Here is a 51,490-nt window from a genome sequence, read left to right as displayed (position 1 = left end):
AGCGTTAGGGAAACGCCCGGTTACATTCCGAACCCGGAAGCTAAGCCTTTCAGCGCCGATGGTACTGCAGGGGGGACCCTGTGGGAGAGTAGGACACCGCCGAACAATTCTTCTGGGAAAGCCCCGGACCGACACGGTCCGGGGCTTTTTCGCGTTCCCCCGTTCCATGCGCGTGGTCCCGGTTTCCTAGGCTGTCGGGCATGCGCTATGACCTCGTGATCTTCGACAACGACGGTGTTCTCGTGGACAGCGAACCCCTGTCGAACACGATCCTCGCCGCCTACCTCACGGAGTTGGGACACACCACCTCCTACGCGGAATCAGTTCGCGACTACATGGGTGCCGCGGTGCACCGGGTACATGACCTCGTCCTGCAGCGGACCGGGCAGCGGCTTCCCGAGGACTTCGACGAGACGCTGCACGCCCGCGTGTTCGCCGCTTTCGAGCGAGAGTTGACACCCGTCGCAGGGGCTGCCGACGTACTGGGCAAGCTCTCGGCCGACGGAGTGCCGTACTGCGTCGCGTCCTCCGGGAGCCATGAGCGCATCCGGGTCGGGCACCGCAGGACCGGCCTGGACAGCTGGTTCCGTGCGGGGAACGTCTTCAGTGCCGAGGACGTGGGCCGCGGAAAGCCGGCCCCGGATCTGTTCCTCCATGCCGCCGAGCGGATGGGCGTCGCGCCCGCACGCTGCGTCGTGGTCGAGGACAGCCCCCTCGGTGTCACCGCGGCCGTGACGGCGGGGATGGACGTGTACGGCTTCACCGCGATGACGCCGGCGGCGAAGCTCGCAGGGGCGAATGGATTCTTCGCCGACATGACGGAGCTCCACGCATTGCTCGCCTGATCCGTCTACCCATGGGTAGTTGAGCGCCCTACGCTGTGCGGCCATGACGGACGCGCGGTTGCGGCACGGTCGGGCCTCGTTGGCGCTGAGCTTCTTCGTCCAGGGCGTGGCCTTCGCCCTCCTGGTGACGCGGATTCCCGCCATCCAGGACCGCTACGGCATATCCGACGGACTGCTGCCGGCTTTCCTGGCAGCCGTGCCGATCCTCGCCGGGGTCGGCAGCGTGGCGACCGAGAAGATCGTCGCACGCCGTCCGCCGGGAGCGGTACTGCGGTGGTCGCAGCCGATCGTGCTGCTCTCCCTGCTGGCTGTGGGCGCCGGCAGCAGCGTGTGGCAGGTTGCCGTGGCGCTGGGGGTGTTCGGGCTCGCCGTCGGCGCACTGGACGCCTCGATGAACATGCTCGGCGTCAGCCTGCAGCATGCGTACGGCCGCAGCATCATGCTCGGCTTCCACGCCACATACAGCTTCGGGGGGATTCTCGGTGCCTCCCTCGCCTGGGCGGGTGCCCACTGGGACCTGCCGCTCGTGGTGTCGTACCTGCCGGTTGTCCTGGTGCTGCTGCCCGCGGCGCTGCTCGGGAGCCGGTGGTACGTGGACGCCGCCGGTCCGGCGTCCGGGAACGGCTCGGCGGACGTGGCGGGCGGTGGCGCCGCCTTGCCGTTCGGGCTGCTCCTGCCGCTGTGCATGGTGATGGCCTTCGCCTACATCGGGGACTCCACCGTGTCGAATTGGAGCGCGAAGTACCTCCAGGACGTGCTGGGGAGTTCGGAGGAGCTGGCTACGGTCCCGTACAACGCCTACATGGTGACCACGTTGCTCGGGCGGACCGTGGGAGATCACGGGGTCCGGCGGTTCGGGGCGGCGGCGGTCGTGCGGTGCGGGACGGTCCTGGCGGCGGGCGGTTTCGCCGTGGTGGCGATGGCTCCCGGACCATGGGTGGGTCTCGCCGGATTCACGCTGCTCGGTCTGGGCCTGTGCGTGATCGTGCCGCAGACGTTCGCCGCGGCGGGGCGGCGCGCTGTCGCCCGCGGCGGCCCCGGGGCGAGCAACGCGGCTGTCGCACGGCTCAACGTCTTCAACTACGTGGGGTTCCTGATCGGGGCGCCGTTGGTCGGAGGACTGGGGGACGCGTGGAGCTACCGGGGAGCGATGCTCGTCCCGATGGTGTTGGTGCTCGTGACGTTGCTGTACGCCAGGTCGTTCGGGCCGGAGCCCGACCGATACGGTGTCGACCATGAGCGGCCGCGCACTGTTGATGTGGGACGAGGCGGTAACGAAGTATGACTTCGGGGCCAGTCATCCGATGGATCCGGTACGGCTCACGCTGACCATGCAGTTGGTGCGGGCCTACGGGCTGGACCGCGAAGTGGACGTGGTGGCGGGCAAGCCCGCCGGCGACTCCACGCTTCGGCTCGTCCACCGCGAGGACTATGTCGCGGCCGTGCGGTCCGCGTCCGGCGATCCGCGTGCCGCCGACCGGTCGTACGGGCTCGGCACGGTGGACGACCCGGCCTTCGCGGGGATGCACGAGGTGTCCGCGACGATCGCGGGCCAGTCGGTGGGTGCGGCCGAGGCGGTGTGGCGCGGCGAGGCCCCGCACGCCGTGAACTTCGCCGGCGGGCTGCACCACGCCATGCCGGGGGCGGCCTCGGGCTTCTGCATCTACAACGACGCCTCGCTGGCTGTCGCGCGGCTGCTGGAACTGGGGGCCGAGCGGGTCGCCTACGTCGATGTCGACGTGCACCACGGCGACGGTGTGCAGGCGGCCTTCTGGGACGATCCGAGGGTGCTGACGATCTCCCTGCACGAGCATCCCGGGATGCTCTTCCCGGGCACGGGATGGCCGGAGGAGACGGGCGGGACGGGCGCGGCCGAGGGCTCCGCGGCGAACGTGGCGCTGCCCGCGGGGACCGGGGACGAGGGATGGCTGCGCGCGTTCCACGCCGTCGTACCCGAACTCCTGGCGGACTTCCGGCCGCAGGTCCTCGTGACGCAGCACGGGGCGGACACGCACTTCGAGGACCCGCTGGCGCATCTCGCGGTGTCACTGGACGCCCAGCGACTGGTCCAGGAGGCCTGTCATGCGCTCGCCCACGAGTACGTGGAGGACGGGCGCTGGGTGGCCCTCGGCGGAGGCGGCTACGCCGTCGTGGACGTCGTGCCGAGGTCCTGGACCCATCTCGTCGGGATCGCGGCCCATGCGCCCGTGGACCCGGAGTCGGTGATCCCGTCCTCGTGGCGTGACGAGGCGTACGCGCTGACACGGCAGTCGGGGCCCGGGCGGATGACGGACGGGCGCACTCCGACGTGGCGCTCCTGGGAGGACGGCTACGACCCGGCGGACCGGCTGGACCAGGCGGTGCTCGCGACCCGGAGGGCGGTCTTCCCGCTGCGGGGCCTGCTTGCTTGATGAAGGTTGCGCCGCCGCGGCGGGCGATCCGCGGCCGTTACCCCGACTGTGGGGATCTGACCGGTTTCCGGGGTGCGGTGCCGGGCGCTGAGGCACCATCGTCGCTGTGTTGAGCAGAGGGGCGCTGCGGGCGCATCTGTTGGCGGCGGGGCTCGCCGGCCCGGTGGCGACGTCCCGGGAGCGGAGCCTGCGGAGTTACCGGCTGTTCGCGGCGCGGGATCCGAGGGTCACCCTCGGGCTCGATCCCGAACGGGTCTGGAGCGAGCGGGATCTCATCATGTTGATGGCGGACAGGTGCGGGGTCTCCGGGGACCCGGCGCATGTTTCCGGTCAGGACGTCATCGACCCGGAGCGCACGTTGGCCGGGCTCGAAGCGTTCGCCGGGCGGTTGGCGGCGGTCGCGGAACGGCGCGGGAGCGTGCTGTTCGGGACCGGGCACCCGCACAGGCTGCTTGGGTTCTACGCCGCGCTGGCAGACGCCCTGTCGGCGGCGGGCTGTCTCGTTCTCACACCCGCGCAGGGGCGATGTGTCGACATAACGACCCGGTTCGGCGTACGCACGCACACCATCGACTACGTACGGGGAGTCGCGGTGGTGCGGGAACCCGGAGCGCGTGAGCCGGGGAGTGCGACCGGCGTGCACACCCACTCACCCCTGCCGGTACGGGCCGCGCTGGAGGGCGTCGCGGAGTCCGGGGACCCTCTGCCGGAGTTGGTCGTCGGCGACCACGGCTGGGTCTGCGGTGCAGGTCAGCTCGGTTTCGAGGCCATCGGCCTGGCGGACACGGACGACCCGGCGCTGTTCGTCGGCGAGGCCGAGGGGCGTGTCTCCGTCGCCGTGCCCCTCGATGACGCTGTGCGGTCCGATTACTACCAGCCGCTTACTCGCTATGTACTCAATCGAGCGTGTCTGTCACAGTAAACGGCCGATGGCTGCTCCTCTTCCCCACTCGCACCACCCGCCCCTACTCTGGGAGTGAGCGCACCGCGACGAAGAGTCACCGGAGGGGAAGCCGGTGGGCGTCGTGTGCGGAAGGTACAGGTGGGTCATGGCTGCTGGCGAAAGGCCTCTCAACGAGGTCAAGTTCCTGACCGTGGCGGAAGTCGCCTCGGTGATGCGAGTGTCGAAGATGACCGTGTACCGCTTGGTGCACAGCGGTCATCTGCCGGCGATCCGGGTGGGCAGGTCCTTCCGGGTCCCGGAGCAAGCGGTTCACGAGTACCTCCGGGAATCCTTTGTGGGGGTCGAATCGGCCTGAGGCACCCCTCGGATTACAGGCTCGGAGCTCGGGCCGGTAGGCTAGGCCGACGTAGGTCGTGTGGGCCCAGACGCCCCGCACCGAGTGAAGAGAAGTGAGCGAGGGTAGTCGTGGGCTCTGTTATCAAGAAGCGGCGCAAGCGGATGGCCAAGAAGAAGCACCGCAAGCTGCTCAAGCGCACGCGCGTTCAGCGTCGCAACAAGAAGTAAGCGGCAGCTGTCCGCATACGTCGTGGCCCCTTTCACCTGCGCGGTGGAGGGGCCACGGTGCTTTTCGGGCCGGTCGTGTCGTGCGTTGGGATCAAAGAGCCGGGAAGAAGGCCCTGCGGTCGTCACAGCGGAACGTCAACCCGCTACGGTGACGCATAGCCAGGACCGAACGGAAGGCGCTGATCTTGGGCAAGGTCGTGCTTGTCACCGGTGTGGCCCGGCAACTCGGGGGCCGCTTCGTACGCCGCATCCAGCGGGACCCCGAAGTGGCACGGGTGGTGGGCGTCGACGCGGTGACGCCCGAGCACCGGCTCGGCGGAGCCGATTTCGTACGGGCCGACATCCGGCAGCCCGCCATAGCGCGCGTCCTCGCCGAGCACGACGTGGACACCGTGGTCCATCTCGACGTCTCGGGCACACCGCTCGGGTCCGGAGGCCGCACGGCGGTCAAGGAGACCAACGTCATCGGCACCATGCAGCTGCTCGGTGCCTGCCAGAAGTCGCCGACCGTCCGGCGCCTGGTCGTCAAGTCCAGTACGAGCGTGTACGGCTCCGCCTCGCGCGACCCGGCCGTCTTCACCGAGACCACGCCCCCCAAGTCCCTGCCGAGCGGCGGCTTCGCCAAGGACGCGGTCGAGGTCGAGGGGTACGTACGCGGGTTCGCGCGCCGCAGGCCGGACGTGGCGGTGTGCGTGCTGCGCTTCGCCAACATCCTCGGACCGCGCGCCGACTCGCCGCTGGCGGACTACTTCTCGCTGCCCGTCATGCCGACCGTCCTGGGCTATGACCCCCGGCTGCAGTTCGTCCACGAGGACGACGTCGTCGATGTGCTGCGGATCGCCTCCCACGAGCCCCGCCGCGGCACGCTGAACAGCGGCACGTTCAATATCGCGGGCGACGGTGTGCTGCTGCTGTCGCAGTGCTCGCGGAGACTCGGCCGCCCCACGGTGCCGGTGCTGCTACCGGCCGTGACCTGGGTCGGTTCGGCGCTGCGGACGGTCGGTATCACCGACTTCTCGCCGGAACAGATCCGGCTCCTCACGCACGGCAGGGTGGTCAGCACCGTGCAGATGCGCGAGACACTGGGCTTCAACCCTGCCTACACGACCGCGGAGACGTTCGCGGACTTCGCGCGCAGCCATGGGCCGGGCCTGCTGCCGCCGGAGACCCTGGCAAGGGCGGTCGACAAGGTCGCCGCGCTCTCGCCGGCCGGTGGCGCCACCCCTCAGAGCGCCGGATAAGGAGCGCGAGCAACGATGGCGGACGCCAAGGTCATTCCGTTCGACGACGACCGGTCGCGCAACGGCTCACCGCAGCGGTCGGTGCGACGCCGCGCCGGATCGGGCCGACGGCAATCCGTGGCCGAGTCGGCGCGTGAGATCCCGGTCGGCTCCGTCCCCGGGCAACTGGGCGGGGAGCGGGCCGTGCCGAAGAACGCCTCGGCCGGAGGCGGCAAGGACGCCCACGGGTCGTCCGCGCGGGCGCCGCGCGGTTCCGGGGCTCCCGGTGCGGACACCGGCTGGGACCAGCGCATCGCGGGCGGACTGGCGTTTCTGCGCCGTCGGCTCACCGGTGACTACGAGGTCGACGAATTCGGCTACGACGAGGAACTCACCGACCAGGTGCTGATGTCGCTGCTGCGGCCGCTGTACGCGAAGTACTTCCGGGTCGAGGTCAAGGGCATCGAGAACATTCCGTCGGAGGGCGGCGCGCTGGTCGTGGCCAACCACTCGGGGACGCTGCCGCTGGACGGGCTGATGATGCAGGTCGCCGTCCACGACAACCACCCGGCCGGGCGGCACCTGCGGCTGCTCGCCGCGGACCTCGTCTTCGTGCTGCCGGTCATAAACGAACTGGCGCGCAAGGCCGGGCACACGCTGGCGTGCACGGAGGACGCGGAACGGCTGCTGCGGCGCGGCGAGGTCGTCGGGGTGATGCCGGAGGGCTTCAAGGGCATCGGCAAACCCTTCAGTGAGCGCTACAAGCTCCAGCGCTTCGGGCGGGGCGGTTTCGTCTCGACGGCGCTGAGGGCGGGTGTGCCGATCGTGCCCTGCTCGATCGTCGGGGCAGAGGAGATCTATCCGATGATCGGCAACGCGAAAACACTCGCGCGGCTGCTGGGGTTCCCCTACTTTCCGATCACTCCGACGTTCCCATGGCTCGGGCCGCTGGGTGCGATGCCGCTGCCGACGAAGTGGACGATTCAGTTCGGGGAACCGATTCCGACGGACGGCTATCCGCCGGAGGCGGCGGAGGACCCGATGCTGATGTTCAACCTCACCGACCAGGTGCGGGAGCAGATTCAGCACACGCTGTACAAACTGCTGGTTCAGCGGCGGTCCGTCTTCTTCTGATCGGGCTCCCACGCCCGGCCGCCGGTCGCCCCGCCGACCTCCGATGGAAGGGCGGGGGCGGGATACGCATGGAGCGTATCCCGCCCCCGCCCTTCGCCGTTCACCGGCCTCCGGGCCGACGGGCTACGGACTGTCCTCGCTGTCGAGGCCCAGGCCGGGCAGCAGCCCCGGCAGCAACGGCGGGATCGTCACGTCCGGCACGGGCGCAGCCGGGTCCGGGAGCCCACCGGACGGTGACGGGGAAGCGCTGTTCTGCGGGGGGTTGAGCAGCCCGCCCGTATTGCCCCCGATCAGCTGGTCGTCCTCCACGGCGCCCGTGCCGGACGGCTGGGGCAGGTGGTCCGCGGCCGAGCTGCCGACGGACGGCAAGGAGGGCGCCGACGGGTACGTCTCCGAGGAGTTCGAGGAGTCCTGCGGGGACGATCCGGGCCGGCTGGACCCTTGCCGCTCGCCCTCGGGAGCACGGGGCAGAAGCGACCGGAGCGGGCCGACCTCCTGGTCTATGGCGTCGAAGACCGAACTCACCTCGTCCCCGACGTCCGTGAGCTGGGCGGGCAGCCTGTCCCGCAGCCCGTTCCACACGTCGCGGTGGCTGGTCGCGAAGGAGGACAGGGTGGCGATGGGGCCCAGCGAGCCGTCCCGCTCGTACGCCTGGTGCAGCAGCCGGTGACCTTCGGAGACGTCGTGACGCATGCCGTTGAGGGTGCGCCTGACCTCGCTCATCGATTCCGTGTCCAGCTCGCCCGCCCGCCCGCGCTCCATGAGGCGGCGGGCCTCGTTCAGCCGGGTGGAGGCCTGGTCGAGGTAGAGCCCGCCGCGATCCGTGTCGTCGTCGGCCATACCGAGTTTCAGATCCTCCATGCCGCGCTTCAGCCCGTAGAGGGAGTCACCGGGGAGGGCGTCCGAGCTGGCGGCCGCCACACCTCCGAAGGCGCCGGCGGCCACCCCCACGGTCAGCCCGCCGGCCGCGAGGCCCTTGGACCACCGGGAGCGCGGACGGAGTTTCCGGAGCGGGGAGGCCCGATGGGCACCGCGGCGGGAGCTCCGCTGGTCCGGAACGGTAGGGCTCCTGGACGCGGAGCCCTCCGCGAACATGGCTTCCATGGCGGCCACGAGCTGGGCTCGCTGCACCACCTTGACTTCGGGATCCAACTCCGGCCTCGGCAGCTCGCCGAGGCCGTTCGCCAAGGCCAACAGCCGCCCCTGCTCGGCCCGATCGGCCGAACTCTCGGGCTGCTCGGCCGCCGTGCCCCGGAGCGTCTGGTTCTCCAGGTCCTGGGCGAAGGCGTTCGCCCGCCGGTGCGCCGAAACGTTAGCGATCACTGGCGGCACCTCCTCTCGTCATGACGGTCGACTCCCCGGGGGGTCCGGAAGGTTGCACGACTTGAGCACATCCACACGAAAGAGTGAGTGGTTGCACGCACGACGTGACCGCAGGGAGCCTGCATTGCGCACAACGAGCGGCTCGGCAGTTGGGTTACGCGCGGAGGATGATCGGACCAGTGCGTCATCGAGTGCTCACGGATGGTGAGTTGAGGGTGGACGGGCCGGGGACGGGCGCGTGGGGGAGAGGTGGTGCCGGTGGGGTGTGGGGGTGTGTGCGGACGGGCTCACCGCGCTTCGGGCGCGGCGTCAGCGGGCGTCGTCGGGCAGGAGCCGTGCCAGGGTGCGCACGGCCCGGTACTGAAGGGTCTTGATCGCGCCCTCGTTCTTGCCCATCACGCGGGCGGTCTCGGCGACGGAGAGGCCCTGGAGGAAGCGGAGGGTGACGCACTCCTGCTGCTGCGGATTGAGCTTGCGGACGGCTTCGAGCAGCGCGGCGTTGGACAGCGACTCCAGTACCGACTCCTCGGGGCTGCGCTCCACCTCGTTGGCGTCGAGCATCTCGCCGGTGGTCACTTCCAGTCGGAACCGGCTCGACTTGAAGTGGTCGGCGACCAGGTTGCGGGCGATCGTGACCAGCCAGGCGCCGAAGTCGCGACCCTGCCAGGTGAACGTGGAGATGCGGCGGAGGGCCCGAAGGAAGGTCTCACTGGTGAGGTCCTCGGCCGTCGCCTTGCCGCCCACCCGGTAGTAGATGTAGCGGTAGACGGTGTCGCTGTACTGGTCGTAGAGCCGGCCGAAGGCCTCGGCCTCGCCCGCCTGGGCGCGTTCGACCAGTTCCATCATCCGCGCGCTGTCGCTGTCGGCACTCGGCCGGCGGGCGGTGGTCGAGGTGGCGGCGTGCCGGCCGCCTCGTCTGCCGGCCTCGCGCTCGCCGGATCGCGCGTCGACCGCGCCGCTGCGGGCCGGCACCTTCTCGATGCGGTCGGCCAGGGCGTAGCAGGGACCGGCAGGGCCGAGGGCGGCAGCGCTCGCGGCGAAGGCGGGGACGGCGTACGCGGTGGGGACGAAGCCGCGCAGGTGGTCGAGGACCACCGCGCGGAGCGTAGCCAGGCCCGAGGCGTCAACCCCGACGTGTGGGTACACGGGACTCCCAGAGGCAGAGCTTCCATCACGTGCTGTGCGGGACCGTTCACCCGTCGTGGCGACGCGTGGGGGTCCATGTGCGTCTGAGGAGAATAACGCTTCGTACAGGCAGTGCTACACCCAGTTGCTCAAATCATCGAATCCGTCGCTTCTGTTACGGCAAAGCGGCATAACTGCTCGCAGATTGTGATCGCTTGCTGATCGGATTACTTCGCCTTCTGCAGTGAGGCGTGATGGGTTGTGTTCGTCCGGAGACATCGCGACTGGCGGGCGGCGTGGAGGGGTACGGCTCTCGGAATGCCGGGTACCGCCTGCTGCGCGTCCTCGCAGGACATACGGGTGCCGAGTGTTCCGGGGCGCCGCGGAGGGTCTGGACACGGGCGGTCGGATCCGTAACGCGGGCACTGATACGCAGAGTGGCGATGGGGGAGCCCGGACCTCCGCGCGCCCGGGTCAGCGCCGGCGGCGGTGCAGGGCCACGGCCGCGGCCGTACCGCCCGCGAGGGCACCGACGCCCGCGGCGGCCGGGATGCCGACCTTCGCCGCCTTGCGGCCCGTGCGGTAGTCGCGCAGCCGCCAGTCGCGCTCACGAGCGTACTTGCGCAGTTTGGTGTCCGGGTTGATGGCGTACGGGTGTCCCACGAGGGAGAGCATGGGGATGTCGTTGTGCGAGTCGCTGTAGGCCGCACAGCGGGCGAGGTCGAGGTTCTCGGCGCTCGCCAGGGCCCGAACCGCCTCGGCCTTGGCCGGGCCGTGCAGCGGCTCGCCGACGAGCTTGCCCGTGTAGACCCCGTCGACGGACTCGGCTACCGTGCCGAGCGCACCGGTCAGTCCCAGCCGGCGGGCGATGATCGTCGCGGTCTCCACCGGCGCGGCGGTGACCAGCCACACCTTCTGACCCGCGTCGAGGTGGGCCTGGGCGAGCGCGCGGGTGCCCGGCCAGATGCGGTCGGCCATGTACTCGTCGTAGATCTCCTCGCCGATCGACATCAGTTCGGAGACCCGGTGGCCCTTGACGATGGACAGCGCGGACTCACGCACGTCCTGCATGTGCTCGGGGTCCTCGACACCCGCGATCCGGAACCACGTCTGCTGCCAGGCGAACCTCGCCAGCTCCCGGCGCTGGAAGAACTTCCGCTTGTACAGCCCGCGGCCGAAGTGGAAGATCGCGGCGCCCTGCATGACGGTGTTGTCCAGGTCGAAGAACGCGGCGGCGCCGACGTCCCCGGCCACGGGGAAGTCGGGCTCGGACGGTGCGGTGTCCGCGTCGGTCCGGGCCCGGGCGTCCGCCTCGAACTGCTGTGAGGTCTTGCGTGCTGCCTCGGCAGCGGCCTCGCCGGCGAGAACGCTCCGGGCGGTCGAGGAGCGCCTGCGGGGGGTGAGCCATCCCAGTGCGGCCATGTCGTGAGCATAGCCAGTCCGTTCGGCAGTTCCCGACTCGCCGGGATGCCGCGGCGTGAACTCTCCGCGGCCGGATTGTTAAAGGGGCCGTCCGGGCGTGTCGCGCACGGGCGGAGAATGGGGGGCATGAGTCCTCTGGTGCGGCGCAGCAAGAAGAAGGCCGGTGACCGTGTGGTGACCCTGATCGGGAAGCCCGGGTGTCATCTCTGTGACGACGCGCGGTCGGTGATCCAGCAGGTGTGCGCCGAGACGGGTGCGTCCTGGGAGGAGAAGGACATCAGTCAGGACGAGGAGCTGCACCGTGCCTACTGGGAGCAGATCCCCGTGGTGCTCGTGGACGGTGAGCAGCACACGTTCTGGCGCGTGGACGCCGGCCGGCTCCGCCGCGAACTGGGGGCGTGACCGGAAAGGCGGCTACCATCGTGGGCGATTTGTTGTGGTCTCGGGGGCGTGGCCGTAAGGAGAGTGTGCCGCTTTGCCCCCTTCGGATTCCCAACGGGTGCCGGTCGTTCCCGGTTCCGGAATGGCGCGATCGGCTCGCGTGACCCCGGTCACTTTGCACGGACAAAGCGGACACCATCTTTGTGCACGCGTTCACAAAGACATAGCCTGCTCTCGACGGGGCGGTCCTGGGACGCATGGCCGCCAGCCTCGCTCATCCCGCAGGAGCACCGTGGCAACTGGCCGAACCCACCGACCGGCGACTCGCAGCCGAGGAATCCCCGAGGCCACCGTCGCCCGGCTTCCGCTCTATCTGCGCGCACTGACCGCGCTGTCGGAGCGCTCCGTGCCGACCGTCTCCTCGGAGGAGCTCGCGGCCGCCGCGGGAGTCAATTCCGCGAAGCTGCGCAAGGACTTCTCGTACCTCGGCTCCTACGGGACCCGCGGAGTCGGGTACGACGTCGAGTACCTCGTCTACCAGATCTCCCGCGAGCTCGGTCTGACCCAGGACTGGCCGGTTGTGATCGTCGGTATCGGCAACCTCGGCGCCGCGCTCGCCAACTACGGCGGCTTCGCCTCCCGCGGTTTCCGCGTGGCCGCGCTGATCGACGCCGACCCGGCGATGGCCGGCAAGCCGGTCGCCGGCATCCCCGTCCAGCACACGGACGAGCTGGAGAAGATCATCTCGGACAACGGGGTGTCCATCGGTGTCATCGCGACCCCCGCGGGCGCCGCCCAGCAGGTGTGCGAGCGGCTCGTCGCCGCCGGTGTGACGTCCATTCTCAACTTCGCCCCCACCGTGCTCTCGGTGCCGGACGGCGTGGACGTGCGCAAGGTCGACCTCTCGATCGAGCTGCAGATCCTCGCCTTCCACGAGCAGCGCAAGGCCGGCGAGGAGACCGAGGGCGAGGCCGCCGTGCCGCCCGTCTCCCCGGCCGGCACCTCCGCCACGGCCGACGGCCGGAAGGGACCCGACGGGGACGTGCCCGCCGTGATGCCGGCATGAGTCTCCTGGTCGTCGGCCTCAGCCACCGCAGCGCCCCCGTCAGCGTCCTGGAGCGGGCCTCCCTCTCCGCGGACACCCAGGGCAAGCTGCTGCAGGACGCCCTGGCCGCGGAACCGGCGGCGGAGGCGGCCGTCCTCGCCACCTGCAACCGCATCGAGCTCTACGCCGACGTGGACAAGTTCCACGCCGGGGTCGCAGAGCTGTCGACCCTGCTCTCCCAGCACAGCGGCGTCGGCCTGGAGGAGCTCACCCCCTATCTGTACGTGCACTACGAGGACCGGGCCGTCCACCACCTTTTCTCGGTGGCCTGCGGGCTGGACTCCATGGTCGTCGGCGAGGGCCAGATCCTCGGCCAGATCAAGGACTCCCTGGCGCTCGGCCAGGAACTGCACAGTGCCGGCCGGCTGCTGAACGACCTGTTCCAGCAGTCCCTGCGGGTCGGCAAGCGCGCCCACAGCGAGACCGGGATCGACCGGGCCGGGCAGTCGCTCGTGACCTTCGGCCTGGAACAGCTGGCCGACGGCACTCCCACCGAGGAGTGGGCCGCGGGCAGGACCGCGCTCGTCATCGGTGCGGGCTCGATGTCCTCCCTCGCGGCGGCCACGCTGGCGCGCGCCGGGGTCGCCGAGATCGTCGTCGCGAACCGCACCCGTGAACGTGCCGAACGGCTGGTCCAGATCCTGACCGAACCCGGTGGGACGGGCGTCCGCGCCCGGGCCGCCGACATGGTCTCGGTCGGCGACGAACTGGCACGTGCCGACGTCGTCGTCTCCTGCACCGGCGCCACCGGGCTGGTGCTGAGGACCGAGGACGTCGAGGCCGCGCTCGAGGGCCGTAAGGGACGGCTGGCGCTGCTCGACCTCGCCATGCCCCGGGACATCGACGCCGCGGTCCACCGGCTCGACGGAGTCCGCCTCGTCGACATCGAATCGCTCGCCGAGGCCTCCGCGGACGCCCCCATGGCCGCCGACGTCGACCGGGTGCGGACCATCGTGGCCGCCGAGGTCGCCGCGTTCGGCGCCGCCCAGCGCGCCGCGCACATCACGCCGACCGTGGTCGCCCTGCGCGCCATGGCCGCCGATGTCGTGGCGAGTGAGATCGCCCGGCTGGAGGGCCGACTGCCCGACCTCGACGAGCGCCAGCGCGCCGAGGTCTCCCAGACGGTCCGCAGGGTCGTCGACAAGCTCCTGCACGCGCCCACCGTGCGGATCAAGCAGCTCGCGGCCGAACCCGGCGGCGCCGGGTACGCGGACGCGCTGCGCACACTCTTCGACCTCGACCCGGAGACGGTCGCCTCCGTCAGCCGGGCCGACGTCACCGACGCCGACATCAAGAACCGAGGGCGAGTATGACCGAGAGGGCATCGGGGACCGAGCGGCCCCTGCGGCTCGGAACCAGGCGCAGCAAGCTCGCCATGGCCCAGTCCGGGCATGTGGCGGAGGCGGTGCGGCGGCTGACCGGCCGCCCCGTCGAGCTGGTGGAGATCACCACGTACGGCGACACCTCGCGCGAGCAGCTGGCGCAGATCGGCGGCACCGGTGTGTTCGTCACCGCGCTGCGCGACGCGCTGCTCGCGGGAGAGGTCGACTTCGCGGTGCACTCCCTGAAGGACCTGCCGACCACGCAGCCGGACGACCTCGCGCTGGCCGCGATCCCGCGGCGGGAGGACCCGCGTGACGTCCTGGTCGCCCGGGACGGGCTGACACTGGACCGGTTGCCGCAGGGCGCCCGGATCGGCACCGGCTCGCCGCGCCGGATGGCGCAGCTCAACGCGTACGCCCGCTCGCACGGGCTGCAGATCGAGACCGTGCCGATCCGCGGGAACGTCGACACCCGCATCGGTTTCGTGCGGAACGGGGAACTGGACGCGGTGGTTCTCGCCGCGGCCGGCCTGAACCGTATCGGCCGGATCGAGGAGGCGACCGACTTCCTGCCGGTCGACGCGATCCTGCCCGCCCCCGGTCAGGGGGCCCTGGCGGTGGAGTGCCCGGCGGCCGACACCGCCCTCGCCGCCACGCTCGCCGAGCTCGACGACCCGTACACCCGGGCCGCCGTGACCGCCGAGCGATCCCTGCTCGCGGCCCTGGAGGCCGGCTGCAGCGCGCCCGTGGGGGCGCTGGCCGACCTGCCTGCCGACGAACAGGCTGTTCATGAAATGCGCCTGCGGGGTGTCGTCGGTACCACCGACGGTTCCACGCTGGTGCAGCTGTCCATCACCGGTCCCGTGCCCACGTCGCACGACGAAGCCGTGGCACTCGGGCGCGAACTCGCCTCCGAGATGCTCGCCAAGGGCGCGGCCGGTCTTATGGGGGAGCGAGCACTTTGAGCCCCACCACCTCGAACGTCCCGGCTGGTCCCGTACACGGGCAGGTCACCTTCCTCGGCGCCGGTCCCGGCGATCCGGGCCTGCTGACGCTGCGCGCCGTCGAGGCGCTGGCGGGCGCGGACGTATTGATCGCCGAGCCGGAAGTCCTCGACGTCGTTCGCGGCCACGCGCGCGCCGGAGTGAGCACGCCTGAGCTGACGGTTGTTGACGATGCCTCAACAACCGCCGGTGTCCCGGTGTTGAGGGACGCGGCCAATCTTGTCATGGAGGCCGTGCGGGGCGGCAAGCGGGTGGTCCGTGCCGTGAGCGGGGACCCCGGGCTCGACGGCGACGCCGGCGCCGAGATGCTCGCCTGCGCCGCCGAGGGCATCCCCTTCGAGGTCGTGCCGGGAGTGGCGACCGCCGTGGGCGTGCCCGCCTACGCCGGTGTGCCGCTGCGTGACGCCCAGGGCACGGACGTGCGGTTCATCGACGCCCGGACGGCGGACGCCCGCTGCTGGACCGAGGTCGGCGCCTCCGACGGCACCGTCGTCGTGTCCACGACGCTGGACGCCGTGGCGTCGGCGTCCGGAGAGCTGGTGACGGCCGGGCGCAAGCCCGACACGCCGCTGACGGTGACGGTGGCCGGTACGACGACGCGGCAGCGGACGTGGACCGCGACGCTCGGCACGATCGCCCAGGTCTTCAAGCAGGGCAAGGTGCTGCCGTCGCCCGAGGGCCACCGGCCGGTGATAGCCGTGGTCGGTGAGCGCAGCGCCGCGGCGCAGCGCGACCAGCTCGCCTGGTTCGAGTCCAAGCCGCTGTTCGGCTGGAAGGTGCTCGTGCCGCGCACGAAGGAGCAGGCCGCGTCGCTCTCCGACCAGCTCAGGTCCTACGGGGCCGTGCCGCACGAAGTCCCGACGATCGCCGTCGAGCCGCCGCGCACGCCGCAGCAGATGGAGCGCGCGGTCAAGGGACTGGTGACCGGCCGCTACGAGTGGATCGCCTTCACCTCGGTCAACGCCGTGAAGGCGGTGCGGGAGAAGTTCGAGGAGTACGGGCTGGACGCCCGTGCCTTCGCCGGGATCAAGGTCGCGGCGGTGGGCGAGCAGACGGCACGGGCGCTGATCGAGTTCGGCGTCAAGCCGGATCTGGTGCCGAGCGGTGAGCAGTCGGCGGCGGGGCTGCTGGAGGACTGGCCGCCGTACGACCCGGTGTTCGACCCGATCGACCGGGTGTTCCTGCCGCGGGCCGACATCGCCACCGAGACCCTGGTGGCAGGGTTGATCGAACTTGGCTGGGAGGTCGACGACGTCACGGCCTACCGGACCGTGCGGGCCTCCCCGCCGCCGGCGGAGACCCGGGAGGCGATCAAGGGCGGCGGTTTCGACGCCGTGCTCTTCACCTCGTCGTCCACCGTGCGGAACCTGGTCGGTATCGCCGGCAAGCCGCACAACGTGACGGTGATCGCCTGCATCGGACCCGCGACGGCCAAGACGGCGGAGGAGCACGGACTGCGGGTCGACGTGCTGTCGCCCGAGCCGTCGGTGCACAAGCTGGCCGAGGCGCTCGCCGAATTCGGTGCGAGGCGCCGGGAGGCGGCACGGGAGGCCGGCGACCCGGTGACGCGGCCGAGCGAGCGCCGTCCGGGCGCACGCAGGCGCCGTACGACGTGACGTCGTAGGACGTGATCGGAAGGGGTCGCGGGGCTGCCCCGCGGCCCCTTTGCGTTCGCTCCGGACCGGGTCGCGCCGGGGGCGGTTCGCCCGCTGCCGGGGACAACATGTCGGCAAAAGCGGTCCCCGCACGGGCGTAGCGTGGTGGGCATGACTGTGTACGGATCCTTCCCCGGATCGCGGCCGCGACGGCTGCGGACCACCCCCGCGATGCGGCGCATGGTCGCCGAGACGAGGCTGAACCCCGCCGATCTGATCCTTCCCGCGTTCGTGCGGGAGGGCGTGAGCGAACCCGTGCCGATCGCCGCGATGCCCGGGGTCGTGCAGCACTCACTGGACACGCTGAGGAAGGCCGCGGTCGAGGCCCGGGAGGCCGGAGTCTCCGGGATCATGCTCTTCGGCGTGCCGGAGGACGCGAAGAAGGACGCCGTCGGTAGCGCGGGCACGGATCCGGACGGCATCCTCCAGGTCGCCGTCCGAGCGGTGAAGGAGGAGGTCGGCGACGAACTGGTCGTCATGTCCGACCTCTGCCTGGACGAGTACACCGACCACGGCCACTGCGGGGTGCTCGACGCGGACGGCCGGGTCGACAACGACGCCACGCTGGAGCGCTACGCCGAGATGGCGCAGGTCCAGGCGGACGCGGGCGTCCATGTCGTGGGCCCCAGCGGGATGATGGACGGCCAGGTCGGGGTGGTCCGGGACGCGCTCGACACCATCGGCAAGGAGGACGTGTCGATCCTCGCGTACACGGCGAAGTACTCCTCCGCTTTCTACGGGCCGTTCCGCGAGGCGGTCGCCTCCTCCCTGACGGGCGACCGCAAGACGTACCAGCAGGACCCGGCGAACCTGCGGGAGTCCCTGCGGGAGCTCGCGCTCGACCTGGAGGAGGGCGCGGACATGGTCATGGTCAAGCCGGCCGGCCCCTACCTCGACGTGTTGGCGAAGGTGGCGGGCTCCGTGGACGTGCCCGTCGCCGCGTACCAGATCAGCGGGGAGTACGCGATGGTCGAGGCCGCTGCCGAGAAGGGCTGGATCGAGCGCGACAAAGCCATCCTGGAGACCCTGACCGGCATCCGGCGCGCGGGCGCGCAGATGATCCTGACGTACTGGGCGACGGAGGCCGCACAGAAGCTCGGCCGGGCGTAGCGGCCCGGGACCGCGCGGGGATCCTACGGCCGCCGCACGGTCACGCGGGCCGCGCGGCCGGGTGGGTGTCCTCAGTCCCACGAGAACGTCCAGACGGGGGCACCGAGGAGACGCCGGGCACAAGGCCCGAGGCCCGGGCGCGGACTCCGCAGGACGCTGTCCGGGCAGAAGGCGAGGTGCTCGGCCGCGAGCACCTCGGCGTCCGCGGTCCTGGTGGGCGGCGCGGCCACGGAGAGGACCAGCCGGCCGAGGGACAGCCCGACGACCCGTATGCCGAAGCGGTCCTCCCACGACCGCAGGACGGAGCAGAGGCGGGCCACGTCCCCTTCGTGGCCGAGCGGGCCGGACCAGCCGATGACCGCCGGTATGTCGGCGCTGCGGCGGGCGCGGACCAGAGCTGGGCGGGCGCCCTTCAGTACGTCGCCGCCCGCGCCGGCGGACAGCGCGTCCGCGGCCTCGGCGGCGAGCCGGTCCGGATCCTCCACGAGCGCGCTGCCGGGGGCCAGGCCGGGCCAGTCGCCGTCGGCGTCCGCCCCGTCCGCCGCAGCGGAGTCCCAGAGTTCCGCGAGCACTTCCTCGGCGTCGTGGTCCCCCGGATACGACACCCGCTGAGGCCACAGCTCCCACTCGTGCGGGCCGCTGGGGCCGCCGATCAGCAGGGGATGCAGTCCGCCCGCCCGGCGGGCGGGGAGGAGCCGGTCCCAGGTACCGGGAGCGGCCGGTTCGTCGCCGCACCAGAGGAGGGGCTCGTGCCACGGGCCGTCGACCGTGGCGTCCACCAGGCGGCCGGGCGGCAGATCGAGGCCCAGGGCCCGGCCCGTGGGGTCGGTGGCCAGAGCCGGCAGAGGGTTGGGAAGCATCGCCATGGACCGAAGGTAGAGGCCGACACTGACAACGGAGGCCGCCGTTGCCACAGGCGGCGTCCGTTGTCGGTGACGGCCTGGATGACCGGCGGTCGGGCGGGGCGGCCGGTGAGGGAGCGCGTCCGGCGTGCGGCTCCGCCGGTGTGTCACGGCCGCTTCGCCGTCCTTGTACGTTCCGCGGGGAGCGCGGGTTCGGCGGGGCTCCGGTCGAGCCGCCGCCGTCGCGCGTGGCGACGGGCGCCAGGTGCCGTTGCGCGGTGAGGCGGGCGTCTCCGACCCGGACCCGGGGCCCGCGAACGACGGTGAGCCCGGGGCCACCTGCGCGAGGGGGGAAGGGGTGGTGATCAGCCTGCGGTCGGCGCACCCTGGGAGAGGTACCGCTGTGGAGGTGATCCGTCATGCAGACTCTCGTCGGCTGGCACGTCGAGATGGAGTTCCTCGAGGAGGGCGACAAGACCAGGGCGGCCGCGATGCTCCGGCTCGCCGACGGCACGGAGGTGCGCGGTCACGGGCACGCCAGCCGCCATCCGTCCGACCCCGCCCAGCTGCGGGTCGGCGAGGAGATCGCCGGAGCACGGGCGCTCATGGACATCGCGCAGACACTGCTCAAGAAGGCGCACGACGAGATCGAGGAGACCACGGGTAGGCCGGCGCACCCGCTGAACCGCTGACGAGGAGAAGCGAGGAGGGCGGAGGACGGCCCCCGGCGGTTCGATCGCCGAGGGCCGTCCGAGCCGGGTGCGCCCGGACGCGCCGGGTCCGGGCGCCGTGCCTCAGAGGCGTGCGGGGGTGCGGATGCCCAGCAGCGCCATGCCCTGGTGGAGCGTGCGGGCGGTCAGGTCGCACAGGAAGAGACGGTTCTCCACCTGCGCCGGGGTGTCCGCCTTGAGGACCGGGCACTCCGAGTAGAACGTCGTGTACAGCGACGCCAGCTGGTAGAGGTACGCCGCCAGCTTGTGCGGCTCGTACGAGGACGCGGCCTCCTCGACCGTCTCGCCGAACCGGTCGATGTGCAGACCCAGCGCACGCTCGGACGGGGTCAGCCCGATCTCCGCGTGGGCCTGCGGCTTCGCGTCCCCGGCCTTGCGCAGGATCGACTGGATGCGGGCGTATGCGTACTGCAGGTACACCGACGTGTCGCCGTTGAGGGACACCATTTGGTCCAGGTCGAACTTGTAGTCCCGGGCCGCCGAGGTGGACAGGTCCGCGTACTTGACCGCGCCGATGCCGACCTGGGCGCCCCGCTCGGCGATCTCCTCCTCCGACAGGTCCTGGGCCTTCTCCCTGACCACGGTCGAGGCCCGCTCGATCGCCTCGTCCAGCAGGTCGACCAGCCGCACCGTCTCACCCTCACGCGTCTTGAAGGGCTTGCCGTCCTTGCCGAGGACCGTGCCGAACGCCAACTGGACGGCCTTGACCTCGTCGTTCAGCCACCCGGCCCGGCGGGCGGTCTCGAAGACCATCCTGAAGTGCAGGGACTGCCGGGCGTCGACGACGTAGATCAGGCTGTCGGCGCCGAGGTTCCGCACCCGGTCCCGGATCGCGGAGAGGTCGGTGGCCGCGTAGCCGTAGCCGCCGTTGGACTTGCGGACGATCAGGGGGACGGGCTTGCCGTCCGGGCCCTTGACGTCGTCGAAGAACACGCACAGCGCGCCCTCGGAGCGCACGGCGACGCCGGACTCCTCGAGAATGCGGCAGGTCTCGTCGAGCATGTGGTTGTAGCCCGACTCGCCCACGACGTCCGCGTCGTGGATCTCCATGTCGAGCTTGCTGAAGACGGAGTAGAAGTAGATCTTCGACTCGTCGACGAACCTCTGCCAGAGGGCGAGGGTCTCCTCGTCGCCCGACTGGAGGTCCACCACCCGGCGCCGCGCGCGCTCCTTGAACTCCTCGTCGGAGTCGAAGACGGCGCGCGAGGCCTTGTACAGCCGGTTCAGGTTGGACATGGCCTCCTCGCCGGAGACCGCGGCCTCGTCCTCGTGGTCCAGCTCGTGCGGATGCTCGATCAGGAACTGGATGAGCATGCCGAACTGGGTGCCCCAGTCGCCGATGTGGTGGCGCCGGACCACCTTCTCGCCGGTGAACTCCAGGATGCGCACCATGGCGTCGCCGATCACGGCCGAGCGGAGGTGGCCGACGTGCATCTCCTTGGCCACGTTCGGCTGCGCGTAGTCGATCACGGTGGTGCCCGCCGCGTCGGCGAACGGCACGCCGAGGCGGTCGTCCGCCGCGCGGGCGGCGAGCGTCTCGGTGATCGCCCCGTCGGAGACCGTGATGTTCAGGAACCCGGGGCCCGATACCTCGATCTCCCGCAGCAGGTCGTCGGCCGGGACGGACTCGACGACCCGGGCCGCGAGCTCACGCGGATTGCCCTTGAGCCTCTTGGCGAGCGCCAGGATGCCGTTGGCCTGGAAGTCGGCCCGGTCGCTGCGTCGCAACAGCGGATCCGCGGAGCCGACCTCCGGCAGGGCTGCCGAGAGGGCGTCCGCGAGGCGCTGCTGCACGGTCGAAGCGAGGGAAGGGACCGAGGCCATGAGCTTCCGTTTCCTGTGAGTGGGGCGTCGTGGGTCGAGTGGGGCGTCGTGGGTCGCCGGGGTGTGATCAGCGCTGCTGTTTCAGTAGTCAAGTGTCCCACGGGGGAGCAACCCGTTTCTCCCACGGCCCCGGACCTGTGGACGAAGCCGCACCCGTGGACGACGGGGGCGGACCTCGTGCCGAACCGCGTCGCCCTGTGGACAACCGACGGGCGCCGTGTTCCGTCTGGGAGAATGGCAGACGCCGGCTTCGACAGACTCAAGCAATCAAGGACGTGCCGATCGTGGCTCAGAGCAGCACCGAGACCGACTGGGTCTCCCGTTTCGCGGACGATGTCATCGCCGAGTCGGAACGGCGTGCGCCCGGGAAACCGGTCGTGGTTGCGTCCGGCCTGTCGCCGTCCGGTCCCATCCACCTGGGCAATCTCCGTGAGGTCATGACCCCCCACCTGGTCGCGGACGAGATCCGCCGCCGTGGCCACGAGGTGCGGCACGTGATCTCCTGGGACGACTACGACCGCTACCGCAAGGTGCCGGCCGGCGTGGACGGCGTCGACGACACCTGGGCCGAGCACATCGGCAAGCCGCTGACCTCGGTGCCCGCTCCCGTCGGCTCGCCGCACCCGAACTGGGCGGAGCACTTCAAGGCCGCGATGGTCGAGTCGCTCGCCGAGCTCCGTGTCGAGTTCGACCCGGTCAGCCAGACCGAGCAGTACACCTCGGGTGCCTACCGCGAGCAGATCCTGCACGCCATGAAGCACCGCGCCAGGATCGACGGCATCCTCGACCAGTACCGGACGAAGGCCAAGGTCCAGGCCAAGAAGCAGCAGAAGCCGGTCGACGAGGCCGAGCTGGAGGCCGCCGAGGGCTCGGGCGCGGCGTCCGAGGACGACGGCAGCGGCGGCTCCGCGGGCTACTTCCCGTACAAGCCCTACTGCGGCAACTGCGAGAAGGACCTGACGACCGTCACGGAGTACATCGACGCAACCACGGAGCTGACGTACTCCTGCACGGCGTGCGGCTTCTCGGAGACGGTCCGGCTGAGCGAGTTCAACCGCGGCAAGCTGGTCTGGAAGGTCGACTGGCCGATGCGCTGGGCCTACGAGGGCGTGATCTTCGAACCGAGCGGTGTCGACCACTCGTCTCCCGGGTCGTCGTTCGTCGTCGGCGGTCAGATCGTCCGCGAGGTCTTCGACGGCGTCCAGCCGATCGGCCCGATGTACGCGTTCGTGGGCATCTCCGGCATGGCCAAGATGTCGTCGTCGCGCGGTGGTGTGCCGACGCCGGCGGACGCGCTGAAGATCATGGAGGCGCCCCTGCTGCGCTGGCTGTACGCCCGCCGCAAGCCCAACCAGTCCTTCAAGATCGCCTTCGACCAGGAGATCCAGCGGCTCTACGACGAGTGGGACAAGCTGGAGTCCAAGGTCGCGGAGGGTTCCGCGCTCCCGGCCGACGCCGCCGCGCACGCCCGCGCGGCCCGCACCGCCGCAGGTGAGCTGCCGCGCACGCCCCGCCCGCTGCCGTACCGCACACTCGCCTCGGTCGCCGACATCACCGCCGGCCACGACGAGCAGACGCTGCGCATCCTCAGCGAGCTGGACCCGTCGAACCCGCTGTCCTCGCTCGACGAGGCCCGTCCCCGGCTGGACCGCGCGGAGAACTGGATCACGACCCAGGTCCCGGCCGACGCCCGCACCGTCGTGCGCGCCGAGCCGGACGCGGAACTGCTCGGCTCGCTCGACGACGAGGCGCGGGAGTCGCTGCGCCTGCTGCTCGAGGGGCTGGACACCCACTGGTCACTGGACGGTCTGACGACCCTCGTCTACGGAGTGCCGAAGGTGATGGCGGGCCTGGAGCCGGACGCCAAGCCGACGCCGGAGCTGAAGACCGCCCAGCGTTCCTTCTTCGCCCTGCTCTACCGGCTGCTGGTGAGCCGTGAGACCGGCCCGCGCCTTCCGACGCTGCTCCTGGCCGTCGGGGCCGACCGGGTGCGCAAGCTGCTCGCGGCCTGACCGGCCGGGGCCTCGGGGCCCCGGGGCCCGTGGGCCCCGGCGGCCGGACGGAAGAAGAGCTCCCGCCCCCGGCCCGGGCGGGAGCCCTTCGGGGCGTCACCGCGTCGTGCGCGGCCTCGACCTACCATCGCCCGGGACCGCCGGTCCACAGTGCCGCCTCGGCGCGCCGGCTCCACACGGCCTCCACGGCCGTCCGGTGGCGCGTCGGCGTCCTACGCGATGTGGTCTTCCATCAGCTCGTTGTTGAAGCGGGTCGTGAACCGTTCCATGTACTGGTTCAGCTCACGAGGCTGGAGGCGCAGCCCGTACGCGGCCTCGACGTTCGACGCGAAGGCTCCGGGCGTCGGCATGCCCTCGCCTTCTATCGAGCGCCGGAACACCTGGTACAGGTTCTCGTCCGAAGGCAGGGCGTCCTGGACGCCCTCACCCAACGGCCTTATGCCACCCGCCCCGTTCGGCACCGGGAACGTCGGCTCCGGCGCCTGAGCCGGCACGGGTACCGGTTCGGACTCCTCCGACACCTGGGGGCGGGCCACCGGCTCGGGCTCCGCCGGCCGTGTCTGCGGGACGGGTCCGGGCTCGGCCACCCGCGGCTGCGGGACCGGGATGCGCTGCGGCTGTTCGTCGTACCAGGCCCGGTGGTCCGGCGCCGGAGCGTAGGCGGCCGGCTCGTAGTCCGGGTCGTAGTCGCCCCGGTACTGCACATGCTCCGGCGTGGCGAACCATTGGCTCGTCTCCTCCTCGGCGGCCGCCACCGGCTCCTGCGCCCGGGCGGACCCGGTGGGCTCCAGCTCCGGTGCCGCGGGCTGCGGCGGCAGCAGCATCGGCTCGATGCCGGCCGCGGCCAGCCCCGCCGGCGCGGTCTCCGCCAGCGGCACCCCGTACTTCGCCAGCCGCAGCGGCATCAGCGCCTCGACCGGGGCCTTGCGGCGCCAGGCCCGCCCGAAGCGGGCCTGCAGCCGGGCCTGGTAGATCAGCCGGTCCTGCTCCAGCTTGATGACCTGCTCGTAGCTGCGGAGCTCCCACAGCTTCATCCGCCGCCACAGCCGGAACGTCGGCACCGGGGAGAGCAGCCAGCGGGTGAGGCGCACGCCCTCCATGTGCTTGTCCGCGGTGATGTCCGCGATCCTGCCCACCGCATGGCGCGCGGCCTCGACGGACACCACGAACAGGACCGGGATGACGGCGTGCATGCCGACGCCGAGGGGGTCGGGCCAGGCGGCCGCGCCGTTGAAGGCGATCGTCGCCGCGGTGAGCAGCCAGGCCGTCTGGCGCAACAGGGGGAAGGGGATGCGGATCCAGGTCAGCAGGAGGTCGAGCGCGAGCAGTACGCAGATGCCCGCGTCGATGCCGATGGGGAAGACCAGGGAGAACCGGCCGAAGCCCTTCTTCTCGGCGAGCTCGCGCACGGCCGCGTACGACCCGGCGAAACCGATCGCGGCGATGATCACCGCACCGGCGACCACCACGCCGATGAGTATGCGGTGCGTGCGTGTCAGCTGCATCGCGGCCACCCGCGATCCCCTCCCTTTTCTGTTCATGGCGCCCGTGGCGCGGCCCAAGCCTGGCACATGAATCCGGAGTCCGGCTTTCCGGGGAGGGCCGGACTCCGGGCGGACACCGGGACGCCCGGGCCGATCAGCAGAGCGCGCGGGGTGCGTTCACAGTGCCGGGTGGGGGAGCACCGCGGCCGGGGCGGCGGGTCCGCCGGACCTCCTCACGACGCCTGGTTGGCCTTGGCGACGGAGGAGACGGCCTCCTTGGCCGCGGTCACCGCGCCCTTCATGAGCTGCGACGGGTCCGGGTTCTTGGCACCGGCGAAGCCCGTACCGTTGTAGCCGACGGTCACCACGACATTGCCCGTGCGGGCCACGATCGTTGCGTATTTGAAGTCCTCGCCGGACTTGGTGAGGCCGTAGCTGATCGCGGTGGCCTCCTCGCCGACACCCGACGCGGTCGAGGGGTTGACGCTCTTGGCCTTCTCCGTGGCCTTGACCGCTGCGACTTCCTTCTTGTAGGCGTCGCCGGCGCGGTCCTCGCCGCTGCCGATGCCCGGCTCCGACTCGAAGCGCTGGAACGACACGTCGAGCCAGCGGTAGTTCGATCCCTTGACACCCTTGTCCTCCAGGCCGTTCCAGGAACAGCTGCCGCGGGCGCCCGTGTCGTTGGAGGTGCCGGCCGTGCCGGACTTGTTCTTCACCTTCGGCACCAGCTCCTCGACCGTCTTGGAGGTCAGTGCCTTGCAGGGCTGGGGAAGCTCGGCGTACTTCGCCGGCTCCACTGCCGGCGGCGACTGCTCGCCACCGGGGGAGGAGGTCTCGGACGAGGCGGACGAGCCGCCGTCCGACCCCGAGCCCTTGCTGTCGGCGTCCGACGAGCAGCCGGCGACGACGAGCATCACCGGGACGGTGGCGCAGGCGAGTATGCGGGTGAGTCGCGGGGCTGATCGGTGCATGGTTCCTTCAGTCGGTTGTCGTACGGTCCTCCGGAGTGCCGGACGCGGGGTCCGGGCCTCTGGGCGGACGGTCCGGTTTTCCCGGGCGGCCACGGTACGCCGACACGGTACGACGGCGGGTCGCCCGACGGGACCGGGCGGCGGGATTGGCGGGCGGCGCCGGCGACGTGTCGGCCGCGCTACTCGTTGAACCGCTCGGCCAGCTTCCGGGCCAGTCCCCGGGCCTTTTCCTGCAGTTCCTTGCTGTCGGGGACCTCCGTGACCCGGGCGGGCTGCTGGCCGTACTCGACGGTCACGATCACGTTGGATGTGCGGAACACCACGCTCACCGTGCGGTGCCGGGCGGTGGAACCGGCCCGGGTGAGGACGTCGTCGAGGAACGCGGCGTCGCCGAGTCCGTCGAGTACGCGCGGTTCCAGGCCCTCAGGCGGGGACGGGGAACCGGAGGCGGTTCCTCCGGACGGTGTGGGGGTGCCCGGGAGGGACTCGTCGCCGGCCGCGGGGGAGCCCGTCACGGGGGCACCGGTGCCGCCCTGGCCGCCTGCGGCGGGCGCCGGCAGCTGAGCCGCGTCCTGCTTCCTCGTGTACACCTCGGCGGCCCGTTGGTCGTCGCTGACGTCCTGGGCGTAGGACACCACCCGCTCCACGTCCACCCGGAGGTTGTGCGAGGCGTCCGGGGAGTCGGCCTTCCAGCTGCAGCCGACGCGGCGGTCCGTGTCGTACGTGACGGCGGCCGTACCGCGGAAGACCTTCTCCTGCTGCTCCTCGGGCAGCTCGGCCGCGCCGGGCAGCAGGTCCCTGAGCATCGAGCGCTCGACGGCGCCGCAGGGCTCGTAGAGCGTGCGGTACTTGCCGGGAGCGGCGACGGGGCCGGCGGTCTCGCCGGCCTTGGCCTCGGCGGTGGCGCCGCCGTCGGTGGTTCCGCCGGTACAGCCGGTGACGAGCGCCGCGAGAAGCACCGCAACGCCGGGTACGAACCCCTTCTGCCGCACGTTCCCAGGCTCCCTTCTCTGCCTCTGCCGTCCTGCGTTTCCGGCCGGTCGGGCCGCCCGCTGGCTTCCGGCCGCGGCCGCCCGCGGCGAAAACGTGTTGCCGCCCGACGCGTGCCGGTGGACACAATGTGTATCGCACGCGCAGCTGTGGACGCCGGTTCGATATCCCTTTTCTTGAGCTTGGCGCTGGTTTTGCGTTATCAGGTATTTCGGGGGAATCGAGGAAGTATGTCGTATGTGGAGGTGCCCGGCGCCAAGGTCCCGATCCGGATGTGGACGGACCCGGCCACGGTCGAGGACGGCGCGATGCAGCAACTGCGGAACGTCGCCACGCTGCCCTGGATCAAGGGGCTCGCCGTGATGCCGGACGTGCACTACGGCAAGGGCGCGACGGTCGGCTCGGTCATCGCGATGCACGGAGCGGTCTGCCCGGCGGCTGTCGGCGTCGACATCGGCTGCGGGATGTCGGCCGTGAAGACCTCGCTCACCGCGAACGACCTGCCCGGCGATCTGTCCCGGCTCCGGTCCAGGATCGAGAGCGCGATCCCGGTCGGGCGCGGTATGCACGACGATCCGGTCGACCCCGGGCGGGTGTACGGATTCCCGTCGACGGGATTCGACGACTTCTGGTCCCGGTTCGACGATGTCGCCGACCCGGTGAAGTTCCGCAGGGAGCGTGCCGCCAAGCAGATGGGGACGCTCGGCTCCGGGAACCACTTCATCGAGTTCTGCCTGGACGAGGGCGGTTCCGTCTGGCTGATGCTGCACTCCGGCTCGCGGAACATCGGCAAGGAACTCGCCGATCACCACATCGGCGAGGCCCGGAAACTGCCGCACAACCACGGCCTGGTCGACCGTGATCTCGCCGTGTTCGTCTCGGACACCCCGCAGATGGCGGCCTACCGGAACGACCTCTTCTGGGCGCAGGAGTACGCCAAGTACAACCGCGCGATCATGATGGGGCTGTTCCAGGAGGTCGTCCGCAGGGAGTTCAGGAAGGCGAGGGTCACGTTCGAGCCGGTCATCTCCTGCCAGCAGGAAGATGCCGAAGGTCGGATGAGGACCGTCGAGTACCGCCCCGGCGTGATCAGCTGCCACCACAACTATGTCAGCGAAGAGCGGTACGAGGGGATGGATCTGCTGGTCACCCGCAAGGGAGCGATCAGTGCGGGCTCGGGGGAGTGGGGGATCATCCCGGGTTCCATGGGCACGGAGTCGTACATCGTCCGTGGGCTGGGCAACCCTAAGTCGTTCAACTCGGCGTCGCATGGTGCCGGCCGGCGGATGAGCCGGAACGCGGCGAAGCGGAAGTTCTCCACGAAGGACCTGGAGGATCAGACGCGGGGTGTGGAGTGCCGTAAGGACTCCGGTGTTGTGGACGAGATCCCGGGCGCGTACAAGCCGATCGGGCGCGTGATCGAGCAGCAGAAGGACCTCGTGCAGGTTGTCGCCAAGCTCAAGCAGGTCATCTGCGTGAAGGGCTGACTTCCAGCACACCACGTGATCGACAGGCTCCGGACTCTGCGTCCGGGGCTCCGTTGTCCAGCACGTCGTCACGACTGGCTCTGATGCGCTCGCGTCGCCTGGTTACGCGACTACGAGAGGCTGCCCGCCATACACGAAGCCATGGTGCTGTGGTCGATGACCATGCTCATGAGCGGCCGCCTCGCCGGACGCCGCCGCCCAGCCGGTCTCAGTTGGCCGACACCGCGAGCGCGGTGAACACCCCCGGCCGCATCTCCAGGGCCCAGCCCCGCTCCACCAGGCGTTTCGCCTTCGACCGCACTCCCTCGATCTTCGCCGGGCGCGCATCCCCTCCCGGCCCGCCGACTCCAGCACCGACACGATCCGCTGGTAGTCCTCCGCGAGCACCGACCCCGACATGCCTTCACCCCGGTGCGGGGCAGCGTCAGCGTCGCTTGAGCCACTTGGTCGCGGCAACCGCGAGGGCGATCGCCGCTACGGTGACGGCCACTGCCACGATCTTCATCCAGGTGTCCATCATTGCGATCATCGGTGACTCCTTATTGGTACATGGATACGTTGGGGGTTTTTCATGATGATTCGAAGCTGCCGTCGTCGGCTTCGCGGTAGCTGAGAAGGTCTCCCGGCTGGCAGTCCAGCGCGTGGCAGATGCTGGTGAGGGTGGTGAAGCGAATCGCTTTTGCGCGGCCGTTCTTGAGGATCGACAGGTTGACGTTGGTGACACCGACCGCGGCCGCGAGTTCTGTCAGCGTCATGCCTCGTTCTGCGAGGAGACGGTCGAGATGCACATGGATGGCGCGGTTCTCGTTCGCCTCTGCCGGCATCAGACAGTCCCTTCGAGGTCCTCACGCATGGCCGCGCCGACGTTCATGATCCGCGCGAAGGTCAGCAGCCCGAGGCCCGTCAGCATCGCCAGGTAGGGGGCTGTCATCGTGTTCACCACCGTGTCGGGGGAGAACGCGACGTCCTTGGTGAGTGTCGCCAGCAGAGCCGCCTGGGCGACCGCCTGGGCGAGTTCGGCAACCAGGCTGCCGATCAGCAGCAGCCACCCGAGCAGTCGCAGCCTGGCAGCGGTCTGCTGGGTGTAGACGCCGTCTTGCGCGGCCGATCGCAGGAGCCGGTTGAGTACCAGGAGCCCGCAGATCAGGAGGATCAGTGACGGGACGTCGGTGAGGAGTCCGAGGAACCGCTGGTAGCCGCTGGGGTTCTCGGCGCAGTATTGCGGGATCGCGGTGACCTGAGATCCCGGACGGGTGCCGAAGAGGGCGTCGGCGGCACTCGAACCGCCTGCCATCCAGTGGGCGGTGACGCAGTTCTCCGCAGCGCTCCAGAACGGGACGCCCTGGTTGAACAGGCTGAAGGCGAAGGCGATCAGAAGCAGGCCGACAAGCAGCCGTAGAAGGCCCGAGACCGTTTTGGAGAAGGGTTCGAGGAGCTTGCGGTCCTCAGTCATCACGACCCCCGTGTATCGTTTTTCGATGTTATCGAGAAACGATACACGACGACCGGGGGTGAGGGGAGCCCCGCCGGCGGCCGCGCACCGCTCTCCTGGCTCACCCGCGGGGCCGGCGCGTCGCACACACTGGTGCGCACTCCGGCGGCCGTGGCCCTCGCTGTCTCCGCGCCGGCACTCATGCCGTGCGAGAGAACGCAGAGGGACCACAGTCGCCGGAGTTGCCGGCATCAGCCGGCGGGCTATTGACAGGCGATCAGGCAGGTACGCCCCACGTCATGCCGGAGCGGGTCACACGCGCTTGAGGTATCCGCCCTTGAAGCCGTCCTGGTCGGCCCAGACACGGTGACGGCACGACCAGACGCCGTACACGGCGAACTCACCCTTCCAGACGGTCTCCGAGTGCGCGTTGTTGCCCGGGTCGGCGGAGATCCAGTTCTTGATCGGCTGGTGCTCGAACTTCAGAGCCGGCACCCAGTTCGTGTGGCTCGCCCACCCTCCGTAGACCTTCGTGGTCCTCGTGGCGGTGGTGCGATAGTTGACACCGAGCTTCACGGTCGTGACCTTGACCCCGAAGATCGTGTCGGAAACGCTGTGCCAGACGTTCTTGTCGCCCGCAGTCCCCCGCGCGGACACCTCCCCGCTCTGCTCTTCCTTGGCAATGACGATGTCGCCGTCGGCAAGCACACTTCGCTTGGCGGTCGGGCTCTCCACCGCGTCCATGAACGCCTTGAAGTGATCCGGCGCGTTCAGATAGCCGATGAACTTCTTCTGCTTCTCCTCGGGCAGCGCCTTGAACTGCGCGATCGTCTCAGCAGCGCCCGGCTCCGACTTGGCCTCGAGCCACGCGACGTACGCCTGCGGCGTGGAGGGAATCTGACTCTCCGCCGCTACGGCCTGACCAGGCAGCCCTGCCAGGGTCATGGCCCCCATCGTCGCGGCAAGAATCCCGACAAATCCTCTGCGAGTGGTATTACGCATTCCACTTCCCCCAATGCATTCAAGCAATCAGTGAAACGCAAGGACGAGGAGCACAGAGCTCCTCCGCGCATGGCAAAAATCCCCCGACGCCCCCGCGTAGGCCGCGGTTGGTCTCCCGCAGCCGTGAAAGAACCTTCACACTGCCCCCACCAGCACGGCAACAGGTGATCAAGAATTCTGAGGTTAACTTGAGCATCCGTAGAAGGCTGTAACCGGCTGGCACGCACCCAACCCCCGGACACAGCAACAAATGAAGCGGACATTGAGCTCTTTCGGAGTGGCCACTGATCGAGTGACCCAGGCCGAGTCAGGATGAGGACCGCAACGTACAAGGCTCCCGCGCCGTTGAGGGAGGTGTTCGAAGTCTCAACCCATCGGCACAGGAGCCCTGCGCCTCGCGCTGCCCCGCCTGCTCCCGCGTCTACGCCGCCGACATCTTCCACCTGATCAAAGCCGGACTCTCCGGCGGCAAGTACGTCGCCGAAACCGTCCGTGACCACCCCCGCGCCTTCGTCACCCTCACCGCCCCCTCCTTCGGCCCCGTCCACAACCAACCCACCACCCCCGCGGGCAAGCCCCGCCCCTGCGCCTGCGGCGACACCCACGCCGAAGACGCTCCCGAACTCGGCACCCCGCTCAACCCCGCCACCTACGACTACTCCGGAGCTGTGCTCTGGAACGCCCACGCCGGACAGCTCTGGGCCCGCTTCACCACCTACATGCGCCGCGCCCTGGCCTGCCATCTCGGTATGACGCAAAGGCGCTGAACGCCGCCCTGCGGGTCTCCTTCGCCAAGGTCGCCGAGTACCGGCCTGGTCCACTTCCACGCCGTGATCCGCTCCGACGGGCCAGACGGCCACACCACCCAACCGCCGGCCTGGGCCACCCTCGACGCCCTGAGCGCCGCTGTGGGCCTGGCCGTCGAACGTGCCCGGCTCACCCTCGAGTCGGACGCCGTCGGCGAACGTGTCATCGCCTGGGGCCGCCGGTTCAAGGTCGACCCCATCACCGCCGTGGGTGACGGCGAACTCACCGACGCCCGGGTCGCCGAGTACACAGACGCCAAGGTCCCCGGATACGTCGCCAAGTACGCCACCAAGAACGCCGAAGGCGCGGGCACCGTGGACCGCACCCTGATGTGCCGCCCCTGCTCCGGACGCGGCTACACACTCGGGTTCGGAAACATCCGTGACCTGTGTGCCGACTGCGACGGCACCGGACAGGCCGAACCCATCAAAGCCCTGCCCGTCCAACAGCACATACGCCAGATGATCCGTACCGCCTGGGCCCTCGGCCACCTGCCAGAGTTCGCCCACCTTAAGCTCTGGAAGTGGGCCCACATGCTCGGCTTCCGCGGCCACTCTCCAGCAAATCCCGCGCCTACTCCACCACCCTCGGCGCTCTCCGCGACGTACGCCGAGCCTGGCGCACCGCCCGAGCCGACCTTGCTCACGCCCGTGCCGGCCTGCCTGCCCACGAAGAAGACACCACGCTCGTCACCGAATCGTCGTGGACCTACCTCAGCAGCGGCTATCGCCCTGGCGAGGAATTTCTCGCCGCCCAGACTCGCCACGAGATCGCCCAGGCGCGAGAACAAGCGGACCGAGTCAAGGCAGAAAGGGAGGTGTGGCGATGACCGACGTCGCAGAGCCCGTCCCTTCTGTGTCCGATCCAGACTTCCTCACCGCCGAGACGACTGGTGCCCCGGACGAAACCGAGGCACCAGACGACGAAATGAGTGAGGCGGAGCGCGCCTGGATCGCCAAGTGGCTGAGCAGGTCTCCTGAGTGGAGCGCCGAGAAGTGGAATGCGATGGGCCACGTTCTCGGGGTCAAGTTCAGCTAGCGTCCTCCTCCTTCCACAACGGAACGATGGTGTCGGGGTCGAAAGTGTGAGAACCCTTCACCCCTGGGAGGACGATCACCGCTTCCAAAGCACCGAAGATCACTGTGCGCTTCTGCTGCAGGTCCATGTCCTTCCACTGAGCCCGGACATCCGTGACCGCGTGCCTCCGGGTCTCCTGCCGCGCCGCCCAAGCCTTCCGCTCGTTGGTAAGGCGCTTGACCTCCGCCTCCTCCTTCTTCAGGAGAGAGAAGAACGTCGAGTCGCTGATCTCCTCCGCGTGCCACTGCTCCTCCAACGCTGTCTTCCTGCGCTGGGCAGCCTCCAGCTTCGGCTCCTCGGTCCACGCCTCTTCAACCGGCTCGCGTTCCGCGTTGCGCTTCTCCAGCTTGGCAAGCACCAGTTGAGCTATCAGCTTGTCGATGGCCGGCCCCTGACGGCTCAGCTTGTCGCAGCCCCCGTCCAGCACCGACCGGCATCGGTACTTGTGCGTCTTCCGAGCTGGGGCGCCATGCATCTTCGCGTTGCACGTCCGTCCGTCCTCCAGCTTCTTGCCACACCGCAGTAGGCCGGTCAGCAAGTACTTGCGCGGAGTCCGCTTGCCGTCGCCCGACCCGTCCCAGCCACCCGCACTCCGGTTCTTCTCCAGAATGGCCGTGACGGCGTACCACTCCTTGGGTGTGGCGATCGGCTTCCACTTGCCGACCACGGGGTTGCCCTCGGCGTCGGCCACCAGCTCGCCGTTCAGCTTCCGGTAACCGCAGATGCGCGGGTTGCGCAGGATCTGCTTGACGGTCTGCAGCTGCCAGCCGTTGCCCATCGTGGTCGTGAGCCCCGACTCGACGAAGTTCCACGTCACGGTGGTGATGCTCTTGCCGGCGAGCAGGTCTGTGACACCTTGGCGGACGACCTTGGACTCTTCGGGATGCAAGGTCAGCTTGTCGTCGTTCCAGCCGAACGGACGACGCCCCGCCACCGGCTCGCCTCGCTCCGCGCGGGCCAGGTGATTGAGCCGTGCACGCCGCTTCTTCTTCTTGGTCTCCGAGCGGGCCGCGGCGACGCCAAGGAGACCGCGGTACTCGGCTCCGTCGCCGTAGAGATCGTGTCGGCCGGTGTCGTCTGCGTAGACACGGTTCGGGTGAGACGTGAACGAGTCAACGAAACGCTCGTAGGCGTGCGCGCCTCGGTACAGCCTGTCATCTGCGACACACACGACGCCATCAACCGGGTAGCCGCTCTCTGTAGCGCCCCGCTCCAGCGCCTCGACCATCTTGTCGAAGTCGTCCCGGGTGACGTCCGCCTTGGACGCAGATTTGTCGTTGTCGATGTAGTGGTGAACTACCACCCCACGAACGTGCCTGGCGATGCGCCCGCAATGCCGCGTCTGGTCCTCCACACCGTGACCGTCGCGCTTGTGTGCGTCGTCAGACATCCGGCAGTAGGCCAAGAGCAGATGCCATCCCTCTGCGCGCAAAGCCAATGCCTCTTCGAGGCTCGGGGCGCCGGCCGGCACCCCGCGCAGCCGCCCCACCAACCGCTCGACCTCGGCGGCTGTCAGCTTCTTCCTCGGCGGCTGGTCTAACTGCGTCAAGGTTCCCCTCACTTTCCCAACAGGCTGAAGTTCATATGAAGTTAGCAGCTCTCCTGCCACCACAACTACGTGGCGGAGGAGCGGTACGAGGGCATGGACCTGCTCGTCACCCGGAAGGGCGCGATCCGCGCCGCTTCGGGCGACTTCGGGATCATCCCCGGCTCGATGGGCACGGGCTCCTACATCGTGAAGGGCCTCGGGAACGAGAAGTCGTTCAACTCGGCCTCGCACGGCGCCGGTCGCCGGATGAGCCGCAACGCGGCCAAGCGGCGCTTCTCCACCAGGGACCTGGAGGAACAGACGCGGGGTGTGGAGTGCCGTAAGGACTCCGGGGTCGTGGACGAGATCCCGGGCGCGTACAAGCCCATCGAGAAGGTGATCGACCAGCAGCGGGACCTCGTGGAGGTCGTCGCCAAGCTGAAGCAGGTCATCTGCGTGAAGGGCTGACCGCCCTCACACCGCCGTCGGCTCAGGGCCCGGACTCCGCGGCGGTTTCCGGAGGTCCGGGAGCCGCCGCGAGAGCGGGGACCAGCGTGCCCGAAACCGTTTCGGCACACGGATGGGCGCGAGTCCCGGTGACAGGACCCTTCCCGCTCGTGGTGGGGAACGGTCAGAGCTGCCGGTGGACCTTCGTGTTCGACGCCTGGGCCCTGGGACGGACGATCAGCAGATCGACGTTGACGTGGGGCGGGCGGGTCACCGCCCAGGTCACGGTGTCGGCGACGTCCTCGGCGGTGAGCGGTTCGGCCACGCCCTCGTAGACCTTGGCGGCCTTCTCGGTGTCGCCCCGGAAGCGGGTGGTCGCGAAACCCTCCGTCCTGACCATGCCGGGAGCGATCTCGACGACGCGGACCGGCGTGCCGACGATCTCCAGGCGGAGGGTCTCGGCGAGGACGTGCTCGGCGTGCTTCGCGGCGACGTAACCCGCGCCGCCCTCGTACGTGGCGTGGCCGGCGGTGGACGAGAGCACGACGACCGTGCCGTCGCCGCTGGTGGTGAGCGCGGGGAGCAGCGCCTGTGTGAGGTTCAGCGTGCCGATGACGTTGACCTCGTACATCTGGCGCCAGTCGGCCGGGTCACCGGTCGCGACCGGGTCGGCGCCGAGGGCTCCACCCGCATTGTTGACCAGGACCTTCACCGGGCCGGTGCCGTCGAGGGAGGCTGCGAAGGCGTCGACGGCGGCACGGTCGGTGACGTCGAGGGGGCGGGCGGTGGCCCGGTGCCCGGCGTTCGTCAGCTCGGCGGCGAGGGCTTCGACCCGGTCCTTGCGCCGGGCGGTGACGACCACGTGGTAGCCGGCCGCGGCGAGACTCCGTGCGGTGGCGGCGCCGATGCCGCTGCTCGCTCCGGTGACGACGGCGATGGGCGTGGCGGTCATGGCGGCTCCTCGGGCAACTGATCGACATCCAGAGTCAGGATAGGCAGAGGGTCACCGGCCGCGCGGCGCGTACATGATCACTGCCATGCCCGCCAGGCAGACCAGGGCGCCCAGGACGTCCCAGCGGTCGGGACGGTAGCCGTCGGCCACCATGCCCCAGGCGATCGAGCCCGCGACGAACACGCCGCCGTATGCCGCGAGGACCCGTCCGAAGTCGCCCTGCGGCTGGAACGTGGCCACGAACCCGTACGCGCCGAGCGCGACGACGCCGGCGCCGATCCAGATCCAGCCCCGGTGCTCCCGCACGCCCTGCCAGACCAGCCAGGCACCGCCGATCTCGAAGACGGCGGCGACGGCGAACAGGAGGACGGAGCGGGCGACGAGCATGGAGCCAGCCTGGCACGTCGGGCCGCGGTGACCGGGGCACGGGGGTGCGTCCGCGCCGGGGCGCCGCCGTGCCGCACGCTCAGTCCGTGGCCCATGCGATGTATCCGTCCGGTCGGACGAGCAGGGCCGTGCGGTCCGCGCCGCGCCAGTGGGCCCTGGAGACGGGGCCGGGTACCGCCGGTGGGGCCGTGTCCGCGCCGTCCGGCGTCACCAGGACGAACTCGCCCCTGCGCAGCAGCTCGTAGAGCCGGCCCTCCCTGAGGGAGAGGTCGGGGGCGCGCCTGCCGGTCAGCCGGTGGGCGCCGCGCGGGGCCCGGTAGGAGAGGCCAGTGCCCGAGATCATGCCCATCGCCCTGTCCGCCGCGGGCCGGACCGTGTTGAGGAAGCTCGTCGCCAGGGCACGGGTGAGGCGCTGGAGGGGTGAGTGTGCCATGGCGAGGCGCACGATCGCCCCGCTGCTGCGCACCACTTGGGCACCGACCGGGTGCCGCTCGGAGTGGTAGGTGTCGAGGAGTTCCTCGGGGTCCGGGGCGTCGCCGCGGAGGACGGCGATGAGTTTCCAGGACAGGTTCGCCGCGTCCTGAAGGCCGGTGTTCATGCCCTGGCCGCCCGCGGGGGAGTGCACATGCGCCGCGTCCCCGGCGAGGAAGACCCTGCCCCGGCGGTACTCGGGGACCTGGCGCTCGTCGCTGTGGAAGCGGGAGAGCCAGCGGGCGTCCCGCATGCCGTAGTCGGTGCCGAGGGCCTGGCGGGCGACATCGCGCACCTCGTCGAGTTCGACCGGCCGGCCGTCGGGGGGCTGGGAGCCCTCGCGCCGCCAGCCCATCACGCGGTACCACCCGTCGCCGAACGGGGCGATGAAGGCGAAGGCCCGGCCCGTGCCGTTGACCGTGAGCAGGTTCTCCGGCTCTTCGGAGAGCCGTACGTCCGCGAGCAGGATCGAGCGGATGGCCGAGACCCCGGGGAAGGGCAGACCGAGCGACTGCCTCACCGAGCTGCGCATTCCGTCCGTGCCGACGAGGTAGCGGGAGCTCAGCGTGGTGTCTCCGCCGTCCTCCTCGCGGAGCTCGGCGGTGACCGATCCGGCGTCCTGGCGCAGACCGCGCAGTTGCGTGCCGTACCGGAAGGCGACCCCGGCGTCGCGCGCACGGCGCTCGAGCAGCCGCTCCACCTCGTACTGCGGGGCTATCAGCAGGTACGGGAAGCGGGAGTGCAGCCGGGAGAGGTCGAGGGAGAGCCGGCGGAACAGCCGCAGGCCCGTGATCGGCGTGCCCTTCGACACCAGCTCGTCGGCGAGGTCCCGTGCGTCGAGGAGTTCGAGGGTGCGTGCGTGCACCCCGAACGCCCGGGTCAGATTGCTCCTCGTCGGCGGCCGGCGCTCGACGACGGTGACGCGGACACCGGCTGCCGCGAGGTCTCCCGCGAGCAGCAGCCCGGTGGGCCCGGCCCCCACGACCGTCACGTCCGTCTCCGTGGCGGCGGGGGTGGCGTTGCTCCGGTCTGCGGTCCGGCCCGTGCGTGTCCGGTCCGTGCGGGTTCGGTCGGTCATGGGGGTGCCTCCTGTCGGCATTCGGCGCCGGAGAGCCGATGCCCGATCTCGGCCCAGGGGCCGGCGCAATGTCGGTCAACGAATGTTGGCCAACGTTTGTAGGCAACGTTAGGCGTGAGCCTGTTGGCGTGTCAACGCCCGTTGGCCTACATTTGTTGGCATGACCCTGGAACCGCCTTCCGCCCCCCGCCGCTCCGACGCCACCCGCGCCGCGATCCTCGAAGCCGCCCGTGAACGCTTCGCCGCGGACGGGTACGAGCGCGCCACCATCCGTGCCATCGCCAGGGACGCGGGGATCGATCCGTCGATGGTCATGCGGTACTACGGCAACAAGGAGGGGCTGTTCGCCGCGGCCTCCGAGATCGACCTGCGGCTTCCCGAACTGGGGGCGATGCCCGGACGGCACATCGGCGCCGTGCTCGTCTCCCACTTCCTCGACCGGTGGGAGCACGACGAGGTGCTGACGGCGATGCTGCGCGTCGGTGTCACCAACACCGCCGGTGCAGAGCGCATGGCGGAGGTCTTCCGGGGACAGTTGCTGCCCATCGCCGACGGGGTGTGCCCCGTGCGGGAAGAGGTTCCGCGCCGGGCCGCGCTCGTCGCCTCGCAGATCCTGGGCATGGCCCTCGCCCGCTACGTGCTGCGGATCCCACCGGCGGTCGACATGACCCGGGACGAAGTGATCGCGTGGCTCGCCCCGACGATCCAGCGGTATCTCACCGCCGAGAGCCCCTGACTTGGCCAAAGGGCCGTCCCGTGATCCCCGGCGAGCGCGCAACGACAGCCGCGGCACCTAGCTGCCCCAGCCGCCCGGCACCGCCCGTCGGCGCGTCCGCGACGTCGGGCGCCTGCGGCTCCGTGGCCTGCCGGCGCGGGCGACCGCGACATGGCGGTCACGACCGGGTGATCGGGCCGCCGAACTCGCGCAGCGCGCCCTCGACGATGGCCTCCAGCCGGGCGTGGTGGGCGCCGCGCCAGTAGACCCGCTCACAGGCCGTGCACTGCGCGAAAACGTCGTACGAACGCTGCGTGCCCTGCTCCAACTGGTGCTCCACCGCGGCCTTGTCCGTGTCCGCGAGACGGCCGTTGCAGGCCGTGCAGCGGGTCCACGGCTCGAGAGCGGGTGCGAATCGTTGCAGTACGTCGCGAAGCTGGTCGTCGGGGCGGTCGCTGTAGACGTACGCCCCGGCCCAGAGTTCGCGGCGGCGCAGCAGCCCCCGGTCCCGGGACAGCATCACGCGCCGCTCGTGCGCCGAGAGGTCGGCCAGCGCGGCGTCACCGATGTCCTCGCTCTCGTACGCGGCGTCGACGCCCAGGAGCCGTAGCCGCCGGGCGAGGGTCCCCAGGTGGACGTCCAGCAGGAACCGGAGGGGGGCGCCGGGGACCCGCTGCGGGCGTTCGACGCCCAGGACCCGGACGTGCTCGCCCTCGGCGGGGACGTACGAGGTCTCCACACTGCTTCCGTCCACCAGCAGCCGCCCGGCCTCGGTGAGCGGGACCCCGAGCGACTCGACCACGTGCCCCAGACTCGACGAGCCGTCCGTGACGAGGGGGGTCCGCCCGTCCCGGCGCTTCGCCGGGACGAAGAGCCGCAGCTCCGGGGCGAAGCTGATGTGGATCTCCGGTCCGTTCACGCCGCCAGCATGCCATCGGGCGGACGGCCCCAGCCAGCGGTTTCCACCGGCTCGGCGGCTTCCGGCGCCGCCGCACCGGAGTCTTCCCCGGATGCCTGGCCCGACTTGGTGCCCGGCCGCCGCGCCGCCCGGCCGCGCGAAGCCCCGCGTCGGACCGAACCTCTTCCCACCCACCCCCGAGGTCCGGCCCGTGCCCTGACCGCACACCGGCTCGGGACGCGTCGCCGCTCGTGGAACGGTCGCCGCCTGCCCCGGACCCGACCCGCCCCGCCCGGATTCCGCGCCCGCCCCGCTACGACCCGCCGAGGTCGAGACACCAGTCGTTGCAGCGCAGCGGTGTGCCCGGCGGGTACTCGAAGTCGCACTCCCCGATCAGGGAGAAGCCCGCCTTGCGGCACACCGCGTTCGACGGAGCGTTGTCGACGGACGGGAAGGCGTGCAGACGGCGGTGCCTGTGCGCCGCGCGGGCCTCCGCCGCGACGGCCGGCGTCGCCGCCGTCGCGATCCCCCGCCCCTGGAAGCCGGGAAGGACGCTCCAGCCCGTCTCGTAGACCTCGCCGCCGCGCCAGGTCCTCTCCCAGAACCCGATCGATCCGACGGGCTCTCCGCCGGCCGTCAGCACCACGCGGTACATCCGCCCCGCCCCGGACCGGCCCGCGCTCAGGGCCACATAGCGCCGGTGCCGCTCAGCCAGCCTGCCCTCCGGCTCGGGTCCCCCGAGGTGCTCCGTCAACTCCGGCGCGTTCAGGGCCCGGAGCAGCTCGAAGTCGCCCTCCGACCAGGGCTCGATCCGCACAACCGATGTCGTGTCGTCCATGCCCCGCACGGTAGGCCCACGGACCGACAGCGCCCGGAACGCGCCCCACCCGGCCGGCGACGCCCGGAGCCGGTTCAGCGAGGAGTTCTCGTCGCCGCGTACGCCGTGGGCGGGACACCGACCGTCGCGGTGAAGTCGCGTACCAGGTGGGCCTGGTCGCTGTAGCCGAGCTCGGCCGCGAGGGCGGACCAGTCCGGCTCGGTGCCCCGGGAACGCGCGCCGGCCGCACCCGCACCCCCGCCCGGCACGACGGTGTGTCCTGGACCCGCCTCGGCCGGGCCGTCCGCCTCGGCCCGCTCGAGCGCCTCGTGGATGCGGTAGCGCAGGATGACCCACTTGGGCCCGACACCGACGCAGGCCGCGAACAGCCGTTGCAGGGTACGCGCCGTCACCCCTTCCGCCGCGGCGAGTTGGCCGACCCGGCGGATCGTGCGGTCGGTGCGCACCCGCTCGACCAGGGCCATCGCGTGGTCAGCCTGCGGATCCGCCGCCGGCCGCAGGGCGAGGAGGAAGGCGTCGAGGGCGGCCACCCTCGCGTCCTCCTCCTCCGGGAGGACGACGGCCGCGGGGTCCACCGACGGCGCCGCCCCAGCGGGCCCGCCGGCGGTCGGGTTGAAGACGTCCACCGCGGGGACCCGGCGGCCCGTCCACGCCGACACCGGTCTCCCGGGCGCGAAGGGACGGAACCCGCCGGGCCGGAACTGCACACCGCAGACCCGTCCGCGACCCCGCAGCTCCTGGGTGAAGAGTCCGAGACCGATGCCGGCGACCTCGGCCCACGGTTCCTCGCCGCCGTGCCGCTGGAAGACGGCGTTCACCGACGGATGGGGCACGACGTGCGTGACGTAGGGCTCGGGCAGGTCCCAGTCGACGAGCCAGTAGTGCTCCAGGTACCGGCGCAGGGGAGGGGCCGGTTCACGGCGCCGGAACCGTACGCGTGCGAACAGCTCCCGGGCGTCCACGATCCCCCGGGTGTCGTGCCGCGGTCCCGGTCCACCGGCCTCGCGCGCCCCGCCCTTCCCCGCGGGCCCGCTCCTGCTCGCCAAGGCGCGATCCTATGTCGCGTTCGTTCAAGACGCCCGGGGTCCGGTGCCGCCACCGTTGCGGCATGAAGACCATCAGCGAACTGCTCGCCGCGACCGCCGAACGCGCGCTTCCCGTGGTGCGTGGGGTGACCGGGGACGCACTCACCGCTCCGACCCCCTGTCCCGAGTACGACGTGCGCGCCCTGATCAACCACCTGCTCCAGGTCGTGGTCAACTTCCAGGCGCTGGCGGCCGGACAGGACGCCGATTTCTCCGCGACACCGGACCGCACGGCGGAGGGGGACTGGCGCGAGACCTTCGCCGACGAGTGCGCGCGCCTGGTCGAGGCGTGGGCCGAGCCCGGTGCGGAGGAGGGCACCACGGGTGCGCTCGGCCTTCCCGCGAGGAGTGTGGGGCACATGGTGCTGGCCGACCTGACCGTGCACGCGTGGGACCTGGCGCGTGCGACCGGACAGGAGTACGCACCGGATCCCGAGGTGGTCGCGGAACTCGGTCCGGCCGTCCAGGAGATGGCGCCGCGGGCGCGCCGGTACGGCGCGTTCGGGGAGGCGGTCAGTGCTCCGGCGGACGCGTCACCGTTCGAGCGGGTGCTGGCCGTGACGGGCCGTGATCCGCGGTGGGGTCCGCGCTGACCCGGCCGGTGCCGGCGCCGCTGCTCGGGTCGGCGCCGGTGCCGCCTTCCGCTCCGGTGCACGTGCCGTCGTACAGCCAGGCCAGCCTCGTGTAGGCGTCGTCGACGATCTCCTCGGCGGCGGCGAGCATCTCCCGCTCCGCCAGACGCGCTCCGGCGTGTGCGCGCGGGTGCTCGTAGGCGTAGACGTACGAGCACACGCCCGGATACAGGTGACGCGGCGTCACCGCGCGCCTGCGGCGCCGCCACCAGCTGTCGCACACCGCGTAGACACCGCTCGCGCAGAGCGTCAGCGGGATGCACAGGGCCAGCAGGACGTCACCCACGCCGGACCTCCTCGGGCTCGGGGGACTCGTGTCATGTCTCAGGACCGCCACGGCACGTCGCAGCGACGCGCGGCGGTCGCAGTCCGGACATCGGCAGCCGGGGCGCCCGGCTGGAGTTGGTTCACCGCCCAAAAGGATGTCCGGTAACGACACGTGCACGCCACGAAGGACGCCGGGAACGCAGGCTCGCCGCAGGGCCGCACCGGACTTTCGAAGTCTGCTTCCGCTGCCGGCCCGACGACGGCCTCCCGGCCTCCAGCTGTCCCGCACCGGGCCGGGGAAATCCGGGCCGGTGCTCGTGCGGCTGGGGGACACGGGCGCCCGGCCGTCGAGCCCTCGCACATCCGCCGTCGTTCACATGCGACTTCCCGTTCGAGAGGCCGGCCGGGGAAGGTCCATCCCCTGCCCGCCCGGGAGCCCGCGTTGTCCATGATCCGCACCCTCGGCCGCGCGGTGCGCCGCGCCTACCGCCGCGGGGTCGACCTCAGCCGTCCGGCCCGATCACCCCTCGGCAGTGCCGTCGTCGACTGCGTGGGCTACGCGTACGGGGTGCGGCAGGCCGGGAGCTGTCCGGCCGCGGAGGCGTTGCGCCGGGTCCGCAAGGAGAACGGCGCCGACTCCGCCGCCAACGGTTTCGTCTGGATCGGTCTGCACGAGCCCTCCCGCGAGGAGTTCGAGGAACTCGCCGGACTGTTCGAGCTCACCCGCTCACGGTCGAGGACGCCGTCGACGCGCACAGCAGGGCGAAGGTCGTGCCGTACGACGGCACCGTGCTCGTGGTCTTCAGGACGGCCGGATACGCCGAGTCGACCTCCGCCACCCTGGTGGTGGAGACGGGCGGGATCACGGTGATCACCGGACGGACTTCGTGGTCACCGTCCGGTACGGCCGCGACGGCTCACGTGATCCACCGGGGCTTCCGCCGCAACGGCTGGCTCCTGAGCCGCGACGGGGTCCACCACTGTGCGGACGGGGCCAGGCGAGGTGCGCCCGCCGGCCGCGTTCGGCCCTGGACGGCGCCCCGCCTCGGGAGCCCTCGCGATCCCCGCCCGACCCCTGCGAAACCCCAGGTCAGGGCCACACCAGGCAGTACGGCTGATGCCCCGCCTCGTGCAGCCGGTGCGAGAAGTCCTGCCACTCGTGCAGCAGCTGGTAGACGTTGAACGCGTCCCGCGGGCCGCCGCGGTCGGGGACGGTGGACCAGATGAACGCGGCCGCGCCCACCGACTCCTCGCCGATGTCACGCAGCGGGTCGACGACCGTCATGGGGAGTTTCACCACGGCGTAATCGGGGTGGAGGACCACCAGCTCGAGCGGAGGGACCTTGTGCAGGGGCATGCCCTGGATGCCCGTGAGGACCATCGCGGCTATCGTCTCGGGCTTGATCTTGGTGAACATCCCGCCCATGCCGAGCTCGTCACCGCCCAGCTCCTCCGGGCGCATCGAGATCGGCACTCGGGCGGCCGTCGCGCCGTCGGGCGCGCCGAAGTACTTGTAGGTCACCCCCATACCGCGGCCACCCCTGTTCTCCACGGGCTCGGGCGCGCCCGCCTCGTGCCTCCGGTGCCTCCCACGCCGGGCAGGCTCGGGACCCAGGTCGTCAGTCCCCTCGCCCAGTCCGCCACCGCGATGCATATCTCCACCCGACTGCTTTTAGGACGCACGGCCCCCGCCGCGCAACCCGATCATCGTGACAGTGACCTCCCCCACGGACGTGTGGTGAAACACCTGTCCGCAAGAACGTCGCGTGCCTCTGACACCATGGATTCCGTGAGCTTTCCCTATGACGCCCCAGTTTCGCAGACGCTTTTCGACCGCGCGTCCCTCGTGACGCCCGGCGGCGTGAACTCTCCCGTCCGGGCCTTCCGCGCCGTGGGCGGTACACCCCGGTTCATGGTGTCCGGCACCGGCCCGTACCTGACGGACGCGGACGGCCGTGAGTACGTGGACCTCGTGTGCTCCTGGGGCCCGATGATCCTCGGCCACGCCCACCCAGAGGTCACCGCGGCCGTGCAGCAGGCCGTCGCGCGCGGTACCTCGTTCGGCACGCCCGGTGAGGGCGAGGTCGCGCTCGCCGAGGAGATCGTGGCCCGGGTGGGCCCGGTCGAGCAGGTGAGACTGGTCTCGTCCGGCACCGAGGCCACCATGTCGGCGATCCGGCTGGCGCGCGGGTTCACCGGGCGCGCCAAGGTGATCAAGTTCGCCGGGTGCTACCACGGGCACGTGGACGCGCTGCTGGCGGCGGCCGGCTCGGGGGTCGCGACCTTCGGGCTGCCGGACACCCCGGGTGTCACGGGAGCGCAGGCCGGCGACACGATCGTGCTGCCGTACAACGATCCGGACGCGGTCCGCGCCGCCTTCCGGGCGCACCCGGGCGAGATCGCCTGTGTGATCACGGAGGCGTCGCCGGGCAACATGGGCGTCGTCCCGCCGCTGCCCGGCTTCAACCAGGGCCTCAAGGACGCCTGTGCCGAGAACGGGGCGCTGTTCATCTCCGACGAGGTCATGACCGGCTTCCGCACGTCGAAGGCCGGCTGGTACGGCGTCGACGGTGTCGCGCCGGACCTGATGACCTTCGGCAAGGTCATGGGCGGTGGCTTCCCGGCGGCGGCGTTCGGCGGCCGCGCCGACGTCATGGGGCACCTCGCCCCGGCCGGGCCGGTCTACCAGGCGGGCACCCTCTCCGGGAACCCGGTCGCGACCGCCGCCGGTCTCGCCCAGCTGCGACTGCTGGACGACGCCGCGTACGAGAGGGTCGACGCGGTCTCCGCCGCCGTCCGGGGCCTGGTCACGGACGCGCTGGCCAAGGAGGGCGTCGCCCACCGGCTCCAGACGGCGAGCAACATGTTCTCGGTGTTCTTCAGCGACGGCGAGGTACGGGACTACGAGGACGCGAAGCGCCAGGAAGCATTCCGCTTCAACGCCTTCTTCCACTCGATGCTCTCCCAAGGGGTCTACCTTCCGCCGTCCGCCTTCGAGTCCTGGTTCGTGTCGGCCGCCCACGACGACGCCGCCGTCGAGCGCATCGCCGCCGCGCTGCCCGCCGCCGCCCGTGCCGCCGCGGAGGCCACGGCATGACCGGCACGGGGATGAATACGGAAAGGACCGTCGTCCATCTCATCCGGCACGGCGAAGTGGACAACCCGGACGGCGTTCTCTACGGGCGCCGCCCCGGCTACCACCTCTCCGAGCTGGGCCGGCGCATGGCGGACCGCGTCGCCGAGCACCTCGCCGACCGTGACGTCACCCATGTGGCGGCCTCTCCGCTGGAGCGGGCGCAGGAGACGGCGGCGCCGGTGGCCAAGTCGCACGGGCTGACCCTGGACACCGACGAGCGGCTGATCGAGGCGGCGAACGTCTTCGAGGGCAAGACCTTCGGGGTCGGCGACGGCGCGCTGCGCAAGCCGGGCAACTGGCGGCACCTGACCAATCCGTTCCGGCCGTCCTGGGGCGAGCCGTACGTGGACCAGGTGGTGCGGATGATGGGCGCGCTCGGTTCCGCCCGGGACGCCGCACGCGGCCACGAGGCGGTCCTGGTGAGCCACCAGCTGCCGATCTGGATCGTCCGAAGCTATGTGGAGCAGCGCCGGCTCTGGCACGACCCGCGCCGGCGGCAGTGCACCCTGGCGTCGCTGACGACCTTCACGTTCCAGGGCGACGGGATCGTCTCGGTCGCGTATTCGGAACCCGCGCGGGATCTCGTTCCGGCGCATCTTCTCGCAGGTGCCAAACCGGTCAAGGGAAAATCGAAAGCGTTTGGCGCATAGCTGTCTGGCCGTTCTGCACACTCCGTGCTAAATCCCGGGAACCTTCGCGTTCCGCACGCCATCTCTCTCCATGCGAGTACGTGCGGGGACGCGACAGGGAAGCGGGGACGGTCGGCATGCGCAACATCACCCGAAGGAGCCTGCTGGGAGCGGGACTTGGTGCCGCCGCGGCTCTCGGTGCCGCGGGCTGCGGCGGTGGTCCGGGCGGCGGGGGAAAGCGGCGGGACGGCGGTGACGCGGGCGGGGGCGGCGGCAGCGCGCCCGGTCCCGGAAACGAGCCGGTGCGTCTCATAGGCGACGGCTCGACAGCCGACACGGGAAAGCAGCCGAAGCAGCCCGAGGCCCCGGTTCCGCTCGAACCGGGGCAGACCCCGCCGCAATTCGTGATCTTCTCCTGGGACGGCGCGGGGGAGGTCGGCAACGGGCTCTTCCCGCGTTTCCTGGAACTCGCCAGGAACCACGACGCGGCGATGACGTTCTTCCTCTCCGGGATCTATCTGCTCCCCGAGTCCAGGAAATCGCTCTACCGTCCGCCGAACAATCCGGTCGGCGCCTCCGACATCGGTTATCTCACCGAAGCGCACATCAAGGACACCCTGAAGTACGTGCGGCAGGCGTGGCTCGAGGGCCACGAGTTGGGCACCCACTTCAACGGGCACTTCTGCGGTGGATCGGGTTCCGTGGGCAATTGGACACCGGCCCAGTGGGAGAACGAGATCGACCAGGCCGTGTCCTTCGTCACCGAGTGGAAGAGCAACAGCGGCTGGAAGGACCTCGAGCCGCTCCCCTTCGACTACCGCAAGGAACTCGTGGGCGGCCGCACCCCCTGCCTGCTCGGCCAGGACAATCTCCTGCCGACCGCGAAGAAGCTGGGCTGGCGCTACGACGCGAGCTCCCCCGGCGGGCGCCAGACGTGGCCCGGGAAGCGAGGCGGGGTCTGGGACCTGCCGCTGCAGGCCGTGCCGTTCCCCGGCCACTCCTTCGAGGTGCTCTCGATGGACTACAACATCCTCGCCAACCAGTCGAGGAATTCGACCAACGGCATGCCGTCCCGTTACGCGGGCTGGCGCAGGCAGGCCACCGACGCCTACCTCAGCGGATTCCGGCGGGCCCACGAGTCCAATCGCGCCCCGTTCTTCATCGGCAACCACTTCGAGCAGTGGAACGGCGGCATATACATGGACGCCGTCGAGGAGGCCCTGAAGTCCATGGCCGGAAAGAAGGACGTGCGGCTCGTGTCGTTCCGGCAGTTCTGCGACTGGCTGGACGTGCAGGACCCGAAGATCCTCACGAAACTCCGCTCCCTCGAGGTCGGACAGTCCCCTGCGGGCGGCTGGAACGCCTTCCTCAAGGGCGCCGCGTAGCCGGCACGTCGGAAAGCGGCGGAGAGTTCCCGGTGCGCCGTACGCCTTTAACCACCATTGACAAGGGGCGTTACGGGCAGCCAGGGGGGCGGCCAAGATCCCCGGAACCCTCATGCGAAACTTTTCACATGACGTCTGCCCGTGCCCCTCGACGCACTCTGCTCGCCGTCGGCGCGCTCGCCGCCGCGCTCACGCTGTCGGCCTGCACCGGCGATGCCAACGGCAGGTCCGGAGGCGGCGGTGACACCAACTTCGTCACCGACACGGGCGGGATCTCCACCGCCCCCAAGGGCAAGCGCGTGGCGGCCCCCCGGCTGTCCGGCAAGGACCTCACGGGCAAGCCGCTCGATCTGGCCGACTACAAGGGCAAGGTCGTCGTGCTGAACCTGTGGGGCTCGTGGTGCGCGCCCTGCCGCGCCGAGGCGCCCTATCTGACCAAGATCTCCAACGAGTCCCGGAGCGAGGGCGTCGAGTTCGTCGGGATCAACACCCGCGACCCGCAGACCGGCCCGGCGCTCGCCTTCGAGAAGGACTACGAGGTCGGGTACCCGAGCTTCCACGACCCCATCGGCAAGCTGATCCTCAAGTTCCCCAAGGGCAGCCTCAACCCGCAGGCGATCCCGAGCACGATCGTCATCGACCGTGAGGGGAAGATCGCGGCCCGCGCCCTGACGGCACTGGACGACAAGCAGCTCCGCTCCATGATCGACCCCGTGGTCGCGGAGAAGTAGGGATGCAGAACGAGACGGTCCTGAGCGGCGCCCTGCTGCTCGCACTCCCCGTCGCCGTCCTGGCGGGCCTGGTGTCCTTCTTCTCCCCCTGCGTGCTGCCGCTGGTCCCGGGCTACCTGTCGTACGTGACCGGCGTCACCGGTTCCGATCTGGCGGAGGCCCGCAGGGGACGGATGGCCTCCGGGGCCGCGCTCTTCGTGCTCGGTTTCTCCGCCGTCTTCGTCTCCGGAGGGGCCCTCTTCGGCTTCTTCGGCTGGACCCTCCAGGAGCACCGCGAGGTCCTCACCACGGCCCTCGGCGTCATGATGATCGTGATGGGCGCGTTCTTCATGGGCCTGATGCCCTTCCTCACCCAGCGGGAGTTCCGCTTCCACAAGCGACCCGCGACGGGTCTCGTGGGCGCGCCGGTTCTCGGCGCACTGTTCGGCATCGGCTGGACGCCGTGCATCGGCCCGACCCTCTCCTCGGTGACGCTCCTCTCCGCCCAGCAGGGCAGCGCCGGCCGGGGGGCGCTGCTGACCGCCGCGTACTGTCTCGGTCTCGGACTGCCGTTCGTGCTCGCGGCCGTCGCCTTCCGCAAGGCCCTCGGTGCGTTCGGCTGGGTCAAGCGGCACTACGCCTGGGTGATGCGGATCGGCGGCGGCATGATGATCGGGACCGGCGTCCTGCTGCTGACGGGCGCGTGGGACATCCTCGTGCAGGAGATGCAGAGCTGGTCCAGTGGCTTCCAGGTGGGAATCTGATCGATGAGCAAGACCGACACGACGACGGAGAACACCGACGCCGCACGGGCCGCCCGGGAGGCCGGTGACCTCGGCAGGGCGGGCGAGCAGCTATCCACGGCTCCGCAGGAGCGGGCAGTGCCGGGCTCCTTCGGCGGACGCCGCGCGCCGGGCCCCGCGGGCGCGCTCGCCTGGGGCGTCCGCGAGACGACCGGCTGGATCCGCTGGTTCTGGCGCCAGCTGACCTCCATGCGGGTGGCGCTGATCCTGCTCTTCCTGCTCTCGCTCGGCGCGATCCCCGGTTCCCTCATCCCGCAGAACAGCGTGGACGAGGTGAAGGTCCGCACCTGGAAGACGAACAACGAGTTCTGGACGCCGGTCTTCGAGAAGCTCCAGCTCTTCGACGTCTACAGCTCGGTGTGGTTCTCCGCGATCTACATCCTGCTGTTCGTCTCGCTGATCGGCTGCATCGTCCCCAGGACCTGGCAGTTCGCCGGCCAGCTGCGCGGCCGTCCGCCCGGTGCGCCCAAGCGACTCACCCGGCTGCCCGTGTACACCACGTGGCGCACCGAGGCCGAGCCCGAGACGGTCCGCGAGGCCGCGCTCGCACTGCTTCGGAAGCGGCGGTTCCGGGCCCATGCCGCGGGGGACGCGGTGGCCTCCGAGAAGGGCTACCTCCGTGAGGTCGGCAACCTCCTCTTCCACGTCGCCCTGATCGTGATGCTCGTGGCCTTCGCCGCCGGGCAGCTCTTCAAGTCCGAGGGCGGCAAGCTGATCGTCGAGGGCGACGGCTTCGCGAACACCCTCACCCAGTACGACGACTTCAAGTCCGGGCCGCTGTTCGACATCGAGGACCTGGCCCCGTTCAGCTTCACCCTGGACCAGTTCACGGGCACGTACGAGCCCAGCGGTCCCCAGAAGGGCACGGCCCGCACCTACGAGGCCGCGGTCACCTACGCCAAGGGCGCCGAGGGCGAGGAGAAGAAGGCCGTCGTCCGGGTCAACGAGCCCCTGGAGATCGACGGCTCCAGGGTCTATCTGCTCGCCCACGGCTACGCGCCCGTCGTCACCGTCCGCGACGGCAAGGGCCAGGTCGTCCACAAGGCCGCCGTGCCGCTGCTGCCGATCGACAACAACGTCAGCTCCACCGGCGTCGTCAAGGTGCTGGACGGCTACCGGAACAAGGACGGCGAGAAGGAACAGCTCGGCTTCCCGGCGTTCTTCGTGCCCACCTACGCAGGCAAGGGCCACGGCCAGATGTTCTCCCAGTTCCCGGCCCTGGTCTTCCCCGCTCTCAACCTCAGCGCGTACCACGGCAGTCTGGGCGTCGACTCCGGCGTCCCGCAGAACGTGTACCAGCTGGACACCCGCAAGATGAAGCCCTTCAAGGACGCCGAGGGCGAGGTGTTCAAGCAGACCCTGCTGCCCGGCGAGACGATGAAGCTGCCCGGCGGCGCCGGCTCGATCACCTTCGAGAAGGAGATCAAGGAGTGGGCGAGCTTCCAGATCTCCCAGCAGCCGGGCAACGGACTCGCCCTCGCCGGTGCCGTCGCCGCGATCACCGGACTCGTCGGCTCGCTGTTCATCCAGCGCCGCCGCGTGTGGGTACGCGCCGTGCGCGGTGCGGACGGCGTCACCGTCGTCGAGATGGCGGGACTGGGGCGGAGCGAATCCGCCCGGCTCCCCGAGGAGCTGGCCGACCTGGCCGCGTCGCTCAACGCCGAGGCGCCGACCGCGCCCGATCCCGAACCTGCCGAAGCTGTTCCCTCCGAAGGGGCTGAGAAGTGAATCTCGCCGCCGCCAACAACGAGAGCCTCGCCGAGTTCAGCAATGTGCTGATCTACTCGGCCATGGCCGTGTACACCCTGGCCTTCCTCGCGCACATCGCCGAGTGGACGTTCGGCAGCCGCAGCAAGGTCGCTCGCACCGCCGCCGCCCTCACGGCGGACGGCGCGTCCGCCGCGCCGAGGGTCAGGGTCGCCCGCAAGGGCGGTGGGACGGCCGTCCTGGAGCGTCCCCAGGTCGTCACCCGTTCCTCGACGGGTGCCCGGGACGTCCCCGACGGCCCCGGCGCGGCCGGCGGCGACCAGCAGGGCGACATGTACGGCCGGATCGCGGTCTCGCTGACCGCCCTCGCCTTCCTGGTCGAGGCCGCGGGGGTCGTCACCCGCGCCGTCTCCGTGCAGCGCGCCCCCTGGGGCAACATGTACGAGTTCTCCACCACCTTCTCCACGGTGGCGGTAGGCGCGTACCTCGGCTTCCTCCTGGCCAGGAAGAACGTGCGCTGGATCGGCCTGCCGCTGGTCACCACGGTCCTGCTGGACCTGGGCATCGCGGTCACCTGGCTGTACACCGAGAGCGACCAGCTCGTCCCGGCCCTGCACTCGTACTGGCTGTGGATCCACGTCTCCACCGCGATCTTCTGCGGTGCGGTCTTCTACCTGGGCGCGGTCGCCACCCTGCTGTACCTCTTCCGGGACTCCTACGAGAACAAGCTCGCGACCGGCGGCAGCCCCGGCTCCTTCGCCCGCTCGGTGCTGGAGCGCCTGCCGGCCGCCGCGTCCCTGGACAAGTTCGCGTACCGCATCAACGCGGCGGTCTTCCCGCTGTGGACGTTCACGATCATCGCCGGAGCGATCTGGGCGGGTGACGCGTGGGGCCGCTACTGGGGCTGGGACGCCAAGGAGGTCTGGTCCTTCATCACCTGGGTGGCGTACGCCGCGTATCTGCACGCCCGCGCCACGGCCGGCTGGAAGGGCCGCAAGGCCGCGTACATCGCGCTGATCGCCTTCGCCTGCTTCCTCTTCAACTACTACGGCGTCAACCTCTTCGTGAACAGCCTCCACGGCTACGCGGGGGTCTGAGTCGCCGTGCCGGTGCCGGGTGCCCCGGGGGAGGCACGCCGGCGTCCGAGTGGGCGAGACACGGTCGCGGACCGGACCCGCGCGGGCGACGCTGGTGCCATGACGGAAGCGATCCCCTACGGCACCAGCGAGACCCGGGCCGGCGACGACGGCCCGGTCCACGTGCTGCACTTCGTGCTGCATCTGCCGCACCCGGTGGTGCGGGTCTGGGCGGCCGTGGCGACCCCCGAGGGCCTGCCGGAGTGGCTGGCCGCCGCCGACCTGCTGGAACCCCGGCTGGACGGCGCGGTGACGCTCCGTTGGCTGAACGCGGAGGAGAGCGTCGACGGGGCCGTGGTCTCCGGGCGGGTCACGGCCTGGGACCGGGAGGCGGTCGCCGAGTACACCGTCGCGACCCACGGCCGCATCCGCTTCCACATGGAGCCGGCCCCCGCCGACTCGCTCGCCACCGTGCTGCGCTTCACCAACGAGTTCTCCGGCCCGGACGGGCGGCGCCTCGACAACCTGGCCGGCTGGCACCAGCACTTCGAGTACCTGTCCG

At 70.6% G+C, this 51,490-nt stretch carries 50 protein-coding genes, 1 rRNA gene and 2 pseudogenes (1 of these 53 running past the window's edge); 32 read left to right on the top strand and 21 right to left on the bottom strand.

The features are described 5' to 3' along the window. The 9 genes from rrf to AB0J10_RS21595 all read left to right on the top strand — a co-directional run. Positions 1–105: ribosomal RNA gene (gene rrf, locus AB0J10_RS21635) — 5S ribosomal RNA — on the top strand; the annotation flags it as partial. 95 nt (positions 106–200) lie between these two features. Then, entirely contained in the window at positions 201–845 is a 645-nt protein-coding gene (locus AB0J10_RS21630; protein WP_363063915.1) for an HAD family hydrolase, read from the top strand. A 43-nt stretch (positions 846–888) separates the two neighbouring features. Continuing rightward, positions 889–2,130 (top strand): MFS transporter, encoded by a 1,242-nt coding sequence (locus AB0J10_RS21625; protein ID WP_363063913.1) that lies wholly within the window; start codon positions 889–891, stop codon positions 2,128–2,130. Continuing rightward, positions 2,081–3,256, top strand: a complete 1,176-nt coding sequence (locus AB0J10_RS21620) for an acetoin utilization protein AcuC (RefSeq protein ID WP_363063911.1) — start codon at positions 2,081–2,083, stop codon at positions 3,254–3,256. Before AB0J10_RS21625 ends, AB0J10_RS21620 begins: the two co-directional genes overlap by 50 nt. Positions 3,257–3,362: 106 nt before the next feature. After that, on the top strand, positions 3,363–4,178 hold the full coding sequence (locus AB0J10_RS21615; protein WP_363063909.1) for a phosphatase: 816 nt from the start codon (positions 3,363–3,365) through the stop codon (positions 4,176–4,178). Positions 4,179–4,305: 127 nt separating this feature from the next. Beyond that, on the top strand, positions 4,306–4,515 hold the full coding sequence (locus AB0J10_RS21610; RefSeq protein WP_158687078.1) for a helix-turn-helix domain-containing protein: 210 nt from the start codon (positions 4,306–4,308) through the stop codon (positions 4,513–4,515). Between the two features lie 110 nt (positions 4,516–4,625). Continuing rightward, complete coding sequence (locus tag AB0J10_RS21605) at positions 4,626–4,724, top strand: AURKAIP1/COX24 domain-containing protein (RefSeq protein WP_003948845.1); 99 nt, start codon at positions 4,626–4,628, stop codon at positions 4,722–4,724. Positions 4,725–4,909: 185 nt separating this feature from the next. Continuing rightward, on the top strand, positions 4,910–5,965 hold the full coding sequence (locus AB0J10_RS21600; protein WP_363063907.1) for an NAD-dependent epimerase/dehydratase family protein: 1,056 nt from the start codon (positions 4,910–4,912) through the stop codon (positions 5,963–5,965). A 15-nt stretch (positions 5,966–5,980) separates the two neighbouring features. Then, a complete protein-coding gene (locus AB0J10_RS21595; RefSeq protein ID WP_363063905.1) occupies positions 5,981–7,078 on the top strand; it encodes a lysophospholipid acyltransferase family protein in 1,098 nt (365 codons plus the stop codon). A gap of 123 nt (positions 7,079–7,201) precedes the next feature. Here the strand turns inward: AB0J10_RS21595 and AB0J10_RS21590 are convergent, their stop codons facing one another. The 3 genes from AB0J10_RS21590 to AB0J10_RS21580 form a co-directional block, all read right to left on the bottom strand. Next, positions 7,202–8,401 carry a DUF5667 domain-containing protein gene (locus AB0J10_RS21590; protein WP_363063903.1) on the bottom strand — a complete coding sequence of 400 codons (1,200 nt, stop codon included), beginning with the start codon at positions 8,399–8,401 and terminating at the stop codon, positions 7,202–7,204. Positions 8,402–8,710: 309 nt separating this feature from the next. Then, positions 8,711–9,547, bottom strand: a complete 837-nt coding sequence (locus AB0J10_RS21585) for an ECF subfamily RNA polymerase sigma factor, BldN family (protein WP_363063901.1) — start codon at positions 9,545–9,547, stop codon at positions 8,711–8,713. A gap of 453 nt (positions 9,548–10,000) precedes the next feature. Then, positions 10,001–10,948 (bottom strand): HAD-IB family hydrolase, encoded by a 948-nt coding sequence (locus AB0J10_RS21580; RefSeq protein ID WP_363063899.1) that lies wholly within the window; start codon positions 10,946–10,948, stop codon positions 10,001–10,003. 126 nt (positions 10,949–11,074) lie between these two features. Between AB0J10_RS21580 and AB0J10_RS21575 the strand changes: the two genes are divergently transcribed. The 6 genes from AB0J10_RS21575 (at position 11,075) to hemB (ending at position 17,525) form a co-directional block, all read left to right on the top strand. Continuing rightward, positions 11,075–11,350: a glutaredoxin family protein gene (locus tag AB0J10_RS21575; RefSeq protein WP_363063897.1), complete on the top strand. Its 276-nt coding sequence runs from the start codon at positions 11,075–11,077 to the stop codon at positions 11,348–11,350. 271 nt (positions 11,351–11,621) lie between these two features. Beyond that, positions 11,622–12,395: a redox-sensing transcriptional repressor Rex gene (locus AB0J10_RS21570; RefSeq protein WP_363063895.1), complete on the top strand. Its 774-nt coding sequence runs from the start codon at positions 11,622–11,624 to the stop codon at positions 12,393–12,395. After that, a complete protein-coding gene (locus AB0J10_RS21565) occupies positions 12,392–13,747 on the top strand; it encodes a glutamyl-tRNA reductase (protein WP_363063893.1) in 1,356 nt (451 codons plus the stop codon). The genes AB0J10_RS21570 and AB0J10_RS21565 overlap by 4 nt, the downstream gene beginning before the upstream one ends. Next, a complete protein-coding gene (gene hemC, locus AB0J10_RS21560) occupies positions 13,744–14,721 on the top strand; it encodes a hydroxymethylbilane synthase (protein WP_363063891.1) in 978 nt (325 codons plus the stop codon). Before AB0J10_RS21565 ends, hemC begins: the two co-directional genes overlap by 4 nt. Continuing rightward, the gene (locus AB0J10_RS21555; RefSeq protein WP_363063889.1) at positions 14,718–16,376 is read left to right on the top strand and encodes a bifunctional uroporphyrinogen-III C-methyltransferase/uroporphyrinogen-III synthase; all 1,659 of its coding nucleotides are present in this window, start codon (positions 14,718–14,720) and stop codon (positions 16,374–16,376) included. Before hemC ends, AB0J10_RS21555 begins: the two co-directional genes overlap by 4 nt. Positions 16,377–16,526: 150 nt before the next feature. After that, positions 16,527–17,525, top strand: a complete 999-nt coding sequence (hemB, locus tag AB0J10_RS21550) for a porphobilinogen synthase (protein WP_363063887.1) — start codon at positions 16,527–16,529, stop codon at positions 17,523–17,525. A 71-nt stretch (positions 17,526–17,596) separates the two neighbouring features. Here hemB and AB0J10_RS21545 read toward each other — a convergent pair whose 3' ends face one another. Continuing rightward, positions 17,597–18,391, bottom strand: a complete 795-nt coding sequence (locus tag AB0J10_RS21545) for a DUF4253 domain-containing protein (RefSeq protein ID WP_363063885.1) — start codon at positions 18,389–18,391, stop codon at positions 17,597–17,599. Positions 18,392–18,786: 395 nt separating this feature from the next. On the opposite strand from AB0J10_RS21545, the gene AB0J10_RS21540 reads away from it, so the two are divergent. After that, positions 18,787–19,059 carry a DUF1876 domain-containing protein gene (locus AB0J10_RS21540; RefSeq protein ID WP_363063883.1) on the top strand — a complete coding sequence of 91 codons (273 nt, stop codon included), beginning with the start codon at positions 18,787–18,789 and terminating at the stop codon, positions 19,057–19,059. A gap of 102 nt (positions 19,060–19,161) precedes the next feature. Here the strand turns inward: AB0J10_RS21540 and argS are convergent, their stop codons facing one another. Next, on the bottom strand, positions 19,162–20,922 hold the full coding sequence (argS, locus tag AB0J10_RS21535; RefSeq protein ID WP_363063881.1) for an arginine--tRNA ligase: 1,761 nt from the start codon (positions 20,920–20,922) through the stop codon (positions 19,162–19,164). Between the two features lie 275 nt (positions 20,923–21,197). On the opposite strand from argS, the gene lysS reads away from it, so the two are divergent. Next, positions 21,198–22,934, top strand: a complete 1,737-nt coding sequence (lysS, locus tag AB0J10_RS21530) for a lysine--tRNA ligase (protein ID WP_363063879.1) — start codon at positions 21,198–21,200, stop codon at positions 22,932–22,934. A gap of 212 nt (positions 22,935–23,146) precedes the next feature. Here the strand turns inward: lysS and AB0J10_RS21525 are convergent, their stop codons facing one another. The 3 genes from AB0J10_RS21525 to AB0J10_RS21515 form a co-directional block, all read right to left on the bottom strand. Then, entirely contained in the window at positions 23,147–24,439 is a 1,293-nt protein-coding gene (locus AB0J10_RS21525) for a DUF2637 domain-containing protein (protein ID WP_363063877.1), read from the bottom strand. Between the two features lie 212 nt (positions 24,440–24,651). After that, the gene (locus AB0J10_RS21520) at positions 24,652–25,389 is read right to left on the bottom strand and encodes a DUF3558 domain-containing protein (protein ID WP_363063875.1); all 738 of its coding nucleotides are present in this window, start codon (positions 25,387–25,389) and stop codon (positions 24,652–24,654) included. A 179-nt stretch (positions 25,390–25,568) separates the two neighbouring features. Further along, the gene (locus AB0J10_RS21515; protein WP_363063873.1) at positions 25,569–26,381 is read right to left on the bottom strand and encodes a DUF3558 domain-containing protein; all 813 of its coding nucleotides are present in this window, start codon (positions 26,379–26,381) and stop codon (positions 25,569–25,571) included. A gap of 228 nt (positions 26,382–26,609) precedes the next feature. Here AB0J10_RS21515 and AB0J10_RS21510 point away from each other — a divergent pair, with 228 nt between their 5' ends. Then, positions 26,610–27,866, top strand: a complete 1,257-nt coding sequence (locus AB0J10_RS21510) for an RtcB family protein (RefSeq protein ID WP_363063871.1) — start codon at positions 26,610–26,612, stop codon at positions 27,864–27,866. 569 nt (positions 27,867–28,435) lie between these two features. On the opposite strand, the gene AB0J10_RS21505 is transcribed toward AB0J10_RS21510, so the two are convergent. From AB0J10_RS21505 to AB0J10_RS21495, 3 genes are all read right to left on the bottom strand, one after another. Then, positions 28,436–28,690, bottom strand: coding sequence for a helix-turn-helix transcriptional regulator (locus AB0J10_RS21505; RefSeq protein ID WP_363063869.1), 255 nt, complete (start codon positions 28,688–28,690; stop codon positions 28,436–28,438). Beyond that, positions 28,690–29,319, bottom strand: a complete 630-nt coding sequence (locus tag AB0J10_RS21500; RefSeq protein ID WP_363063923.1) for a DUF2975 domain-containing protein — start codon at positions 29,317–29,319, stop codon at positions 28,690–28,692. The genes AB0J10_RS21505 and AB0J10_RS21500 overlap by 1 nt, the downstream gene beginning before the upstream one ends. Positions 29,320–29,610: 291 nt before the next feature. Continuing rightward, on the bottom strand, positions 29,611–30,243 hold the full coding sequence (locus tag AB0J10_RS21495; RefSeq protein WP_363063867.1) for a hypothetical protein: 633 nt from the start codon (positions 30,241–30,243) through the stop codon (positions 29,611–29,613). Positions 30,244–30,734: 491 nt separating this feature from the next. Between AB0J10_RS21495 and AB0J10_RS21490 the strand changes: the two are divergent. The 3 genes and pseudogenes from AB0J10_RS21490 to AB0J10_RS21480 form a co-directional block, all read left to right on the top strand. Then, positions 30,735–31,601, top strand: a pseudogene (locus AB0J10_RS21490) (replication initiator); the annotation flags it as partial. A gap of 29 nt (positions 31,602–31,630) precedes the next feature. Then, positions 31,631–31,936, top strand: coding sequence for a replication initiator (locus AB0J10_RS21485; protein ID WP_363063865.1), 306 nt, complete (start codon positions 31,631–31,633; stop codon positions 31,934–31,936). After that, the gene (locus AB0J10_RS21480) at positions 31,933–32,145 is read left to right on the top strand and encodes a hypothetical protein (protein WP_363063863.1); all 213 of its coding nucleotides are present in this window, start codon (positions 31,933–31,935) and stop codon (positions 32,143–32,145) included. The genes AB0J10_RS21485 and AB0J10_RS21480 overlap by 4 nt, the downstream gene beginning before the upstream one ends. On the opposite strand, the gene AB0J10_RS21475 is transcribed toward AB0J10_RS21480, so the two are convergent. After that, on the bottom strand, positions 32,138–33,733 hold the full coding sequence (locus AB0J10_RS21475) for a recombinase family protein (protein WP_363063861.1): 1,596 nt from the start codon (positions 33,731–33,733) through the stop codon (positions 32,138–32,140). The two genes, AB0J10_RS21480 and AB0J10_RS21475, sit on opposite strands and share 8 nt — an antisense overlap. 48 nt (positions 33,734–33,781) lie before the next feature. On the opposite strand from AB0J10_RS21475, the pseudogene AB0J10_RS21470 reads away from it, so the two are divergent. Beyond that, positions 33,782–34,180, top strand: a pseudogene (locus tag AB0J10_RS21470) (RtcB family protein); the annotation flags it as partial. Between the two features lie 163 nt (positions 34,181–34,343). Here AB0J10_RS21470 and AB0J10_RS21465 read toward each other — a convergent pair. From AB0J10_RS21465 to AB0J10_RS21455, 3 genes are all read right to left on the bottom strand, one after another. Further along, on the bottom strand, positions 34,344–35,111 hold the full coding sequence (locus AB0J10_RS21465) for an SDR family oxidoreductase (protein WP_363063859.1): 768 nt from the start codon (positions 35,109–35,111) through the stop codon (positions 34,344–34,346). Between the two features lie 51 nt (positions 35,112–35,162). Then, the gene (locus AB0J10_RS21460) at positions 35,163–35,498 is read right to left on the bottom strand and encodes a YnfA family protein (protein WP_363063857.1); all 336 of its coding nucleotides are present in this window, start codon (positions 35,496–35,498) and stop codon (positions 35,163–35,165) included. Positions 35,499–35,577: 79 nt separating this feature from the next. Beyond that, complete coding sequence (locus AB0J10_RS21455) at positions 35,578–37,047, bottom strand: FAD-dependent monooxygenase (protein WP_363063855.1); 1,470 nt, start codon at positions 37,045–37,047, stop codon at positions 35,578–35,580. 160 nt (positions 37,048–37,207) lie between these two features. On the opposite strand from AB0J10_RS21455, the gene AB0J10_RS21450 reads away from it, so the two are divergent. Then, positions 37,208–37,783, top strand: a complete 576-nt coding sequence (locus AB0J10_RS21450) for a TetR family transcriptional regulator (RefSeq protein ID WP_363063853.1) — start codon at positions 37,208–37,210, stop codon at positions 37,781–37,783. A gap of 157 nt (positions 37,784–37,940) precedes the next feature. On the opposite strand, the gene AB0J10_RS21445 is transcribed toward AB0J10_RS21450, so the two are convergent. The 3 genes from AB0J10_RS21445 to AB0J10_RS21435 all read right to left on the bottom strand — a co-directional run bounded on the left by AB0J10_RS21445 (position 37,941) and on the right by AB0J10_RS21435 (position 40,544). Further along, complete coding sequence (locus tag AB0J10_RS21445; RefSeq protein ID WP_363063851.1) at positions 37,941–38,681, bottom strand: Mut7-C RNAse domain-containing protein; 741 nt, start codon at positions 38,679–38,681, stop codon at positions 37,941–37,943. A gap of 292 nt (positions 38,682–38,973) precedes the next feature. Beyond that, positions 38,974–39,498, bottom strand: coding sequence for a GNAT family N-acetyltransferase (locus tag AB0J10_RS21440; RefSeq protein WP_363063849.1), 525 nt, complete (start codon positions 39,496–39,498; stop codon positions 38,974–38,976). A 74-nt stretch (positions 39,499–39,572) separates the two neighbouring features. After that, positions 39,573–40,544, bottom strand: coding sequence for a helix-turn-helix domain-containing protein (locus AB0J10_RS21435; protein ID WP_363063847.1), 972 nt, complete (start codon positions 40,542–40,544; stop codon positions 39,573–39,575). A gap of 62 nt (positions 40,545–40,606) precedes the next feature. Here AB0J10_RS21435 and AB0J10_RS21430 point away from each other — a divergent pair, with 62 nt between their 5' ends. Next, entirely contained in the window at positions 40,607–41,176 is a 570-nt protein-coding gene (locus AB0J10_RS21430; protein ID WP_363063845.1) for a TIGR03086 family metal-binding protein, read from the top strand. Here AB0J10_RS21430 and AB0J10_RS21425 read toward each other — a convergent pair. The 3 genes from AB0J10_RS21425 to AB0J10_RS21415 all read right to left on the bottom strand — a co-directional run bounded on the left by AB0J10_RS21425 (position 41,097) and on the right by AB0J10_RS21415 (position 43,136). After that, entirely contained in the window at positions 41,097–41,501 is a 405-nt protein-coding gene (locus tag AB0J10_RS21425; RefSeq protein WP_363063843.1) for a hypothetical protein, read from the bottom strand. The two genes, AB0J10_RS21430 and AB0J10_RS21425, sit on opposite strands and share 80 nt — an antisense overlap. Before the next feature lie 700 nt (positions 41,502–42,201). Beyond that, positions 42,202–42,357, bottom strand: a complete 156-nt coding sequence (locus tag AB0J10_RS21420; protein WP_363063841.1) for a hypothetical protein — start codon at positions 42,355–42,357, stop codon at positions 42,202–42,204. 215 nt (positions 42,358–42,572) lie between these two features. Beyond that, a complete protein-coding gene (locus AB0J10_RS21415) occupies positions 42,573–43,136 on the bottom strand; it encodes a hypothetical protein (protein ID WP_138053771.1) in 564 nt (187 codons plus the stop codon). A 126-nt stretch (positions 43,137–43,262) separates the two neighbouring features. Here AB0J10_RS21415 and hemL point away from each other — a divergent pair, with 126 nt between their 5' ends. The 8 genes from hemL to AB0J10_RS21375 all read left to right on the top strand — a co-directional run. Further along, positions 43,263–44,579 carry a glutamate-1-semialdehyde 2,1-aminomutase gene (hemL, locus tag AB0J10_RS21410; RefSeq protein WP_363063839.1) on the top strand — a complete coding sequence of 439 codons (1,317 nt, stop codon included), beginning with the start codon at positions 43,263–43,265 and terminating at the stop codon, positions 44,577–44,579. Further along, positions 44,576–45,268 (top strand): histidine phosphatase family protein, encoded by a 693-nt coding sequence (locus tag AB0J10_RS21405; RefSeq protein ID WP_363063837.1) that lies wholly within the window; start codon positions 44,576–44,578, stop codon positions 45,266–45,268. Before hemL ends, AB0J10_RS21405 begins: the two co-directional genes overlap by 4 nt. Positions 45,269–45,384: 116 nt before the next feature. Further along, complete coding sequence (locus AB0J10_RS21400; RefSeq protein WP_363063835.1) at positions 45,385–46,632, top strand: hypothetical protein; 1,248 nt, start codon at positions 45,385–45,387, stop codon at positions 46,630–46,632. 128 nt (positions 46,633–46,760) lie between these two features. After that, a complete protein-coding gene (locus tag AB0J10_RS21395) occupies positions 46,761–47,363 on the top strand; it encodes a TlpA disulfide reductase family protein (protein WP_363063833.1) in 603 nt (200 codons plus the stop codon). Between the two features lie 2 nt (positions 47,364–47,365). Next, positions 47,366–48,106: a cytochrome c biogenesis CcdA family protein gene (locus AB0J10_RS21390; RefSeq protein WP_363063831.1), complete on the top strand. Its 741-nt coding sequence runs from the start codon at positions 47,366–47,368 to the stop codon at positions 48,104–48,106. 3 nt (positions 48,107–48,109) lie between these two features. Continuing rightward, a complete protein-coding gene (locus tag AB0J10_RS21385; RefSeq protein WP_363063829.1) occupies positions 48,110–49,873 on the top strand; it encodes a cytochrome c biogenesis protein ResB in 1,764 nt (587 codons plus the stop codon). Then, on the top strand, positions 49,870–50,949 hold the full coding sequence (gene ccsB, locus AB0J10_RS21380; protein ID WP_363063827.1) for a c-type cytochrome biogenesis protein CcsB: 1,080 nt from the start codon (positions 49,870–49,872) through the stop codon (positions 50,947–50,949). The genes AB0J10_RS21385 and ccsB overlap by 4 nt, the downstream gene beginning before the upstream one ends. Positions 50,950–51,048: 99 nt before the next feature. Further along, on the top strand, positions 51,049–51,490 hold the 5' portion of the coding sequence (locus AB0J10_RS21375) for an SRPBCC domain-containing protein (protein WP_363063825.1). The gene runs 89 nt beyond the window's last position; only the first 442 of its 531 coding nucleotides appear in the window; the start codon lies at positions 51,049–51,051; the stop codon falls past the right edge of the window.

It is taken from the genome of Streptomyces sp. NPDC049887 (assembly GCF_040656535.1).
Classification (GTDB): domain Bacteria; phylum Actinomycetota; class Actinomycetes; order Streptomycetales; family Streptomycetaceae; genus Streptomyces.
Note: the sequence above shows the minus strand (reverse complement) of the source record. Positions and strands in the feature narration are given on the sequence as shown.

What these genes read in the sequence shown, in the direction of transcription:
- AB0J10_RS21630 (WP_363063915.1), top strand. Translation starts at nt 201, where the DNA reads ATGCGCTATGACCTCGTGATCTTCGACAACGACGGTGTTCTCGTGGAC.
- AB0J10_RS21625 (WP_363063913.1), top strand. Translation starts at nt 889, where the DNA reads ATGACGGACGCGCGGTTGCGGCACGGTCGGGCCTCGTTGGCGCTGAGC.
- AB0J10_RS21620 (WP_363063911.1), top strand. Translation starts at nt 2,081, where the DNA reads ATGAGCGGCCGCGCACTGTTGATGTGGGACGAGGCGGTAACGAAGTAT.
- AB0J10_RS21610 (WP_158687078.1), top strand. Translation starts at nt 4,306, where the DNA reads ATGGCTGCTGGCGAAAGGCCTCTCAACGAGGTCAAGTTCCTGACCGTG.
- AB0J10_RS21595 (WP_363063905.1), top strand. Translation starts at nt 5,981, where the DNA reads ATGGCGGACGCCAAGGTCATTCCGTTCGACGACGACCGGTCGCGCAAC.
- AB0J10_RS21580 (WP_363063899.1), bottom strand. Translation starts at nt 10,948, where the DNA reads ATGGCCGCACTGGGATGGCTCACCCCCCGCAGGCGCTCCTCGACCGCC.
- AB0J10_RS21575 (WP_363063897.1), top strand. Translation starts at nt 11,075, where the DNA reads ATGAGTCCTCTGGTGCGGCGCAGCAAGAAGAAGGCCGGTGACCGTGTG.
- AB0J10_RS21565 (WP_363063893.1), top strand. Translation starts at nt 12,392, where the DNA reads ATGAGTCTCCTGGTCGTCGGCCTCAGCCACCGCAGCGCCCCCGTCAGC.
- hemC (WP_363063891.1), top strand. Translation starts at nt 13,744, where the DNA reads ATGACCGAGAGGGCATCGGGGACCGAGCGGCCCCTGCGGCTCGGAACC.
- hemB (WP_363063887.1), top strand. Translation starts at nt 16,527, where the DNA reads ATGACTGTGTACGGATCCTTCCCCGGATCGCGGCCGCGACGGCTGCGG.
- AB0J10_RS21545 (WP_363063885.1), bottom strand. Translation starts at nt 18,391, where the DNA reads ATGGCGATGCTTCCCAACCCTCTGCCGGCTCTGGCCACCGACCCCACG.
- AB0J10_RS21540 (WP_363063883.1), top strand. Translation starts at nt 18,787, where the DNA reads ATGCAGACTCTCGTCGGCTGGCACGTCGAGATGGAGTTCCTCGAGGAG.
- argS (WP_363063881.1), bottom strand. Translation starts at nt 20,922, where the DNA reads ATGGCCTCGGTCCCTTCCCTCGCTTCGACCGTGCAGCAGCGCCTCGCG.
- AB0J10_RS21525 (WP_363063877.1), bottom strand. Translation starts at nt 24,439, where the DNA reads ATGCAGCTGACACGCACGCACCGCATACTCATCGGCGTGGTGGTCGCC.
- AB0J10_RS21520 (WP_363063875.1), bottom strand. Translation starts at nt 25,389, where the DNA reads ATGCACCGATCAGCCCCGCGACTCACCCGCATACTCGCCTGCGCCACC.
- AB0J10_RS21510 (WP_363063871.1), top strand. Translation starts at nt 26,610, where the DNA reads ATGTCGTATGTGGAGGTGCCCGGCGCCAAGGTCCCGATCCGGATGTGG.
- AB0J10_RS21505 (WP_363063869.1), bottom strand. Translation starts at nt 28,690, where the DNA reads ATGCCGGCAGAGGCGAACGAGAACCGCGCCATCCATGTGCATCTCGAC.
- AB0J10_RS21500 (WP_363063923.1), bottom strand. Translation starts at nt 29,319, where the DNA reads ATGACTGAGGACCGCAAGCTCCTCGAACCCTTCTCCAAAACGGTCTCG.
- AB0J10_RS21495 (WP_363063867.1), bottom strand. Translation starts at nt 30,243, where the DNA reads ATGACCCTGGCAGGGCTGCCTGGTCAGGCCGTAGCGGCGGAGAGTCAG.
- AB0J10_RS21480 (WP_363063863.1), top strand. Translation starts at nt 31,933, where the DNA reads ATGACCGACGTCGCAGAGCCCGTCCCTTCTGTGTCCGATCCAGACTTC.
- AB0J10_RS21465 (WP_363063859.1), bottom strand. Translation starts at nt 35,111, where the DNA reads ATGACCGCCACGCCCATCGCCGTCGTCACCGGAGCGAGCAGCGGCATC.
- AB0J10_RS21460 (WP_363063857.1), bottom strand. Translation starts at nt 35,498, where the DNA reads ATGCTCGTCGCCCGCTCCGTCCTCCTGTTCGCCGTCGCCGCCGTCTTC.
- AB0J10_RS21455 (WP_363063855.1), bottom strand. Translation starts at nt 37,047, where the DNA reads ATGACCGACCGAACCCGCACGGACCGGACACGCACGGGCCGGACCGCA.
- AB0J10_RS21450 (WP_363063853.1), top strand. Translation starts at nt 37,208, where the DNA reads ATGACCCTGGAACCGCCTTCCGCCCCCCGCCGCTCCGACGCCACCCGC.
- AB0J10_RS21440 (WP_363063849.1), bottom strand. Translation starts at nt 39,498, where the DNA reads ATGGACGACACGACATCGGTTGTGCGGATCGAGCCCTGGTCGGAGGGC.
- AB0J10_RS21430 (WP_363063845.1), top strand. Translation starts at nt 40,607, where the DNA reads ATGAAGACCATCAGCGAACTGCTCGCCGCGACCGCCGAACGCGCGCTT.
- AB0J10_RS21415 (WP_138053771.1), bottom strand. Translation starts at nt 43,136, where the DNA reads ATGCATCGCGGTGGCGGACTGGGCGAGGGGACTGACGACCTGGGTCCC.
- hemL (WP_363063839.1), top strand. Translation starts at nt 43,263, where the DNA reads ATGGATTCCGTGAGCTTTCCCTATGACGCCCCAGTTTCGCAGACGCTT.
- AB0J10_RS21405 (WP_363063837.1), top strand. Translation starts at nt 44,576, where the DNA reads ATGACCGGCACGGGGATGAATACGGAAAGGACCGTCGTCCATCTCATC.
- AB0J10_RS21400 (WP_363063835.1), top strand. Translation starts at nt 45,385, where the DNA reads ATGCGCAACATCACCCGAAGGAGCCTGCTGGGAGCGGGACTTGGTGCC.
- AB0J10_RS21395 (WP_363063833.1), top strand. Translation starts at nt 46,761, where the DNA reads ATGACGTCTGCCCGTGCCCCTCGACGCACTCTGCTCGCCGTCGGCGCG.
- AB0J10_RS21390 (WP_363063831.1), top strand. Translation starts at nt 47,366, where the DNA reads ATGCAGAACGAGACGGTCCTGAGCGGCGCCCTGCTGCTCGCACTCCCC.
- AB0J10_RS21385 (WP_363063829.1), top strand. Translation starts at nt 48,110, where the DNA reads ATGAGCAAGACCGACACGACGACGGAGAACACCGACGCCGCACGGGCC.